The following is a 56,082-nucleotide window of genomic DNA, read 5'->3' on the forward strand; positions in this document are numbered from 1 at the left end:
GCTCCACGCTAGTGGCGCTGAAGGCTGCCTATCCGAACGGTCGTCTTGTCACGGGAAATGAAGACGGTAGGCGCTATGCCAACTTTGTCAATCGCTCCAGAGTGGTCTTCGAGATGGACATGGCTGGGCTTCCTCATGCGTGTTTCCAGGACGAAAGCGCGGGATGTGAGGCGTCCCCGGACTTGCGTGTGCATGGCGTTGTCGTGCATTCCGGTCCAAGCACGTAGGGCCCGCGTTCTAAGCAAGTATGGTGACCGGATTGGCTTGGGATGTTTAAGGCAATCTCCCGCTGCGCAACGGGCGCATGTACGACTTCGACTTTGGAAACAGGCTGCGCGAGGTTAAGGAGGCGGAGCGCTATGCCTACGACGCCCAGGGGCAACGCCTGCGCGCGATGTATTCGTTGGCCGGGAAGGTTGCATGAGAAGCCCCGGCCTAGGTCGGGGCTTTTCGTCTCGGCTATGGGCGGTGTGCGGTGGCGTACGATGCCCAAGGGCAACGCCTGCGCGAGATGTATTCGTTGGCCGGGAAAGTGGTGCACGAAGATCGGCGAGGGAAGGGAGCCTCGGAGTACATCCATGTAGGTGGTCGACTGCTGGCCACCCGCAGCCCGACGGGTGTTACCTGGACGCATGTGGATGCGCTGGGCAGCCCGGTTGCGGTTACGGACAACACAGGAAGTGTTGTCGAGCGACGCCGGTTTGAGCCGTATGGTGCCGAGTTGGGCGGGCAGGTCAAGGACAGGCCGGGGTACACCGGGCATGTGAGCGATTCGGCCACCGGGCTGAGCTACATGCAGCAGCGGTACATGGATCCGCAGTTGGGTGTGTTCCTGTCGGTGGATCCGGTGACGGCTTACGCAAACCCAGTTGGTATGTTCAACCGCTACAGATACGCATCGGGGAACCCTTACCGATATACGGACCCTGATGGCCGCTGTGATACATCTTTCTGACAGTTCTGGGGAGGCGTTGGACGCGCGGTCGGTGATGCTGCCTACAGCATTGGCCGGAATGCTGGCCCGAGCGTATACGGCACCGTAGATATGTCCCGAACGCGGGAGCTAAATGGCGGCCCATTGTTTGGTGCGCCGGCGAGTCAAGTTGGGCAAGGTGGCTACAAATTCGGTTCCGCACTAATGGTTGCGGAGGGGATGCGGGGCGCTGGTCAGGCCGTCGGAGGGCTCGCAACGGCTGAAGCTCGATTGGCGAACAGTGCATTGGTAGTTCGAGGTGGCTCCGCTCAGGGAGCAAATTCAGCGGCTGGAATTGGGAAGGGTACCGGCCAGCATCCGGCAGGGCCCTTCGGTTTCTCCGCAGAGAGTGCAAATGGATCGTCGTTCTGCCAGTTGTGCAGCAATGTAACTCACGATCAGGTCGGTGTTTCCACGGTTGGGCAGGTAAGGGCTGCGGGAGGTGATGTCATCTCGACAGGCGGGGTCTCGCCGACGCACGCAACAGTTGTGGGGCTTGAGCCGGAAGCAGCGAGCCGGTTGTTTTCCCCTACAGTATCCAATCCGGTTTCGGCCGTTGAAAGGCTGCAGAGGCCATAGATGTCTGAGCTCAGAATATTTGTCGACTTCAACAATAGAGATTCTGATGGCTTCTTGAGGCTTAACCTCACGGGGACGCTGGAGGATCTGAGAAGAGAGCAACTGGTTCTCGAAGAAGGGATGCCCGCTACAGGATCAGACGGTGATCTCACTGCTAAGATCATCGTTGTTGCACCTGGAATTGAAGGCGTATGGCGGGGGAGGATCGTTGAAGGTCCTTGGGAGGAGGGGGCATAAACTGGTACCCGTTGTTGGTTAGGTTGGGAGACGCTCCCCGCCCGATCGGGGGAAGCAAGAGCCAAGCCCAAATGACAGGCCCGTTGGCTTCCGGATCCTACCCAAGGAGGGCTTTGGGGATGAACGGTGAAAGCTGCGCTTCTGGCCAGAATTGTGGAAAGAATGTGGGCGAGCGTGGCTGAAGATGCTCTGTGACATCTGCGCCGGTATGGCCGACTGCTGCATGGCGTGTTTGGCCTTGGCGCCGCTTGGCTGCTGTTGCGGTTCAGTTGGCGAGTCACCTTTGCGTAGGTCGCAGGTTCGACTCCTGGTTCCGGCACCAGTTGTAATGAGAAGCCCTGGCCTTGGTCGGGGCTTTTTGTTTGGGCATTTGAAGCAATCACAGTCCTTACGTTATGAGCGCGAACTCTTATCAGGTTCAAGCGCCCGCACCGGCTGCCGAAGCACAGTCTTCAACCGCGCTGCGTCGGTCCTGCGCGGATCGCTCAGGTAGATCTCGTGATGGGGGCCGGCGAAGGTGTATCCCAGAGATGGCATCAGTTCGTCGTGCAGACGGGCCAGGGCCGGACCCTCGTCATCGTAGGCGCCTACATGCAGGGTCTGCAGGCAGAGGCCCTCTTCAAGAATTTCATGGCGAAAGCTGGCCGGAACGTCGCCTAGTTTCTTCGCCGCCTTGGCGATGGCAGCCTCCAGCTGTGCTGGACTGATCCCGTCCGGCGTACGGATCATCACCGTCCACCTCCACTCATCCTTGCGGCGTGCCACAAAGCTCGACGGATCCTCGGCGGTCCAAAGCGCTTCCAGCGGCGGCACCACGTAGTCCTGGCCCCCGGCCTTCAGCGCGAACTTCAGTGCATAGCTCACCGAGTACAGCCACTGCACCGCCTGCACATACGCGGGGGCGGTATTCGGATCGCCGCGACCGTCGACCATCAGGTAGGGCAGGGGCGGCACGTCCACCGTCACAAACCGGCCCGCCGGGGGCTGGTACAACGCGCGATCGCGCTCCTTGAAGTCGATCTTGTCCATGGGGCTTCCTCCGACGCCGAGCATCCCATGCATTGCCCGCGCGCGCGTGTCTGAACATGTTCAGGTCACTTTGCCGAACACGGGCGGAGCAGGCACCATCGCCCGATCCCAGGATGCCGCCCCCGGGTGTTCTGCCCGCCGCGCCCGCGCGGTGCGACAACGTGTCGCAGCCAGAATCGGGCCTTTCCTGCGCTCGATCAATGTCAATGCCTTTCTTAAATGATGGGTGACGGCCTAAAATTGAAAGGCTGACTCGACCCCACCTCCCTACCTGTCTTCCGGACCGGTGGGACCGGCTTTGGCCGGAACAGGCAGGACGGGGAACGGCATTCCCTCGCAATTGGATCGACCGATGATTCCGTTGAAAACCCTTGGGCGCTGGTTGCGCCCGGGCCTGCTGCTGTCGTTGCTGGTGATGCTCACCGGCTGCGATGCCGTGGCCATCCTCAGTCCGAAGGGCCAGATCGGCCAGGATGAGAAGACCCTGCTGATCACGGCCACCGTGCTCATGCTGCTGGTCGTCATCCCGGTCATCATCATGACCCTGACCTTCGCGTGGAAGTATCGCGCCTCCAACACCAAGGCCCGTTACGAGCCGAAGTGGTCCCACTCGACGGCGATCGAGGTGGTGGTGTGGTCCATTCCCTGCATGATCGTGCTGGTACTGGCGGTCCTGACCTGGCGCTCGTCGCACGCACTGGACCCGTACAAGCCGCTGGATTCGGACGTCAAGCCGGTCACCATCGAGGCGATCTCGCTGGACTGGAAGTGGCTGTTCATCTATCCGGAAGAGAAGGTGGCGGTCGTCAACGAAATCAAGTTCCCGGTCAACACGCCGCTGAACTTCAAGATCACGTCCGATTCGGTGATGAATGCCTTCTTCATCCCGCACCTGGGCAGCATGATCTACTCGATGGCTGCGATGGAGACCAAGCTCCACCTGATCGCCAACGAGACCGGTGAATTCCCGGGCATGTCCTCGCACTACAGCGGCGCGGGCTTCGCCAAGATGCACTTCACCGCCTACTCGGTCACCGATGCCGAATACCGCCAGTGGCTGGACCAGGTCCGCGCCGGCGAGCAGACCCTGGACAAGGCCTCGTTCAAGGCCCTGGGTGAAGCACGCAACGCCGAGTGGTATCCGGTCACTTACTTCGGCAAGACCGAAGAAGGCCTGTTCGACTGGGTCATCGCCAAGCACATGGGCGACAACAAGCACTACGGCATGAAGCACGAACACGCCGGTGCCGCCGCTGCCGATGCCGCCAGCCATGAAGCGCATGAGGGCCACGCCCCCAGTGACGCGCATGATTCCAAGGAATCGGGTGAAAACCTGGATGCCAACGAACACGAACACGCAGGCCATGCTGGCCACGCGGGTTCGGGAGAATGAACATGTTGGGAAAACTCTCTCTTGAGTCGATCCCCCACGATCCGATCGTCCTGACGACGTTGATCGGCGCGGTGCTGGGTGGCCTGGGCGTGATGGCCCTGATCACCAAGTTCAAGCTGTGGGGCTATCTGTGGAAGGAGTGGTTCACCTCGGTGGATCACAAGAAGATCGGCGTGATGTACCTCATCGTCGCCTTCGTCATGCTGCTGCGCGGTTTCTCCGACGCCATCATGATGCGTACCCAGCAGGCGCTTGCCGTCGGCGGGTCCGAGGGTTACCTGCCGCCGCACCACTACGACCAGATCTTCACCGCCCACGGCGTGATCATGATCTTCTTCGTGGCGATGCCGTTGATCACCGGCCTGATGAACCTGGCCGTGCCGCTGCAGATCGGTGCGCGCGACGTCGCGTTCCCGTTCGTCAACTCGCTCAGCTTCTGGCTGTTCGTGTCCGGCGCGGTGCTGATCATGCTGTCGCTGTGGATCGGTGAGTTCGCTGCCACCGGCTGGCTGGCGTTCCCGCCGTTGTCGGGCATCGAATACAGTCCAAGCGTCGGCATGGACTATTACATCTGGGGTCTACAGGTCGCAGGCCTGGGTACCACGCTGAGCGGTATCAACTTCTTCATCACCATCCTGAAGATGCGTACCCCCAGCATGAAGCTGATGCAGATGCCGGTGTTCACCTGGACTGCCCTGGTGACCAACGTGCTGATCGTCGCCGCCTTCCCGGTGCTGACCATCACCCTGGTGCTGCTGACCCTGGACCGTTACCTGGGTACGCACTTCTTCACCAATGACGGTGGCGGCAACGCCATGCTGTACATCAACCTGATCTGGATCTGGGGTCACCCGGAGGTGTACATCCTGGTCCTGCCGGCGTTCGGTGTGTTCTCCGAAGTCATCGCGACCTTCTCGCGCAAGGCGCTGTTCGGCTACAAGGGCATGGTCTACGCCACCGCCTGCATCGGCGTGCTGTCGTTCATCGTGTGGCTGCACCACTTCTTCACCATGGGCTCGGGTGCCAACGTCAATGCCTTCTTCGGCATCACGACGATGATCATCTCGATCCCGACCGGCGTGAAGATCTTCAACTGGCTGTTCACCATGTTCCGCGGCCGCGTGCACTTCACCACCCCGGTGCTGTGGACCATCGGCTTCATGGTCACCTTCGTCATCGGCGGCATGACCGGCGTGATGCTGGCGATCCCGGCCATCGACTTCGTGCTGCACAACAGCCTGTTCCTGATCGCCCACTTCCACAACGTCATCATCGGCGGCGTGGTGTTCGGCATGTTCGCCGGCATCACCTACTGGTGGCCGAAGATGTTCGGCTTCCGCCTCAATGAGTTCTGGGGCAAGTGCGCGTTCTGGTGCTGGTTCATCGGCTTCTACGTGACCTTCATGCCGATGTACGTGCTGGGCTTCATGGGCATGACCCGTCGTCTGCAGAGCACCGTCAACCCGGCTTACGAGCCGCTGCTGTTGATCGCCGCTGCAGGTGCCTTCATCGTGGGTGCCGGCATCCTGTGCCAGATCATCCAGGTGGCCGTGTCGATCCGCGACCGCAAGAAGACCGTCGACCTGACCGGCGACCCGTGGGATGCCCGTACGCTGGAGTGGGAAACCTCTTCGCCGCCGGCCTTCTACAACTTCGGCACCCTGCCGGAAGTCACCGAGCTGGACGATTTCTGGGAGCGCAAGCAGCGTGGTGAAGCCTGGCCGAAGCCGGCCAAGTACACCGACATCCACATGCCGCGCAACACCGGCACGGGCGTTGTCATCGGTGCCTTCAGCCTGGTGTTCGGCTTCGCGATGATCTGGCACATCTGGTGGCTGGCCATCGTCGGCTTCGTCGGCATGATCGCCACGTTCATCTACCGCACCTTCGACCAGGACGTGGACTACTGGGTCCCGGCCGCCGAGGTGGAACGCATCGAGAACGAACACCGCAAGCACCTGGAAGCCCAGGGCCTGGTGAAGTCGGAGCTGAAGGCATGAGCACCAATACCTCGACCCTGAGCCACGGGCACGCCGCGCACGCGGCGGCCCATGGCCATGACGACCACGAGCACCACGACACCGGCGGCAACACCGTCTTCGGTTTCTGGGTGTACCTGATGAGCGACTGCCTCATCTTCGCCTCGCTGTTCGCCACCTACGTGGTGCTGGCAGGCGGTACCGATGGTGGCCCGACCGCGAAGGACCTGTTTGAACTGCCGTTCGTGGCGTGGGAAACCGCGCTGCTGCTGACCTCGTCGCTGACCTTCGGCCTGGGCATGATCGCCATGCACCGCAAGCAGATGGGCCAGATGTACCTGTGGCTGGGCATCACCTGGCTGCTGGGCTTCGGCTTCATGTGCATGGAAGTGTGGGAGTTCCAGCACCTGATCCACCAGGGCTACGGTCCGGACCGCAGTGCCTTCCTGTCGGCGTTCTTCGCCCTGGTCGGTACCCACGGCCTGCACGTCAGCGCCGGCCTGCTCTGGCTGCTGGTGATGTTCGTGCAGCTGAAGAAGTACGGCCTGACCCCGACCAACAAGACCCGCATGGCGTGCCTGAGCCTGTTCTGGCACTTCCTGGACCTGATCTGGATCGGCGTGTTCTCCGTCGTCTACCTCAATGGAGCGCTGTAATGGCACATGACAACCATGCACACGACCACGCAGCCGGCGGCGAGAGCCACGGCAGCGTCAAGTCCTACCTGATCGGCTTCGTGCTGGCGGTGGTGCTGACCGTCATCCCGTTCTGGATGGTGATGTCGGGCGACTTCTCGCGCACCGTCAACGGTGTGGTGATCGCGGTCACCGCGGTGCTGCAGATGCTGGTCCATCTGGTGTTCTTCCTGCACCTGGACCGCTCTTCGGAAAGCCGCTGGAACGTCAACGCTGCGGCCTTCACCGTGGTGGTGATCGGCATCATCGTGATCGGCACCCTGTGGGTCATGCACAACATGAACGTGCACATGATGCACTGACGTCCTGGCGACGTTGTCACGCAGAAAGGCCGCCCTCGGGCGGCCTTTTTGTTTGTCGCGCCCACCGGGTATGGCGCGCGCGGTGGTAGTGCCGGGCGCTGGCCGGCTCTACCCCGCCACGCGGCGCAGGAATTCCTCGGCCTCCATCGGCCGGCCCAGGTGGTAGCCCTGCAGCTGGTCACACCCCAGTTCGCTCAGGTACTCGCGCTGCGCCTGTGTCTCCACGCCTTCGGCCACCACCTGCAGCTGCAGGGTGCGGCCCAGGGCGATGATCGACGACACGATGGCTGCGTCCTCGTCATTGCATTCCAGATCGCGCACGAACGCGCGGTCGATCTTCAGTTCGGTCGCCGGCATCCGCTTCAGGTACAACAGGCTCGAATAGCCGGTGCCGAAATCGTCGATGGCGATATGCACGCCCATCGCGGTCAGATCGTTGAGGATCGCCAGGCTGGCGTCAACGTCCTTCATCGCCGTGGTCTCGGTGATCTCCAGGGTCAGCCGTGCCGGCTCGATGCGGTGCCGTTCGAGCACCTCGCGCACGCTGTCCAGCAGGGCCGGCGAAGAAAACTGCAGCGGCGACAGGTTGACCGCCATGGACCACGCCGTGTGCCCGGCATCGTGCCACGCCCGCAGCTGGGCACAGGCCCGATCCAGCACCCAGTCGCCGATGGGCAGGATCAGGCCGCTGCGCTCGGCGATGGGAATGAACACGTCCGGCGCCAGCAGGCCCAGCTCCGGGTGCTGCCAGCGCAGCAGGGCCTCGGCGCCAGTGGCCGGTGCGCCGGCGGCCGGGAACTTGGGCTGGTAATGCAGGACCAGTTCATTGCGCGTCACGGCCTTGCGCAGGTCCTGCAGCAGGCGCAGCTGGCGGTTGGCGCTGAGCTGCATCGACGGGGTGAAGAACGTATAGCCGTTCCGGCCCGTTTCCTTGGTGTGGTACATCGCGGCATCGGCGTGTGCCATCAGCTCGCGCTCGTTGCCGGCGTCATCCGGATACAGGGCGATGCCCAGGCTGGCGCTGACCTGCAGCTCGGCTGCATCCAGCAGGAACGGTTCGCCAGCCGCTGCGATGATCCGCTCGGCCACCACCACCGCATCGTCGGGAATGTCGATGGCCAGCACGATCACGAACTCGTCACCGCCGAGGCGGGCGAAGGTATCCTGCGGCCGCAGCAGGCCGCCGATACGCTGCGCCACCGCCACCAGCAGGCGATCACCCAGCTGGTGCCCGTAGGCATCATTGACCGCCTTGAACCCGTCCAGGTCGCAGAACATCACCGCCACCGCATGGTTGCGGCGCCGCGCCTTCTCGATGGCCTGCTCGATGCGGTCCTGCAGCAGCATGCGGTTGGGAAGCTGGGTCAACGGGTCGTGCAGGGCGGCCTGGATCAGCTTGTCGTTGGCGTGCGCCAGTGAATCGGCCAGCAGCCCGGTGCGCACACGCATCTGCCGGTCGAACAGCGAGGCGACCAGGGCGATGCCCAGCGTGGCCACGGTGGTGACGATCACCAGTACCGCCAGCCAGCGCGTGTCGATGCCGCCACTGCCGACCGCACCACAGATGCTGCCTTCGGGGAAGCGCGCCGCGGCCATGCCGGTGTAGTGCATGCCGACGATCGCCAGGCCCATCACCAGTGAGGCAAGCAGGCGCAGGCGCGTGGTGTTGCGCTGCTCGGCACGCAGCCGGAAGGCGATCCACAGCGCGGCACCGGCGGCGCCGATGGCTACCGCGATGGAGGCGGCAAACCAGCCCGGGTGATAGTCGATGCCCGGTTGCATGCGCATGGCGGCCATGCCGAGGTAGTGCATGGTGGCAATGCCCAGGCCCATCAGCACGGCGCCGGCCAGCAGCCGGCGCCACGGCAGGCTGGGACGCGATACCAGCCACAGGGCGTAGGCCGAGGCGCCGATCGACACGGCCAGCGAGTACAGGGTGATGCCGAGGTCGTAGCCAACCGGGATCGGCAGGTCGAAGGCCAGCATGCCGATGAAATGCATCGACCAGATACCCAGGCCCATCGCCGCCGCGCCGCCGGCCAGCCACCAGCGGGCAACGCGGCCCTCGGCCGTGGCCAGGCGGCCGGCCATGTCCAGCGCCGTATACGAAGCAAGAATGGCCACCAGCAGGGAGATGGCGACCAGGCTCTGACTGTAACTGCCAGTCATTTTGAATCCAGAGGGAGAGGGAGGGGCGCCCGCAAGGCGCACGCCCGCGACAGCTATCGGCGCGGGCGGGCAGGACTTGAGCGGTCGCAGCACCTGCGACCCGGCTCGGCTATCCTGCCACGCCTGTTCCCGTTGCTGGAAATCATCCAATGGCAAAAGCCCGCACCGCTTACGTCTGCAATGAATGCGGCGCCGAATTCAGCAAGTGGCAGGGCCAATGCACCGAGTGCAACGCCTGGAACTCGCTGTCGGAAATCGTGCTGGAAAGTGCCGCGGCGGCCAAGGCGCCGGCTTCGCGCCGGGCGGGCTGGGCCGGCAAGATCGACCCGCCGAAGATCACCGCCCTCAAGGATGTGGAGCAGACCGAGCATCGGCGGGTCTCGACCGGCATCGGCGAGTTCGACCGCGTGCTGGGCGGTGGCCTGGTCGAGGGCGCGGTGGTGCTGGTCGGCGGCGACCCCGGCATCGGCAAGTCGACCCTGCTGCTTCAGGCAGTGGCGAAGATGGCGGCCGAACTGCCGGTGTTGTACGTCACCGGCGAGGAGTCGCTGGCCCAGGTGGCCGGCCGCGCGCATCGCCTGGAGCTGCCGTTGGATGGCGTCAATGCACTGGCCGAGACCGGGGTCGAGTCGATCCTGCAGCATGCGTCCAAGGCCGGCCCGCGGCTGATCGTGGCCGACTCGGTGCAGACCCTGTGGACCGAGAGCCTGACCGCCGCGCCGGGTTCGGTCAGCCAGGTGCGCGAGAGTGCGGCGCGGCTGGTGCGTTTCGCCAAGGAGACCGGCACCGCCGTGTTCCTGGTCGGTCACGTGACCAAGGAGGGCGGCATCGCCGGCCCGCGCGTGCTGGAACACATGGTCGATGCGGTGCTCTATTTCGAAGGCGAGAGCGGTAGCCGCTTCCGTCTGCTGCGCGCCTTCAAGAACCGCTTCGGTGCGGTCAACGAACTGGGTGTGTTCGCGATGGGCGACAAGGGCCTGAAGGAGGTCTCCAACCCCTCGGCGATCTTCCTGTCCGGCGGCAGCACCCACCAGCCGGGAAGCTGCGTGATGGTCACCCGCGAGGGCACGCGGCCGCTGCTGGTGGAGGTACAGGCACTGGTCGATGCGTCGCCGCTGTCGAACCCGCGCCGTGTCGCGGTCGGCCTGGAACAGAACCGCTTGGCCATGCTGCTGGCGGTGCTGCATCGCCACGGCGGCGTACTGGTCGGCGACCAGGACGTGTTCGTCAACGTGGTCGGTGGCATCCGCGTGCAGGAAACCGCAGCCGATCTGCCGGTGCTGCTGGCGGTATTGTCCTCGCTGCAGGACCGACCGCTGGCAGAGAAGACCATCGCCTTCGGCGAAGTCGGTCTGTCCGGCGAGATCCGCCCGGTGCCCAATGGCGAAGACCGCTTGCGCGAGGCCGCCACCCACGGCTTCAAGCGCGCCATCGTGCCCAAGGCCAATGCGCCCAAGGGCGGTTCGGTGAAGGGCATGGAAGTGATCGCGGTGGAGCGGCTGTCCGAGGCCATCGACGCGGCGTGATGCCGGCCCTGTAGAGCCGAGCCCACGCCCGGCTGCCTTTTGTAGAGTCGAGCCATGCACGACGGGTGGTCGAACAGCAGTCGAGCATGGCTCGACTCTACAAAGAACGAACGGCAGCCGAACATCGGCTCGGGTCTACACATGTCCAATGCAGTAACGGTCAGCTTCTCTGTGCTAGTTTTTCCCGCTCGACGAAGGCGCCCTCTGGCGTCTTTCCGTGCCCAGGAGTAAACGATTACATGCAGGACACCGCGCTCACCGCCCCCAACGCCGAAATCCGTCGCGCCGGGGTCGATCTCAATGGACTGATGACGGTGCTGGGCAAGCACCTGTATTCCACCCCTGTGGTGGCGCTGCGTGAGCTGGTGCAGAACGCGCACGACTCGATCATCCGCCGCCGCATCGAACAACCCGGCGTTGAAGTGCCTTCACGCATCTCCGTGCAGGTCGATGCCGGTGCCGGCGTGTTGCGCATCACCGACACCGGTGCTGGCCTGACCCGGCAGGAGATCCATGATTACCTGGCCACCGTCGGCGTCGGCTACACCCGTGGCCTGCGCCAGGGCGGCGAAGATGACGAAGGCCTGATCGGCATGTTTGGCCTCGGTTTCCTGTCGGCCTTCGTGCTGGCGCGCCGGGTCAGCGTGCGTACCACCTCGTACCAGACGCCGGACCTGGGCCATCTGTACGTGTCCAGCAACGCCGAACAGTACACCGTCAGTGAAATGCCGGCGCGCGCGGTCGGCACCGAGGTGGAGCTGGAACTGCATCCGGATTTCCTGCCGCTGGCCAACGAGGCGCGCCTGCACGAGGTACTGGGCCGGTACTGTGCGCTGCTGTCCGAGCCGATCTTCATCGGTGCCGCAGCCGAAGCGCTCAATCCCGAGCCGCCGCCGTGGCGCAGCCAGGGCGACGTCGCTTTGCATCCGGTGCAGGCGCGTCGCCAGGCGCTACAGTTCGCCGCGCGCTTCGAGCACGATTTCGAGCCGATCGTCACCGTGCCGTTGCGTGCCGATGGCAGCAGCGATGCGACCGGCCTGTTGTGGGTGCAGGACGGAGCCACCTACGGCACCAGCGACAATCGCAACCTGTCGGTGTTCGTGCGCGGCATGCTGCTGGATGACGACGCCCGCGACCTGCTGCCACCATGGGCCGGTTTCATTGGCGGGGTGATCGAATCCTCCCGGCTCACGCCTACCGCCAGCCGCGAAGACCTGCAGCGCGACGACCAGTACCGCGCCGTGCAGCATGCCTTGTTGGAGGCGCTGATCGACGGCCTAGCCGACGTCGCGCGGCAGCAGCCGGAAGCCTGGCGGCGGGTATTGACCCGCCACAACGAGGCCCTGCTGGGTGCAGCGCTGTGCGATGACCGCCTGTTCGACCTGCTGCTGGAACACGTGCGCGTGCCGACCTCGCAGGGCGACCTGCCTGCCAGTGCGCTGCCCGCACGCGGTGCCGTGCACGTGATCCTCGACAACGGCGGCGGCTTCGAGGAAATGCTGTTCCGCGCGATGGGCGTGCCGGTCGCGCATGGCCATCGCTATGCAGTGGTGCCGTTCCTGCGGCGCTGGGCCCAGGCCAAGGGCCTGCGTCTGGTTGAACTCGGTACCGAGCAGGGCAATCGCGCGCTGTTCCGCAGCGACGACAGCCTCGACGAGGCGCAGCTGGCATGGCTGCGCGAACAGCTGGGTGACGGCGAACAGTTGCTGCCGGCACGCTTCAGCCCCGAGTCGCTGCCGGTGGTGGTGGTGCCCGACCGCGAGGCCGAGCTGAAGCAGCGCCTGGAAGACGACGAGAACGACAAGCGCGTTTCGATGGCTGCGCTGCGCCTGGCGCGGCAATTCACCGCACGCATCGAATCGCGCGCACCCTCGCGGCTGTACCTCAACCTCGACAACCCGGCGGTGCAGGCGCTGCTGCGCGCCCAGCGCGAGGGCCATCCGCAGGCCGAAGCCGCCGCTCGTCTGCTGCGCTCGCTGAAGATCATCGTCGCCGCGCAGGGCCGTCCGCTGGCCCGCGCGACCGCCACGCCCGGCCCGGATCTCAACGGCGCCTTTACCGATATCGCCGGTGCCCTGCAGCAGATGCTGCGCTGAGCACCGCAATCTCTCATCCAGCCTTCGCTAGACAGGAGCACTTACCCCATGGACATCTGGAACTGGGTCGAAAAGCTGCAGGGTGACCTGCGCCAGGCCGGCCAGGCGCAGAACGCGCATCTGCTGAACCGCCTCGCTGACGAAGTGAGCGAATTGCGTGTCGACCGCGTCGACGCGCTGCTGCCCGAAGCGCGTGCGCTGGGCAAGGCGCTGGATAACCCGTGGGTCGACGTCTACGTCGGCCACTGGGCGCTGCGCAACCGCGTCGGCAACCGCGTCGAAGGCGAGAGCGCGCTGGGCGAAGCCGTGGCGCTGTTCGAGCGTGCGCATCGTGAGGACACGCTGGAGTGCCCGCAGTCGATCTGCGTGACCCAGGATCTGGCGGCCTGCTACGGCAACATCGATGGCCCTGGCTGGGTGCCCGAGCGCATCGAGGTCTGCGACGAAACGCTGGGTCGCATCGATCCGAGCTGGGCCTGCTTCCAATGCCTGAGCTGCGAGAAGGCCGATGCCCTGCTTGACGATGGCCGCGGCCAGGACGCGCTGGACTACCTGCAGGTGCAGTCGGATGCGATCGAGGCCTGCGGCAAGGAAGTGTTCGACAGCTTCCCGGAGATGCAGATCAAGATCCTGCTGGGCATGGGCCGCGCCGAAGAAGCGCTGGTACTGATCGAGAAGCGCGAGGCCGAAGTGGCCGCGTCGGGCGAGTACGAGCCGGCCAACTGTACGGTGCCGCGCCGCCTGTCCAAGGCGTGGGCGCTGGCCCAGCTGGGCCGCGACGAAGAGGCCGTGCAGCAGCTGGTGCCGTGGAGCGAGCTGACGCCTACCTACTGGCGGCTGTGGGCGAACACCGCCGCAGCGCTGTGCCGGCGCGATCCAACGCGCAATACCTGGGATCTGGGCACGCGCTTCAACACCATCATCGAACACTTTGCCGAAGTTGGTTCGCACCGCCTGCTGATTGAAGTCGCTGCGCTGAGCCTGGAGCTGGCCCTGCAGCGTGGCGCACGCTGGGTGGCGCTGCGCCAGCTGGAACTGGCGCGTACCCATCTGGCGCAGCTGCGCCAGGACCGTGGTGCGGCAGCGCTGGTGGCCGGCCTGGCCGCGCGCATCGATGCCTTGCCGGATGTCGCACCGCTGCCGGTGCCGGCGTCGGAACTGCTGGCCTGGCTGGACGCACAGGGCGAGCAGAACCAGTCGCGCGATCCGGAGCGTGAGGCGCAGTGGCTGCTGCAGGCGCACGAACAGCAACCCGATGACGAGGCGCTGGCCGAGATGGCTGCCTCCGCCTTGAGCGCCTGTGGTGCACAGGCCGAAGCGCGCGCATTGCTGTGGCGTTTCGTGCGCGCGCATACGCAGGAAGACGGTCCTGCGGCCTACACGCTGATGCGCTGGCTGGCCGAGCAGGGCGACGACGAGGGCCTGCGCCAGCTGGCCGCGGTCTACCGTGGCAGCGTGCCGGTATTCGCGCATTGGTGCGAAGTGCAGCGTGCCCGTCGCGTGTCCGATTGGCCGGCCCTGGAGCAGGCGGCCCGATCGCTTCTGGAGCTGTCTCCGGGCTCGCACGGCGCGCGTGGCACGCTGGCGCGCATGTACATGGAAACCGGCCGCTTCAGTGAAGCACAGGCCTGCTATGCGCAGCTGGTGGAGCTGTTGGAAGAACCGAATGCCGCGCATTGGGACCACATGAGTGCGGCCAGCGCGGCACGCGACTGGGATGCGGTGCGCCGCTCGGCGGCCGCGATCGGCATGGAGCTGTCCAGCCAGGAGGGCGTGGTCGAGGAACCCTGGGGCTGGGTGATCATCCGCAGCGAAGAGAACGGCGAGCCGATGGAATACTACGCACGCCGCAGTGGCCCGGTCACCGCACGCATCGTCGAAAACGCGCCGGCCAACCGTGCGCAGCAGGTGGGCGACTGGGTGGTGTTCGATGCTGCGTTGGTACATCCGGCGCCGGAAGAAGAGGAAGCGCGCGAGCATTTCATCCCGACCTATGCGCAGGTGCATGTACTGGAGCGCGGTGGCTTCGCCCGCAGTTGGCTGATCGACGGCGCGCACCCGGGCGAAGAGGCGTGGAATGCCTTCGTCGAAGCCGCCGAGGCGCAGGGCTGGAAGGTGTGGTCGCACAGCCGCCCGGACTACACGGTCACCGACCCAGACATGGAGGAGGGCACGCTACCGGGCCTGCTGTTCACGGTTGCCCAGCCGCAGGACCATGCGCCGCTGGCGCTGCACCGCTTCCTGCAGCAGGAAACCGCAAAGTGGCCGCACCCACACTGCTGGCTGCGGCTGGCCGAAGCCTGCGACCAGGACCGCCAGCCACATCTGGACGTGATCGAGCGTTACGGGTTGTAAGCTCCAGGCTCGTGTAGAGCCGAGCCTGTGCTCGGCTCATGCGGATAATCAGCCGAGCATGGGCTCGGCTCTACAACGAATCATCATCACCAAGGAACGCGATATGCGCAGGACAGGGATGTTCGTGATCGCCGGGCTGCTGCTGGCCCCCACCGTGCAGGCTGCTCCCGCCTGCCGGGAGCCTGCGGCTGTGGCCCGCGCGTTCTACGAGGCGACGACCGGCAACGGTGATCTGCTGGATCCGCCGGCCGCGCTGGTCAGCGCGGCCTTCGGCAAGGCGCTGCGTGATGAGCGTGCCTGCCAGCATCGCGAGGAGGGCATCTGCACGATCGATTCCGATCCGTGGCTGGATGCGCAGGATGGCGACATCGACAGCCCCGTGCGTTACAGCTGGAAAGAGGCCTCGGCGACCACTGGCCAGGTAGAAATGCGCTATTTGGTCTGGAAAAAGGCCTACGTGACCCGGTTGCCGATGGTGCGCCAGGGCCAGGGCTGCTGGCAGGTCGATGACATCCTCACCAACAGCGGCCGTTCGGTGCGGAAGATCCTGGCGCAGCCGGTGCCCTGACCGGCGGCAGCATCCACGCAGGGTGCGGTCCAGTTGCCGACCCGCGGCCGGCACTACCAGGTGATGTTGGGTGGGTGCCGACCGTTGGTCGGCACGCTTCTATCGCGTGTGCCCGAACACCAGTTCGATCACGAACTGGCTGCCGAAGAAGGCCAGCAGCAGCAACAGCATCGCCGCCAGCGTCCAGTGCACCGCCTTCATGCCGCGCCAGCCGTAGCGGCGGCGGCCGATCAGCAGCACGCCGAACACGATCCACGACAGCACGCTCAGCACCGTCTTGTGCACCAGCTTCTGTGCCAGCAGATCGTCGACGAACAGCACGCCGGTGACCAGGGTCAGGGTCAGCAGCGCGAAGCCGACGGTGATCACCCGGAACAGCAGTGATTCCAGGTCGGCCAGCGGCGGCAGCGCCCGCAGCCATGGGCGGAACTCACGGCGGCGCAGTGCGCGTTCCTGCAGCCACAGCATGATCGCCAGCAGTGCGGCGATGCTCAGCGTGGCGTAGGCCAGCAGGGCCAGCCAGGCGTGGCTGGCCAGGCGCCAGCCCAGCACCTTGCTCGGTTCGTGGCCGTAGCCGTGGTAGGCCAGCAGCAGCACCGCGGCCAGCGGGAACACCACCACGCCCAACGCCGACATCCGCCCGCGTGCGCCGACCAGCGAGGTCAACCAGGCCATGCCCAGGCCGACCAGCGACAGCGCGGCGAAGAAGTGCATGTCCGGCCCGCCGTTGGTGCGCATCGCCACCATCACGTGGTAGCCGCCATGCAGCAGCATCGCCGGCAGGGCCGGCCACAGCCAGGTGGGGGAGCCGGTGCTTTCATCGCGGCCGAGCGCGCGCACCAGCAGGGCACTGGCGGCCAGGTAGAGCAGGACGGCGATGAGAACGATTGTCATCGTTGCAGTTTCGCATACCCCTGCGGTGGTGGCGACGGCCCCGTGGTCGCAGTCCGGGGAGACAGCCGGACCCGTTATACTGTCGGCCTTATTGTCCCCCGCTTTCAGACAGGTTGCGCCGCATGTTCGAGTCCCTGACCCAGCGCCTTTCCGGCACCATCGAGCGCCTGCGTGGCCGCGGCCGCCTGACCGAGGAGAACATCCGCGAGGCGACCCGTGAGGTCCGCATCGCGCTGCTCGAAGCCGACGTTGCGCTGCCGGTGGTGCAGGCCCTGATCGAGCGCATCAAGGTGCGCGCGGTCGGCCAGGAAGTGCTGAAGTCGCTGACCCCGGGCCAGGCCCTGATCAAGGTCGTGCGCGACGAGCTGACCGCGGTGATGGGCGCCGAAGCCAGCGATCTGAACCTCAATGTGCCCGCTCCGGCCATCATCCTGATGGCGGGCCTGCAGGGCGCCGGCAAGACCACCACGGTGGGCAAGCTGGCCAAGCACCTGAAGGAAAAGCGCAAGAAGAAGGTGATGGTGGTCTCGGCCGACGTTTACCGTCCGGCTGCGATCGAGCAGCTGAAAACCCTGGCCGAGCAGGTCGGCGTGCTGTTCTTCCCGTCCAGCGCCGACCAGAAGCCGGAAGCCATCGTCCGCGCCGCCATCGACGATGCACGCAAGTCGTTCGTCGATGTGCTGCTGGTCGATACCGCCGGCCGCCTGGCCATCGACGAAGCGATGATGGCCGAGATCAAGGCCCTGCACGCGGCGGTGAACCCGGCCGAAACCCTGTTCGTGGTCGACGCCATGACTGGCCAGGACGCGGCCAATACCGCCAAGGCCTTCGGCGACGCCCTGCCGCTGACTGGCGTGGTGCTGACCAAGACCGACGGTGACGCCCGTGGTGGTGCCGCGCTGAGCGTGCGCTACATCACCGGCAAGCCGATCAAGTTCGTCGGTGTCAGCGAAAAGCCGGAAGGTCTGGACGTGTTCCACCCGGACCGTATCGCCAGCCGCATCCTCGACATGGGCGACGTGCTGTCGCTGGTCGAGCAGGTCGAGCAGCAGGTCGACAAGGACAAGGCTGCCAAGCTGGCCGAGAAGGTCGCCAAGGGCAAGAAGTTCGACCTCAACGACATGCGTGACCAGCTGGAGCAGATGCAGAACATGGGCGGCATCGGCGGCCTGATGGACAAGCTGCCGGGCCTGGGCAACATCCCCGATCATCTGAAGCAGCAGGTCAGCCAGGGCAAGGAAGTGCCGCGCATGATTGCCATCATCAACTCGATGACCAAGAAGGAACGGCGCAACCCGAACCTGCTCAACGGCTCGCGCCGCGCGCGCATTGCCAAGGGCTCGGGCGTCACTCCGGCTGACGTCAACAAGCTGATGAAGCAGTACATGCAGATGGAAAAGATGATGAGCAAGATGGCCGGCGGTGGCATGAAGGGCATGTTGCGCAGCATGAAGGGCATGATGGGCGCCATGGGCGGCCGCGGCATGCCGTTCCGTTGATGCGTTGATGCGTGGGCGCGCGCTGTGGTCGGCGCGGCCTGCGTAGCGTCGAGCGAGGTGCAGTCGAGCAAGCTCGACTCTACCCCCATCCTGCGCGCACCATGGGGGCCTGTCCGAAACGATGGGCCGTCATGCAGAGTTCCGCTGTATCTTCCCGCGTCGAGGCGTTCTGCCGGCGCTTTGGCGTTTCCGTTCCGATCCTGCTGGCACCGATGGCCGGCGCCTGTCCGGTGCCGTTGTCAGCGGCGCTGGCCAACGCCGGCAGCATGGGCGCGATGGGCGCGGTGCTGTCGTCTTCGGCCGATATCGGTCGCTGGATGGACGACTTCCGCGCGACTGCCACCGGCCCGGCGCAGGTGAACCTGTGGGTGCCGGATCCCGAACCGACCCGTGACGTTGCCGCCGAAGCGGCCAGTCGCGCCTTCCTCGCGCAGTGGGGCCCGGACGTGCCGGCCAGCGCCGCCGACGCCACGCCCGCCGACTTCGAAGAACAGTTCGCCGCGCTGCTGGCCGCGCGCCCGGCGGTCGCCTCGACCATCATGGGCGTGCTGTTGCCGCGCCACGTGCAGCAACTGAAGGACGCCGGCATCGCCTGGATCGCGTGCGCGACCACGTTGTCTGAAGCACGCGCCGCCCAGGATGCCGGTGCCGATGCCGTGGTGGCGCAGGGTGTGGAAGCGGGCGGCCATCGTGGTTCATTCGATCCGGCGATGGCCGAGCGCCAGCTGGTCGGCCTGTTCGCGCTGTTGCCACGCCTGGCCGACCACCTGCAGATTCCGGTGATTGCCGCCGGTGGCATCGCCGATGGCCGTGGCATCGCTGCCGCACTCACCCTGGGGGCCAGCGCTGTGCAGATCGGCACCGCCTTCCTGCGCACGCCGGAAGCGGCGATTGCATCGGCATGGGCCGATGGGCTGGCCGCCAGCGAACCCGAAGACACCTGGCCGACCCGTGCCTTCAGTGGTCGTCTGGGGCGTGGACTGGCCACGCCGTATGTGCGTGCCGCCGCCGCGGAGGGTGCCCCGGCGCCGCGTCCGTATCCGGTTCAGCGCGGGCTGACCGCGCCGATGCGCAAACAGGCCGTGCAGGAAAACCGCCTGGCGGCGATGCAGGCCTGGGCCGGGCAGTCGGCGTGGATGGCACCGGCGCAGCCGGCCGCCGACGTGCTGCGCGACATGTGGAACCAGGCGCAGGCACTGCTGCAATGACGCTGACCTGCAACGGCCAACCGGCGCAGGTGGAGGATCTGCTGCCGGTGCTGGTCAACTATGGCCACTTCACCTCGCTGCAGGTGCGCAACCACGCCGTGCAGGGGCTGGAGCTGCATCTGGCGCGGCTGTCGCAGGCGACGCGTGAGCTGTTCGGCAGCGAACTGGATACGGCGCAGGTACGGGGCTGGATGGCGCAGGCGCTGCAGCAGGCCGGCCTCGCCGATGCCTCACTGCGGGTGACGGTGTACTCGCGCCGCTTCGATTTCCGCAATCCGCTGGTTGCCGTGCCGGTGGACGCGTTGGTGGCGGTGTCCGCGCCGGTGACGCTGACCGCCCCCAAGCGTGTGCGCAGCGTGGCCTGGCAGCGTGAACTGCCGCAGATCAAGCATGTGGGCACCTTCGGCCTGTTCGCCGAGCGTCGCGCGGCGATGGCGGAAGGATTCGACGATGTGCTGTTCGTGACCGCCGATGGCGACGTGAGTGAAGGCAGTACCTGGAACCTGGCCGTGCACGATGGTGAACGGCTGCTCTGGCCGCAGGCGCCGGCCCTGCGCGGCACCGCCGAAACGTTGCTGAAGCAGCATTGGCCCGGCGCACAGTTGACGCGGCCGTTGGGGCTGGCTGAACTGGGCAGTGTGAAGGCCGCTTTTGCCTGCAACGCCAGCGGCCTGTGGGCGCTGGAGGCGATCGACGGGCATGCCCTGCCGGATTCCCTGGCCCTGGCTGAACAGGGCAGGGCGGTGCTGGCGGCGGTGGCTTGGCAGGGACTGGGGGCAGATCCCTCTTGCGCGGTAAAAGGGATCTGACCCCGGGCGAGCCCCCGGGGTTGGCTCGGTCGTGCTCTGCCGCTATAATCGCCCGCTTACCTCGCCATCCTGGCGACTGGGCAATAGGAAAAACACCATGGTCAAGATTCGACTGACCCGCGGCGGCGCCAAGAAGCGTCCGTTCTACCACATCATCGTGACCGACGTGCGCAGCGCGCGCGACGGCCGCAACATCGAGCGCGTTGGCTTCTACAACCCGGTCGCCCAGGGCGCCGAGAAGCGCATCGAGCTGGACCTGGCCCGCGTTGACCATTGGGTCAAGAACGGCGCCCAGCCGACCGACAAGGTCCGCAACCTGATCAAGGAAGCGACCAAGTCCCAGGCCGCTGCGGCCTGATCCTGACGGGCCACGCTTCGGCGTGGCCCTCTTGGTTGAAGCAGATGAAAGATATCGAGCGCCGCATCCTGCTGGGCAGGGTTGTCGGCGCTTTTGGTGTGCGCGGCGAGATCAAGCTCGAGTCCTGGACCGAGCCACGTTCCGCCATTTTCCGTTACCAGCCGTGGATCGTGCGCAGCCCGTCCGGCGTGGAAACCACGATTGAAGGTGTGCGTGGCCGCGACAGCGGCAAGCACCTGGTCGCCCGTTTCCCCGGCGTCGAGGACCGCGATACCGTCGAAGCGATGCACGGCACCGAGATCTACGTTGCCCGCAGCGCATTGCCGCCGCCGAAACCCGACGAATACTACTGGGTGGACCTGGAAGGCCTGGACGTGAAGACCACCGAGGGCGTTGCCCTGGGCCAGGTCTCGCATCTGTTCAGCACCGGCGCCAACGACGTGGTGGTGGTCCGTGGTGACCGCGAGCGGATGATTCCGTTCGTGCAGCCGGACTTCGTCAAGTCGGTCGACTTCGAGGCCAACCTGGTCGTGGTCGACTGGGATCCCGAGTTCTGAGTGTGAGCATGCGTTTCGACGTCATCACCCTGTTCCCTGAGTTCCTCGCCCAGTCCGCTGGATTGGGCGTGGTCGGGCGCGCGCAGGAGAAGGGGCTGTTCAGCCTGCATGGCTGGAATCCCCGTGATTACGCCGAAGGCAACTACCGCCGGGTGGACGACCGTCCGTTCGGCGGTGGCCCGGGCATGGTGATGCTGATCGAGCCGCTGCAGGCCTGCCTGCAGGCGATCCGCGATGCTGATCCGACCCCGGCGCGGGTGATCTACCTCAGCCCGCAGGGGGCGCCGTTGACCCAGGCCAAGGTGCGGGAACTGGCGGCATTGCCGCGCATGGTCCTGCTCTGCGGCCGCTATGAAGGCATCGACGAGCGATTCCTGGAGGCCAATGTCGACGAGGAGATTTCCCTCGGCGACTACGTGCTGTCAGGTGGCGAGCTGGGCGCGGCGGTGATCATCGACGCCGTGGCCCGCCTGCAGGACGGGGCCCTGAATGACGCTGAATCAGCGGCCCAGGACAGCTTCGAGGGCGACCTCGGCCTGCTCGACTGCCCGCATTACAGCCAGCCGGCCCAGCACCCTCTGGGCGACGTGCCGGACGTGCTGCGCTCGGGCAACCATGCGGCCATCGCCGCCTGGCGCCGCCAGCAGTCGCTGGTCCGTACCGCCCAACGGCGCCCGGACCTGCTGGATGAACAGGCGCTGGGCAAGGCCGACCGCAAACTGCTGGAACAGGGCCGCCAGGCCCGGAAACAGAAGGCCAACCCCTAGCGCAGGGTCGGCTTTATCGGCTATCATGGCCAATTACCGCCAGCCCCGGCCGGCGCGCGCAGTACCCACAACAAACGTGCAGCACAGTCCGGTGACTGCATGAGCCTACGTTGTCGACACGACACGCCCACCCGAACAAGAATCGGTGTAACCCATGAGCAAGCTGAACAAGTCCATCGTCGCGGAATTCGAATCCGCCCAGATCACCCGTGAACTGCCGAAGTTCAGCCAGGGCGACACCGTTGTCGTCAACGTGAAGGTGAAGGAAGGCAGCCGCGAACGCGTGCAGGCCTACGAAGGCGTTGTCATCGCCACCAAGAACGCCGGCCTGAACTCCTCGTTCACCGTCCGCAAGATCTCGCACGGCTACGGCGTCGAGCGCGTTTTCCAGACCCACAGCGCCATCATCGACTCGGTCGAAGTGAAGCGTCGTGGTAAGGTCCGCGCCGGCAAGCTGTACTACCTGCGCGGCCTGGAAGGCAAGGCTGCCCGCATCAAGGAAGACCTGGCTGCCGCTGCTGCCGCCAAGGCTGCCCGTCTGGCCGACAAGGCCTGATAAACAACTTCGGTTGTTGCCGCGACGGCCACCTTCGGGTGGCCGTTTGCGTTTCCGGCATCGCATCGGCCACGATCAGGTCATGAACGACATCAACGCGCGCTATCCCGCCGTGATCCAGTCGGCGTTGCGCTTCCTCGACGGCAAGGGGCTGGCGCGTGTGCAGTCGGCACCGTTGCTGCATCGCCTGCTCTGGCGCATGGGCATCGCATTGCCGCCACCGATCCTGGCCGGCTTCGGCACCAATGCGCTGGTGCAGGGCCTGCTGTTCGGGCTGTTCTGGACCGCGCTGATGTGGCTGATGCTGTGGCAGGGCAGTGAACGTCCGCTGGCCTTGCTGCTGATGGCCGGCCTGTTGGCTGGTGCGCTGTTCGGCGTGGTGATGGCGGCCCTGATGCGCTCGCTGCGCCGCCACCGCAAGCTGCCGGACTGGCAGCAGTTCCGGGCGCGGCAGGCGGACTGAGCCGATGGCGCACTGCGCCGTGACCGCCAGCTGCGGGCCGCGCTAGGCTGCCGTTGCGCATCCACCAGAATGGCGGATGAGGCACCGTTCCTCGACTGGGTGCACCAAGCCGCGGCATTGCCCGGCGAGCGCATGTAAGCCCCCGCTGTTCCGATTTCCTTGCCGACGAGAGCACCCGATGGCCACGCATGCGCCGAACCCTGCCGATGCCGGAACGCCGGCAGCTGAACTGATCGATGCCCGCATCGCCGAATTGGGCGACTGGCGTGGCCAGACACTGGCCCGCGTGCGTGCATTGATCCATGAGGCGTTGCCGGATGTGCAGGAAACCTGGAAATGGCGCGGCACGCCGGTGTGGGAGCACAACGGCATCCTGTGCACCGGCGAGACCTACAAGCAGGCGGTGAAGCTGACCTTCGCCAATGGCGCGGCGCTGGCCGATCCGAAAGGTCTATTCAACGCCAGCCTGGAGGGCAACACGCGGCGTGCGATCGACATCCATGAGGGCGCGATGCCCAATGCTGCGGCATTGAAGGCATTGCTGCGCGAGGCGGCGGCGTTCAACGCGGCGAAGAAGAAACGCTGACCGCCTCCTGTAGCACCGAGCCCATGCCCGGCTAGGAGGGCTGCGCCTTTGCGGACCAACGGTCCGCACCCACCTCAACGCGGCGGAGTGGCATCCAGCGCGGCGTCCGGATCGGCCACCGGCGACGGCGGGCAGGCCGGAATTTCCGAAGGCGTGGCCAGTTCTTCGGCGTGCGAGGGCTTGCCGATCATCTTCGCCTTGCGCCAGCCGCCCCAGCGGTAATACGCCAGCGACAGCAGCATCGACACAAACGAGCTGACCGGGAAGCTCCACCAGATGGCATCGGCGCCCCAGTAGGGTTGCAGCAGTTCGGCGAACGGCACGCGCACGCCCCACAGCGAGCCGGCCAGGATCAGCAACGGTGGAATCACCGCGCCGGTGGAGCGCACCACGCCGGAGATCACGAAGCTGACGCCGAAGAACAGGAACGAGCCGATCACCACATGGTTGAGGTGGCGGGCAATGTCCAGCGCCTGACTGGCCGGCGGCAGGAACAGGGCCAGCAGCTGGCGATCGAACACCACCAACGGCAGGATCAGCGCGCCGGTCAGCAGGAAATTGAACAGCACGCCCTGGCGTGCGGTGCCGCGCACGCGGTCCCAGCGCTGGGCACCGACGTTCTGTGCGGCCATCGAAGAACACGCCGCACCGATCGCCATCGCCGGCATCTGCAGGTAGTTCCACAGCTGCAGGGAAGCGCCGTAACCGGCGGCGGTGTCGGTGCCGTACTGGTTGACCATGGTCATCAGCAGGATCACCGACAGCGAGATCAGCACCATCTGCAGGCCCATCGGCACGCCCTTGACCACCAGCGCCTTGAGGATGGTCAGGTCAAGCTTGAACAGGCGCATGTCGGCGCGGCCCAGCCACAGGGTGTGGCGCTTGTGCCGCATGTACAGCAGCAGGCCGGCCAGCGACAGCGTCTGCGCGACCAGCGTGGCCCAGGCCGAGCCGGCGATGCCCAGCGCGGGGAGCGGCCCCATGCCGAAGATCAGCACCGGATTCAGCACGATGTCCAGCGCCACCGACACCAGCAGGAAACGGAACGGCGTGCGCGAATCACCGGCACCGCGCAGTGCGGCGGTGAGGAAGGCGAACGCGTACAGCGTCGGCATCGCCAGGAAGATGATCTGCAGGTAGGCCTCGGCCAACGGCAGCGAGGCGGCCGGCGTGCCCATCGCCGCCAGCAGCGGATGGGCCATGAACCAGCCGGCGATGGCGATGATCACCGACAGGCCGATGAAGAACGTCGCACTGGTGCCGACCACGCGCCGCGCCTGCGCGATGTCGCGCGCGCCGATCGCCTGGCCGATCAGGATGGTCGAGGCCATGCCGAAGCCGAACACCGAGCCGATCAGGAAGAACATGATGTTGTTGGCATTCGCGGTGGCGGTCAGTGCTGCCTCGCCGAGAAAGCGCCCGACCCAGACCGCATTCACCGAACCGTTCAGCGACTGCGCGATGTTGCCTGCCAGGATCGGCAGTGAAAACAGCAGAAGATTGCGGCCGATCGGGCCGGAGGTCAGGTCAAGCGGCGCTTTGGCCATGGAGTGGTGATCGAATCCCGGGAGGCGCACACTAGCACCAAGCCGGTTTGCAGGATGTGGCAATGCATCAACGACTGCGGGTGAAGTGGAGCGTGGCGCTGGCCTTGATCAGCGCTGCATTGGCCGCATGTTCGATGGACGACCGGCTGGGCGATACCCAGATCCGGCCGACCGACCGGCCCGAGTGCCTGGTCGGCAGCCAGCGCCAGGACCTGGCCTCCGGCGTCAGGCCGCTGATCGGCGGTACCGGCTGCCGGGCCGATCCGGACAACCCGCGTCCTCTCAACAAGCCACCGGAGTAGTGCCGAACAATGCCTGAGCTTTCCCCGCTGTCGCCCAGTGTCCGCTTGGACATCTGGCTGTGGGCGGCCCGTTTCTTCAAGACCCGCAGCCTCGCCAAGCAGGCCATCGAAACCGGCAAGGTCAGCGTCGCCGGGCAGCGCCCGAAATCCTCACGCGCAGTGCGCGTCGGCGAGCAGCTTCAGGTCGACCGCGGCGAGGAGCATTTCGAGATCCAGGTGCTGGGCCTGAGCGATCAGCGCGGGCCAGCGCCGACGGCACAGCAGCTGTATGCCGAGAGCGAGGCCTCCAAGGCCCGTCGTGCCGAACAGCGTGCGCTGCGCATCGCCGCACGCGATGGGTTCCAGCCGCCGGAGCACAAGCCGGACAAGCGCGCACGGCGGTTGATCCGCGCGCTGGGCGATCTGGACGCGCTTTGAGGGTAGTCGCCCACCTTGGTGGGCGTTGTGCCCGGTTGCCAACCAAGGTGGGCATCTACCGGTTCATGGCCGGGCGGCACGCGCTGTGCCGCGCGCACTCAGGCTGCGTTCGGTTTGTGCCCTGCACGTTGGATCGTCCTTCTCATGGAAGACCCTCATGTTCCTGCGCCGCAGCCTGCTGTGCCTGGCCCTCGCCACCGCCGCCCCGGCGTTCGCCGCCGACATCACCTTCTGGGATACGTCGCAGCGCGGCGGCAACAGCTTCAACGAGAATCCGCCGGACCGTGCCTACTTCCAGGCGCTGCGTGCCACTGGCGCGACCTGGGTACGGCTGAGCCCGGACAAGTGGAAAAGCGCCGGCGGCCGCGACTTCCTGATCGGCGATGCCGATCATTACCAAGGGCTGGTGCAGGCCGACGTGGCCACCCTGCGGCGTGCGCTGGATGACGCCAATGCCTCGGGCCTGAAGGTGGTGCTGGTGCCGTTGTCGCTGCCCCTGCTGCGCTGGAAGCAGAAGAACGGTGACAAGGTCGACCAGCGCCTGTGGCAGTCGTTCGACAATCACGCCCCGGCGCTACGCTTCTGGCATGACCTGGCCGTGGCGTTGAAGGGGCATCCCGCACTGGCCGCCTACAACCTGATCAACGAACCGGTGCCGGAGTACGGTGCCGGCCTGGCCGAACATGCGTCCAGCGAAGCGATGCAGCAGTGGTATGCCGGGGTGCAGGACGGCCCGCGTGATCTGCGCCGCTTCTACTCGGAGCTGATCGCGCGCATCCGCGAGGTCGACGCGGAAATGCCGCTGATGCTGGATGCCGGATGGTATGCGGCCGCCGATGGCTTCAACTACTGGCCGGCACCGCTGGAGGACGGGAAACTGCTGTACAGCGTGCACATGTACGAACCGTACGCGGCGACCAGTGCGCCGAACCAGAAACGTGCCAAGCCCTGGCGCTACCCGGGCAGCGTGCCGTTCGGCGGCGACAGCGAGCGCTGGGATGCGGCGCGCGTACGCAGCTACCTGCAGCAGCCGATGGACTGGGCGAAGACGCACGGGGTGGGGGCCAACCGCATGGTGGTCGGTGAATTCGGCTGCATGCGCCGCTGGCCCGACTGCAGCCGCTACCTGCAGGACGTGCTGCAGGTACTGGAACAGGACAAGGTGCACTGGGCGTTCTACGCCTTCCGCGAGGATGGCTGGGATGGCATGGACTACGAACTGGGCGACAAGGCGCTGCCGTGGTCGTACTGGCAGGCACAGGAGCAGGGAAAGTCAGCGGTGCCGCCGCGCTCGATGCAGGCGCCGTTGTTCGCGCCGATCCTGCAGCGGTTGAAGGCCGGGAACCGGTAGGACGCCGGGCAGGGCCCGGCGTGATCCGTAGCGATGTAGATCATGCCGGGTCATCCCCGGCGACAGTGTCGGTCAGCGCTTGCCACCGAGCAGGTTGCCACCCAGCTTCAACAGGTCGCTCATGCCGAACTGGCCGTCGCCGTCCTGATCCAGCACACTGCCGAGCAGGCCACCGGCAATGCCGCCCTGCTGCTGCACCTGCTGCTTCTCCTGGCCGAGCGCCTGGCTGAGCGAACCGGCATCGGCCTGGCCGCCGCCGAGGCGCTGGGCGAGGAAGGCCATCACGATAGGGGCAAGGATCTGCAGCAGCTGGCTGGTGCGGCCGCTGTCGAGCTGGGTGGCCTGGGCCAGGCCGTTTTCCACCTTCTGCTGGTTGCCGCCGAAGATGTGGCCGAGGATGCCAGCACCGTCGCTGGCGGCACCGCCACCACCGCCGCCCAGCACCGAGCCGAGCACGCTGCCCAGGTCCAGGCCGCTGTGGTTGTTCTGCAGCGCGCCGAGCAGCGCCTGCGCGCCCTGCGGCTGCGAGGCGTTGTTGCCCAGCGCGCCCATCAGCACCGGCAGCGCGGCGCTGATCGCACCGGAGGCCTGGGTATCGCTGATGCCGAGCTGCTGCGACACCTGCTGCAGCGGGGCGCCCTGCAGTTTGGCGAGAAGTTCGTCGGTCAGGCTCATCTGCGGAATCCTTGATTGGGGTTGGGCGTGCAGAAGGTACGACGCGGACCGTTAAAACGGCGACGCCGCCTCACGGGGAGGCGGCGTGCCGTACACGGGCCAGGGCGATCAGAGCTCGATGTCTTCGGCGCCCGGGGTCGCGGTGGGGAAGTCCGCTTCCGGCTGCGCCGGCTTGAACGGATCCGACGGCTGGCTGGCCAGCGCCTTCAGCGCCGCGGCAACACCAGCGCCATAGGCCGGGTCGGCCTTGCTGCAGTTGTCGATGTGGCGCTGCTTGATGAAGTCCGGCGCATCGCCCAGGGCACGGGCGGTGTTGGCGAACAGGCGATCCTTCTGTGCCTGGCTGTAGCTGCGGAACAGGGCACCGGGCTGGCTGAAGTAGTCGGCGTCGTCCTCGCGGAAGTTCCAGAAGTCGGCGTCACCGCGGATCTTCATCGGCGGCTCGCGGTACTGCGGCTGTTCCTGCCACTGGCCGTAGCTGTTCGGCTCGTAGTGCGGCAGACCACCGTAGTTGCCGTCCACGCGCATCGCACCGTCGCGGTGGTTGCTGTGCACCGGGCAGCGCGCCGCGTTCACCGGAATCTGGTGGTGGTTCACGCCCAGGCGGTAACGCTGCGCATCGGAATAGGCGAACAGGCGTGCCTGCAGCATCTTGTCTGGCGACGGGCCGATGCCCGGCACCAGGTTGCTTGGTGCGAACGCGGACTGCTCAACGTCCTGGTACCAGTTGACCGGGTTGCGGTTCAGTTCGAACTGGCCCACTTCGATCAGCGGGTAGTCGCTCTTCGGCCACACCTTGGTCAGGTCGAACGGATGGATGCGGTAGGTTTCCGCCTCCAGCTCCGGCATGACCTGGATGAACAGTTTCCACTTCGGGAAGTCGCCCTTCTCGATCGCGGCGAACAGGTCGCGGCCGTGGCTTTCGCGGTCATGGCCGACCAGGATCTGCGCCTGCGCGTCGGTCAGCGATTCGATGCCCTGCTGGCTGACGAAGTGGAACTTCACCCAGAAGCGTTCGCTGTCGGCGTTGGTGAAGCTGTAGGTGTGCGAGCCGAAGCCGTGCATGTGGCGGAAGCTGCGCGGAATGCCGCGGTCGCTCATCACCACGGTCACCTGCAGCAGGGCTTCGGGCAGCAGCGTCCAGAAGTCCCAGTTGTTGCGCGCGCTGCGCAGGTTGGTATGCGGGTCGCGCTTCACGGCCTTGTTGAGGTCGGCGAACTTGCGCGGGTCGCGCAGGAAGAACACCGGCGTGTTGTTGCCAACCAGGTCCCAGTTGCCTTCTTCGGTGTAGAACTTCAGCGCGAAGCCGCGGATGTCACGCTCGGCGTCGGCGGCGCCGCGCTCGCCGGCCACCGTGGTGAAGCGCGCGAACATCTCGGTCTGCTTGCCGACCTTCTCGAACAGCTTGGCGCGGGTGTACTTGCTGATGTCGTGGGTGACGGTGAACGTGCCGAACGCGCCCGAGCCCTTGGCGTGCATGCGGCGCTCGGGAATGATCTCGCGGTTGAGGTTGGCCAGCTTTTCCAGCAGCCACACGTCTTCCATCAGCAGCGGGCCGCGCGGGCCGGCGGTCTTGCTGTTCTGGTTGTCCACCACCGGCGCGCCGAAGGCCGTGGTCATCGGGGTGACCGGGTCATCGCCCTGCTTCTGCTTCGGCGTGGTGCTCAGCTCGCGCTGCTGCTGGGCGCCTTCCGCAGGCGACGGCGCGGTGTGATACGGGCATTTGGGGCTGTTGTTATCGGACTGGCTCATGGCTGGCTCCTGCGGGTGAAGACGTGGTGGAACATCTTCACTCGACTTTAGCTAGCGCCAGATGAAATGAATAATCGAATGATTCGTTCAGGTTGATAGATTCTGTCAATTGAAACGCAGAATCAGATTTGCGAAATCTTTCGATGGGCCTCCTGCGAGGCAGGAGGCCAAGCACGTGCGCTGCGGCTACAGCAGCGCTTTCAAGCGATACAACGCTTCCAGCGCCTGCTTCGGGGTCAGTTCGTCCGGATCGATGGCGGCCAGTGCTTCCTGTGCCTTGTTCGACGGCGCCGCGAACAGGCCGAACTGCTGCGGTGCATCCAATGCCTGTGGTGCCAGCTCGGCGGCATGGCTTTCACCACCGCGCTGTTCCAGCTCGGCCAGGCGACGGCGCGCCTGCGCGACGGTGGCGCGCGGCAGGCCGGCCAGTGCCGCCACCTGCAGGCCGAAGCTGCGGTTTGCCGGGCCATCCTTCACCGCGTGCATGAACACCAGCGCCTCACCGTGCTCGACGGCATCCAGATGCACGTTGGCGATGCCACTGCGGCCGCCCTCGTGCTGCTCGTCGGCCAGCGCGGTCAGCTCGAAGTAGTGGGTGGCGAACAGCGTGTAGCAGCGGTTCTGGTAGGCCAGGTGGCGCGCCACGGCGTCGGCCAGCGCCAGGCCATCGTAAGTGGACGTGCCACGGCCGATCTCATCCATCAGCACCAGCGAATGGGCGGTGGCGTGATGCAGGATGTAGCTGGTCTCGGCCATTTCGACCATGAAGGTCGACTGCCCGCGCGCCAGGTCGTCGCCTGCGCCGATGCGGGTGAGGATGCGGTCGATCGGGCCGATCAGCGCACGGCTGGCCGGCACGAAGCTGCCGATGTGGGCCAGCAGCACGATCAGCGCGTTCTGCCGCATGTAGGTCGATTTACCGCCCATGTTCGGGCCGGTGATGACCAGCATGCGACGTTCCGGATGCAGGTCCAGATCATTGGGTTCGAACGGCTGCTCGCGTACCGCCTCGACCACCGGGTGGCGGCCACGCTCGATCTTCAGGCACGGCTCGGCCTGCAGCTCCGGGCGCGCCCAGTCCAGCGCCTGTGCGCGCTCGGCGAAGGCCGCCAGCACGTCCAGTTCGCTCAATGCAGCGGCACACTGCTTCAGCGGTTCCAGCTGCCCGCCAAGGGTGTCCAGCAGCTGTTCGTACAGGTACTTCTCGCGCGACAGCGAACGGTCGCGCGCGGACAGTACCTTGTCCTCGAAGGCCTTCAGTTCTTCGGTGATGTAGCGCTCGGCGTTGGTCAGCGTCTGGCGGCGGGTGTAATGCACCGGCGCGCGATCGGACTGGCCCTTGCTGATTTCGATGTAGTAGCCGTGCACGCGGTTGTAGCCCACCTTCAGGGTGGGAATGCCGCTGCTCTCGCGCTCGCGCAGTTCCAGGTCGACCAGGAACTGGTCGGCATGGGTGGACAGGCGGCGCAGTTCGTCCAGCTCTTCATCGAAGCCATCGGCCAGCACGCCGCCGTCGCTGAGCTTCAGCGGTGGCATTTCGGCGATGGCGCTGGCCAGCAGCTGCGCGCACTCATCGTGTTCGCCCAGCGCGGCATGCAGGGCCTGCAGGCGCGGCGAATCCAGCGGCGCCAGCACCTCGCGCACCGCCGGCAGCAGGCCCAGGCCATCGCGCAGGGTGGAGAAGTCGCGCGGGCGCGCCGAGCGCAGCGCCACGCGGGTGAGGATGCGTTCCAGGTCGCCGAGGCGGCGGAACTGCTCGCGGATGTCGGCGTCACTGCCGTGATCGATCAGGGTTTCCACCGCATGGTGGCGCTGTACCAGCACCTCGCGCAGGCGCAGCGGGCGGTGCAGCCAGCGCCGCAGCAGGCGGCCGCCCATCGGCGTCACCGTGCTGTCGAGCACGCCCAGCAGCGTGTTGCGGGTATCGCCGTCGACGCGTGTATCCAGTTCCAAGTGGCGGCGGGTGGCGGCGTTCATCGCGATCGCCTCGCCGGCGGTTTCCATCGCGATCGAAGTCAGGTGCGGCAGCCGCTGCTTCTGGGTTTCCTCGACATAGCCGAGCAGGGCGCCAGCGGCTGCGGTGGCGCGCGGCTTGTCATCGATGCCGAAGCCGCTCAGGTCATGCAGCTTGAAGAAGTTCAGCAGCTGACGGCGGCCGCTGTCGGCGTCGAACAGCCACGGTGCGCGGCGACGCACGCCGGTACGCTGGCGCAGGAACTCCGGCCAGTTCTCTTCGTCGGGTACCAACAGCTCGGCCGGCTCCAGGCGGGCCAGCTCGGCTTCCAGCGCGTCGTCGGTCTCCACTTCGTTGACCAGGAAGCGGCCACCGGCCAGGTCGGCCCAGGCCAGGCCGTAGCCCTGCTTGCTGCGCGACAGCGCCATCAGCAGGGTGTCGCGGCGTTCGTCCAGCAGTGCCTCGTCGGTGACCGTGCCGGGGGTGACGATGCGCACCACCTTGCGTTCGACCAGGCCCTTGGCCAGCGCCGGGTCGCCGATCTGCTCGCAGATCGCCACCGATTCGCCCAACGCCACCAGCCGTGCCAGGTAGCCTTCGTAGGCATGCACCGGCACGCCGGCCATCGGAATCGGTGCACCGCCGGAGCTGCCACGCTGGGTCAGGGTGATGTCGAGCAGGCGCGCGGCCCTGCGCGCGTCGTCGTAGAACAGCTCGTAGAAATCGCCCATGCGGAAGAACAGCAGCAGGTCCGGATAATCGGACTTGGCTGCGAAGAACTGCTTCATCAGCGGGGTGTGTTCGGCGGACTTGTCTTTGGACATGGGACTCGTGGATCAGGGCGTCCGGCCGCGCCGGAGGGCGGCGGCAGCGGAGCTGGTACAGGGCCGTCCATGGTAACTGCTGGGGCGCAGGGCTGCCGCCGCTGGTGTACGGCACAGCAACCGGGTCAGGCCGGGACCAGGGTGATCTGCCGGTGGCCACCGAAGATCTCCATGACGATCTCGAAGTAGGTCGGACCTTCGCCCCGTTGCAGCGCGTCCAGTTGGCGGGCAATGGCCTGCGAATTGAAGCTGCCCGGTGTGTCCAGCTTGGCCTGCAGCCATTGGCGGGTGGTCGCCACGCCCAGAGCCATGCGGCTGTGGGCGATATCGCGCCAGATCAGTGTGGCCTGCGCATGGCCGGCCAACGCGCCATAGCCACCATGCAACAGGTCGTCCAGCGCATCCAGGCTCGGCCCGAGCTGCCAGTCCTCGCCGGCCATGAACACGCGGTTGATCTCCGCGTACAGGCTGGCAATGTCGTCGATGGCGGTCCCATTGATCTGCAGGGTGATGGTCATGTACGGAATGTAGCGGTGTTCCGGGTGCGGATGAGGGGGCGCGTGGCGCGCGATCTGCGGCGCACATCCGGGCAACACAGACTGCGCGCCGTATGGCCGCGTATGGCGCCTGCACCAGGAGTCACGTCAGTCTCAAGCAGAGCGCATGGAGCCTCAGTAGTGATGCGTTCCATGGCATGAGTCGTACGTTGGGCCACGCCCCGGCGATTGCAGGTCACCCTGCCATCGCGATGCATTTCAGATGATTTTACGCCGCTCGCAATATGCTCCGCTGCTCCTGCCGGTACTCCATGGGAGTACTTCGGAGAAAATGAATATGGAGATGCAGGGGCGTGGTATGAACTCCTGTAACCATCCTGGCTGACTCCAGTGGGGCGTATAGCCGCTGAATGTTGAAAGCCGTGGCTGCGTCGATACCCGTGATGGCGGCGCGGTATTGATCCGTGTGTGAGGGGGTGTCGATATTTTCGGGTATACCTTCTGGCCCGTTCGATTTCACGACCGCCTGCACAGTTTCGTTGTTTTGGATCGATGCAATAATATCGGCCCATAAAGTTTCCCTTGCCTGCGCCGCAACCGATCGTACGGCCATGATCAAGGGAATTGAGATGCTCGCCTTACGCAACCTCCGAGTGGGATCCCGGCTGGGTGCCGGGTTTGGTTTGCTGCTGCTGTTCATCGTGGCCATCATCGGCCTGGTGCTGTATGGAAATCACCTGAAGTCCGCCCAGTTCGAGAAAGTGGTGGACGTCAACATGGTCAAGATGCGGCTGTTGAACGACATGCTGGATACCAATAATGCGGTGTTGATGCACCGCAGGCTGATGGTGATCAAGCGTGGCGAGGATTTCGACAAGGATTATCAGAAGGCGCAGGAGCTGTCGCAGACCTACGATGGTATCTGGGCCAAATACATCAAGATTCCGCGTGACGCGACCGGCGATTCCCTGATTGCGAAAATCGATGCGGCACGCAAGGCCACCGACGCCTCCACCCGGCATCTGCACGAGCGCATGAAGGCGGGTGATTTCGACGGCGCGGCCAAAGAGTTGCTCGCCGAGCATGGCCTTGCCACTGCATGGAATGAGGCGATCTCGACCCTGCTGCGGCATCAGGAAGCGCTGACCGCACGTAGCCGGGAAGAGTACCGATCGACCGAATCCTGGACCGGCACGTTGTCGATCGTGTTCGGCGCGTTGAGCCTGGTACTGGGCGCGCTGGCCGCGTGGGCGATCACCCGCAGCCTGACCCGCCCACTGGAAGGCGCGGTGAAGCTGGCCGACGGTATCGCCAATGGGCGGCTGGACAACGTCATCGATGCCTCGGGCAACGATGAAGTGACCCAGTTGCTCAGGTCGATGCAGCGCATGCAGGCACAGCTGCAGGCGGTGATGGCGGCGCAGGGTGAGCTGGCGCGCCAGCACGATGCAGGCAGCCTCAGCTACCGCATGGACGAGAGCGCGTTCCCCGGCGACTACGGGCGCATGGTGCATGAGACCAATGCGCTGGTCGGATCGCACGTGCAGGTGCAGAACCGCTTGATCGAGGTGATGAAGCACTACGCACGCGGCGATCTGTCGGTGGACATGGACCCGCTGCCCGGCGAGAAGGCGGCGATCACCCAGGCGATGGACGAAACCAAGTCCAGCCTGTCGGCGATCAACAGCGAGATCCGCCGGTTGGCGACAGCGGCCGCGGCAGGCGACTTCAGCCTGCGTGGCGACGAAGATCGCTTCGCCTACGATTTCCGCGACATGGTGGCAGGGCTCAACCGGCTGATGCAGACCACCGACGAGAACCTGGTGCAGGTCTCGACCCTGCTGCAGGCGATCTCGCGCGGTGACCTCACCGTACGCATGCAGGGGGACTTCCACGGCGTGTTCGCCCGCATGCGCGATGACTGCAATGCCACCGTCGATCAGCTCAAGCAGATTGTCGGCCGCATCCAGTCCAGCGCGTCCAGCATCAACCTGGCGGCAGGCGAGATTGCATCCGGCAACACTGACCTGTCGCGGCGCACCGAACAGCAGGCGGCAAACCTGGAAGAGACGGCTGCGTCGATGGAGGAACTGACCTCCACCGTGAAACAGAATGCCGAGCACGCACGCCAGGCCAACCAGCTCGCCATCGGCGCGCACGGTGTCGCCTCGCAGGGCGGCGAAGTAGTCGGGCAGGTGGTCACCACGATGTCGGCCATCGAAGCCTCGTCGAAGAAGATCGCCGAGATCATCAGTGTCATTGACGGCATCGCCTTCCAGACCAACATCCTGGCCTTGAACGCGGCGGTGGAAGCGGCGCGTGCCGGCGAGCAGGGCAGGGGCTTTGCGGTGGTGGCCAGTGAGGTGCGCACGCTGGCACAGCGCTCGGCCGGTGCGGCCAAGGAGATCAAGGGCCTGATCGAGGATTCGGTCGGCAAGGTCGCCGATGGATCGGTCCTGGTCCGCCAGGCCGGCACCACGATGGGCGAGATCGTGGCCTCGGTGCAGCGCGTGACCGACATCATGGCCGACATCTCCGCTGCATCACAGGAGCAGAGCTCGGGCATCGAACAGGTCAACCAGGCGGTGGTGCAGATGGACGAGACCACCCAGCAGAATGCCGCTCTGGTCGAAGAAGCCAGTGCCGCAGCGCGCTCGATGGAGGAGCAGGCAAACCTGTTGGCCGAGGCCGTATCGGTGTTCCGCACGGGGGCGGTGACCGCCGCCGCAGCGGTGCGCCCGGCGCTGGCAGCCGTGGCGGCATCGGTTGCGCCGGCACGCCGGTCGGCGGTGCTGTCGCCGCGGATGGAGCCGACGCTGGCCGCCAATGCGGGTGGTTGGGGAGAGTTCTAGCAGGGGGCAATGCCGGCAGGGAGACGGCGCCCATCGCGACGGCTGGTCGCGATGGGCGCGGATTTTCATCCTGAACGTGCGATGGCCGATGAAATGGCGGGCACGCGCATTTCACTTCGGGTTGCCAACCGCGGGAGGACACTTGCGCCATACCGGAACTCAGGAGATGGCCATGAAGACCTCGACCCGATTGCTTGTGCTGGGCACCCTGCTGGCGGCTTCGTCTGTGGCTGGCGCGCAGACCTACGGGCCGCGCGATGAGGGACGCAGGTTCAACGACGGCAGCCGCGTGGTCTGCAAGAACGTTGAAGTGCAGCGCAACTCCCGCGATCCCAACCGCATTGCCGGTACGGCCACCGGCGCGGTGATCGGCGGCCTGCTGGGCAACCAGGTGGGCGGCGGCAATGGCAAGAAGCTCGCTACCGTGGCCGGTGCCGTCGCCGGTGGTGCGGCCGGTCGCCAGATCCAGGGCAACAGCCAGCAGAAGAACGGCGACCGCGTGGTCGAGCGCCGCTGCGAACGCGTCTACCGCTGATCGATCGCCGACAGCCCCCGTTTCCCCTTCCACACCGCGGTAGTCGAACGCCGGCCTTGCGCCGGCGTTCGTCGTTACGGAAAAGGGGACGGAGGGGATTAAGTCGCAATCCCCCAAACCGGCCGCTTACGACTTAATCCCCTCCGTCCCCTTTTTTGCGAGGAGGCGCCAGGTGGCGAGGCTGCCGTAGAGCAGCAGCAGGACGGTGAGGGTGATCAGTTCGTGGCTGACTTCGGCCAGGCTGGCATCCATCTGGTTCAGGCGGACCATCAGGTTGATGCCCGAAGTAGTGGGCAGCAGCTGCGCCAACCAGACCAGCGGCTGCGGCGTCATCACTGCCGGCCACGACAGGCTGGCCAGGAAGAACAGCGGGATCGAGGTGGCGATGATGTACTGGAAGGCGCGTTCGCGGGTGCGGAAGAAACTACCGACGAACAGGCCGAAGGCCACGGTGGCGGCGATGAACAAGCTGCCGCCCAGCAGCTGGCCCAATGGGTTGCCGCCGCGCGGGTAGTCCTGCACCCAGGCGGTGAAGCCGGCGTACCAGAACAGGCCAAACAGGCCAATCAGGCCGAAGCCCATCGCCATGCCGGCCAGGGTCGGCAGGTCGAAGCGCAGGCGCCGGCCGAGTGCGAGACGACGTCCACCCAGCAGCACGCCGATGCCCATCAACAGCGTCTGGTGCACGATCAGTTCGGCTACGCCGGGCACGATGGCGCTGCCATAGCCTTCCTGCGTGTTGTACAGCGGGCGCTGCACCAGGGTGACCGGCGGTGCCTGCGGCGCGCCCATGAAGGCGGCCTGGCCGACCACGGCGTCACGCCCGAACGCGCCCAGAGCGTCGGCCACGCTGCCCAGTACCCAGCTGGCACGGCCCAGATAGGCGCCGTTGCCGAGCAGTACCAGCCTGGCCGGGTGGCCGCGCAGGATGTCGCGCTCCAGGTTGGCCGGGATCACGACGATGCCTTCGGCGTGGCCGGCTTCCAGTTGTTGGCGCGCACTGTCGATGTCCGCTGGTTGCCCGACCACGCGCGCGACCCGAAGTGCATCGAGTTTTCGCAGCAGTTCGCGGCTGGTGGCGCTGTGGTCTTCGTCCACCACCAGCACCGGCAGGTTGCCGGCCACCTGGTGGCGGTACGCGGCCGGGTAGAAGAACGAGTACAGGATCACCGCGCCGACCATCACCACGATCGCATAGCGGTCGCACAGCACCGCCATCAGGGTCTGCCGCAGGCTGCGCCAGAGTGCGCTCATGCGTCGGCTCCCGCCGGTTGCGCGGCTTCGGGCGTGCGCGCGAAGGCGATCAGGCGCAGGCCGCCGATGCCACCGGCCACGACCGCCATCAACAACAGCGTGGCCAGCGGCCATACCGAGACCTGCAGCGGCGAACCGATGAACTGCTGCTGGGTCTGCAGCTTGATGTAGGCGCTGAGCGGCAGCAGTTGGTGCCAGACGCGGGTGAACAGGGGGCCGTCCAGCACCGGGAAGGTAGCGCTGGAGAACGCCAGTGCGGTGCCGATGCTGAGCCCGACTGCGGACAGCGCAGTGCCCATGTCACGGGTGACGCCGACGAAGAACAACGCGTAGGCGGCGGTGGCCAGATAGAACAGTGGCTGCGCGAGCAGCAGCAGGAGCACGCTGCCCGCCACACCATCGCCGCGCAGCCAGGCCAGGTAACCGATGCCGAGTGCGCCATACAGCGAGAACAGCAGGATGTACGGCGCGACCTTGCCGGCAATCGCAGCCCATGGCGAGTGCCCCAACCAGTCGGGCAGGGTGCCGTCGCGGATCTCACGGCCGAGGCTGCCGGCCACCGCAAGTGCCAGCACCAGCGACAGCACCGCCGGGAAGATCAGTGGCAGCAGGAACAGCTCGTAGCTGCGCGCCGGGTTGTACAGGATGTCCGACTGCACCGCGATCGGTGCCGCACGCAGCTTGCCCGGGCCGACCTGCAGGCCGATGCGCTCGCGCAGCAAGCGTGCGTTCCAGGCCGAAACCGCGTCGCCGATATCGCGCGCCGCAGATTGGCCGGTAGTCATGTAGGTGGCGTTGTAATAGGCGAACACCGTGCCCTGGCGGCCCCGCAGCGCCTGTCGGGTGACGTCGCGCGGCACCAGCACGATGGCGAACACGTCCAGCCTGCGCAGCTGCGAACGTGCGTCCTCCATGTCCGCAGGTTGGCTGGTGATGCGTACGCCGGGGCTGGCGTCGAGCATGCGCAGCAGCAGGCGGCTGTCACTGCTGTGGTCGAGGTCGACCACGGCGATCGGAATGTCGCGCATTACCGAGGGCGTGAACATCCACGCCATCACCAGCAGCATCAGCAGGGGCAGCACGGTGACCAGCATCAGATCGGCGCGGTTGCCGCGCAGCGACCGAAGCTCGCGTCGCCAGGAGGCGGCGAAGCCGCCTCGGTCGGGGCTCAGTGCTGGGGCCATGCGAACAGCACGCTCATGCCGGGGCGGAAGCCCTCGATGCGGCGTACCGGGCGCACCCGCACCTCGAAGCTGCGGACATCGTAGCCGGACGACTGGCGGGTGGTACGCCAGGTTGCATAGTCGCCCGCCGGGTTGATGAAGTAGACCTCAAATTCGCCGTCCAGGCCGAGCGCCGGCACGCTGCCCTGCAGCCTGCTGCCGACCTTCAGGCCCTGCATCTGCGATTCGCGCAGGTTCATCGCCACCCACATGCGGTCGATGTCGACCAGGGTGAACACCGGGTAGCCGGCCGGTACCAGTTCGCCCGGGTCGGCCATGCGCTTGTTGATTTCGCCGGCCACCGGCGCGCGCCCTTCCACTTCGACACGCGCGGCGTTGACTTCGGCCACTGCGCCCTGTGCCTGCTGCACCTGGCCCTGGGCGGCGCGCTTGTCCTGCTCGCGGGCGCCGGCCAATGCCATGTCGTACTGCGCGCGGGCGGCACGTGCCAGTTCGCGCGAACTGGTGGCCTGGGCATGCGCTTCGTCGCGCTTCTGCCGGGTCATCACCCCTTCGTTGAACAGGTTCTGCACGCGCTGGTAGGTGGCTTCGGCCAGCGTCGCACCGGCTTCGGCCCGCTTCCAGTTCGCTTCGGCGGCGCGGATGTCTTCGCTGCGCGCGCCTTCGTCGGCCTTGTCGGCCACTGCCTGTGCGGCGGCCAACGCGCCGTGCGCCTGCTGTTCCTTGGCGGCCACTTCGGGGCTGTCGAGCAGGAACAGCACCTGCCCTGGCTGCACGCGGTCGCCCTCGCGCACCTTCAACTCGGCCACGCGCGCGGTGATCTTGGCGGCCACGTTGATGGTGTCCGCATCGGCCATGCCCTGGATCTGGTCGGCAGGGCTGCGCCAGGCCAGCCACATGCCCAGTACCACCAAGACCAGCAGCACCATTATCAGGATCGGGCCCAGGCGGCGCTTGGCCGGGGGCGTCGTCGCGTCGTCGTGCAGCACATCACTCATGGTCGATCACCTCGTCCGCACGCCGCCGGAACTCTTCGAAACGGTCCATCTGTCCACTGACCTCCAGCAACTGTGCCAGCGCAATATCGTATTGGTAGGCGGCCTGCGCGCGCTCGACACGGGCGCCACCGAGGCCGAGCCGCGCGTCGATCACATCCAGCGAAGTCGCTTGGCCTTCGCGGAACGCCAGCTCCTGCAAGCGCAGGTTTTCCTGTGCCTGGGCGATGCTGCTGTCGAGCAGCACGTACTGTTGGCGCGCGGTCTCCAGCTCGTTCCAGGCCTTGCGCACGCCCAGCGCGACCTGGTTCTCGGCCTCGCGCAGGCCCGCTTCGGCCTGGTCCTGCTGCGCACGTGCGGCGCTGATCTGCGCCGCACGCGAGTTCGGCGACAGGAAGGTGTACTTCAGGCCGATGCCGAACGCCCAGTCCGGGTCGGTCAGCATCTCGTCGCGGCGACGGAAGTCGTACTGGCCGAAGGCGAAGATCTGCGGCTTCAGCTTGGCCTGCTGCACGCGCACGCCCTGTTCGGCCTGTGCCACCATCGCCCGCAGGCGTGCGATCTGCGGCTGGCGCGCCTGCGCCGTGCGCTCGAAGCTGGCCACCGGTTCCAGCGGCACGCGCTGCACGAACAGCGGCGATACCGGCTGTACCTCGCCGCCACTGCGCAGCAGCGTGGCCAGCGCGGCCTTCAGCGTGGCCAGATCGTTCACCGTCTTCTGGTACTCGCGCTCGGCCTTGTCGCGGGCCACGGTGGCCTGCAGGCGCTGGGCGCGGGTGGCAAAGCCCTCGCGTTCCAGTTTCTCTGCGTCGGACAGGTGGCGGTTGAGGCCATCGCGTACGTCGCGGCGCACGTCCACTGCCTGCTCGGCCAGGCGCTGGCCGAAATAGGCCTGGGCCAGCTGCACGGTCAGCGACTGGCGCTGTGCTTCGCGCTCGGCACTGGCCTGTTCGTGGGCGGCGCTGGCGGCACGTTGCGCGGCCGGAATCACGCCGCCGGTGTACAGCGGCAGCACCGCGGTGACCACTGGGCGGGTGCGCCAGTCGCGTTCGGTGAACGACAGCGGCGAGTCGATGCCAAAGGCCTCGGCGACAGGCGCCAGCGAACCCAGAGGCAGGGTGAGGGTCTTCTGGAACTGCAGCCTGCGTACTTCGCCGGTGATTTCCGGCAGGCGCAGCAGTCGGGTGGCGTCCTGCAGGTCCTGCTTGTTGCGTACCGATGCGTCGGCGGCGGCCAGTGCATCGGAAACCTGCTCCAGACGCTGCCGCGCCTGTTCCCAGTCCAAGGCGGGTGCATCGGTGAGAGACTGCGCCGCCGCAGCCAGTGGCAGGCAGGTTGCCAGCGCCAGCGCGGCCTTCGCGCGGTGCATCCTTGTACGTCGGCCGATCACGCCCATGCCGTCCCAGTGATGAAGAAGTGCGCAAACGGTAGTGCGCGTGGCGTGAAGCCGGGGTCTGCGATCATTGGTTGGTCCTCAACGAAGGGTGCCGCTGGCTGCAGCGCGCAGCGCCTGGGTGATGTGCTGCAGCGTGCTTGAGCGCACGGCTGCATGCTGCCAGTACAGTGGCACATCGAGCCAGCGGCCGGGTTCCAGTACCACCACGCGGCCGGCGCGCACAGCCGGTGCGACCAGGGTTTCCGGGGCCATGCCCCAGCCGAGTCCGCACGCGGCGGCTTCGACGAAACCGGTGGAGGAGGGCAGGTAGTGTAGCGGCGGCTGCAGCCGCGCGCGGGTCAGGCGCCGCACGAAGCGCCACTGCAGTTCATCCTTGCGGTTGAACACCAGCATCGGCGCGCGTGCCAATGTTGCGGCCTGCATGCCGGTGCTGAAGTACTGGTGGGCGAAGCGGGGCGAGGCGATGGCGTGGTAGCGCATCGCGCCGAGCGGGTGCACGTTGCAGCCCTTCACAGGCTGGCTTTCGGCGGTGACCGCACCGAGCACACTGCCATCGCGCAGCAGCTGCAGGGTGTGGTCCTGGTCGTCCATGCGCAGGTCGAACAGGTAGCCATGACCTTGGTGCAGGTCGGCGATGGCCGGCACGAACCAGGTATCGAGCGAGTCGTCGTTGACCGCCAGCGGGATCGGCGTGCGTGCGGTGTCGTTGCCGCGTTCGGGCAGCAGTTCGGCCAACGCCTCGGCTTCCAGCGCCTGCATCGGCCGCACACGGCGCAGCAGCGCCTCACCGGCCGTGGTAGGGCGGCACGGTGCCTGACGTACCACCAGCACCTGCCCAAGCCGATCCTCCAGTGCCTTGATCCGTTGTGACAGCGCCGACGGGCTGATCGACAGGCGGCGTGCGGCGGCCTCGAAGCTGCCTTCCTCCAGCACCGCGGTAAACGCGGTCAGTTGCGGATGTACCAGGTCCACGTGGAAGCCTCTTCAGTTTTTCTGCACAGGATAAAGGAAAAACAGATTGTCTTAACCGGACCCTTGGCCGCACCCTGCGCGTCCCCTCACTGCTTGGCCTGTCCTGATGTGGATTGCTGCTACCGCTGCCGGCCTGTTCGCAGGTGCCGGCCTGATCATCGCCATCGGCGCACAGAACGCCTTCGTGTTGCGCCAGGGCCTGCAGCAGCGCCACGCGGGTATGGTGGTGGCGGCCTGCGCCGGTGCGGACATCGTGCTGATCCTGGCCGGCGTCGGCGGCATGGGCGCGCTGGTGCTGCAGTGGCCATTGCTGTTGCAGGTGCTGCGCTTCGGTGGTGCTGCCTTCCTGCTCTGGTACGGCCTGCAGGCCGGGCTGCGGGCCTGGCGAGGGGGCAGTGCACTGGCCGCCGCCGAATCGCAGGGTGGCAGCGGACGCCAGGTACTGCTGACCTGCCTGGCCTTCACCCTGCTCAATCCGCATGTCTATCTGGATACGGTGGTGCTGCTCGGCAGCCTGTCCACGCGCTACCCGGGCGATCTGCGCTGGGCCTTCGCCGCCGGTGCATGCGTGGCCAGCGTGGCGTGGTTCTGCATGTTGGGCTACGGCGCGCGCCTGTTGCAGCCGGTGTTCCGCAGGCCGAGCGCCTGGCGTGTGCTGGACGCAGGTGTTGCGGTCTTCATGCTCTGCCTCGCCACGCTGCTGCTGTTGCGCCCGCTCTAGGCCGCGTCCACCGCGCACTGCGGGATTTCCGCGGGGCGCAGGGTCAGCACGCGCACGCCATTGCGAGTGACCGCCACGGTGTGCTCGAACTGCGCCGACAGCTTGCCGTCGCGCGTGTACACCGGCCATTCGTCTGGCTGCTGGCGGATGGCCGGCTTGCCCTGGTTGAGCATCGGCTCGATGGTGAACACCATGCCTTCTTCCAGCACCATGCCGGTATTGGGATGGCCGTAGTGCAGGATCTGCGGTTCCTCGTGCATTTCCTGGCCAATGCCATGGCCGCAGTACTCCTTCACCACGCTGTAGCCGTGGCTGCGCGCGTGGCGGGCGATGGCGTGGCCGATATCGCCCAGGCGTGCGCCGGGGCGCACTGCGCCGATGCCTTTCCACATCGCCTGGTAGGTGGTCTGCACCAGCCTGCGCGCGGCGTAGTCGACCTCACCGATCAGGTAGGTAGTGCTGGAGTCGGCGATGTAGCCGTTCTTCTCCAGGGTGATGTCGAGGTTGACGATCTGGCCGTTGCGCAGCACGTCGGTGGTGCTGGGAACGCCGTGGCAGATGACGTTGTCGATCGAGGTGTTGAGCACGTACGGGAAGCCGTACTGCCCTTTGCTGGCCGGCCGCGCCTGCAGCTCATCGACGATCATGCGCTCGACGAACTCGTTGATCTCCATGGTGCTGCGGCCCTGCAGCGGCAGCTGGTCGAGCGCGGCGAACACCTGCGCCAGCAGGCGTCCGGATTCGGCCATCAGCGCGATTTCGTGCGGCTGCTTGATCATCGCCATGTCAGGCCCGCCCGGGGGCCAGCGTCTGCGGCTGTACGCCGGCCGCCCGAAGTTCGCTGGCGACGATGTCCTGGAAGCTCAGCGTGGGGTTCAGCTCGCAGAGCATGCCGACCCGGATCCAGAAGTTGGCCTGGGCGTTGATCGAGCGGCTGGAGACGGTGCAGGCACGGCGTAACTGGTCGTGCAGGGTGTCATCGATGTTGACGATGCCCATGGGCGGTCCTGGAGGAGTGGATATACGAAGAATATATGATTCGTATATTCGCCTCAAATCCGTATCGTTCAATCCGTGTGGGTGGCAAAGCGCAGCCGGTTGCCGTCGGGGTCACGCAGCAGCATCTCGCGGCTGCCCCATTCGGTGTCATGCGGGGGCTGCTCGATCGGCACGCTGGCGGCACTGAAGGCGCGGTGCAGGGCGTCGACATCCTCGACGATGAAGTACACCGCGCCGCCGACCTCGCAGTCGCCGCTGTGTTCGGTGAGGAAGATCGTCTGGCCGTCGCGGGTGAGCTGGGCGAACAGCGGAAAACCGGGTTCGAAGCGGTGTTCCCAGTCGACCACGAAACCCAGCCCCTGCACGTAGAACGGCAGGGTGGTATCGGCGTGGCGCATGCGCAGCTGCGGGATGACGGTCTGGGCCATGGCGAGGGCTCCGGGGTGGGAGTCCAGTGTAGTGCCGGCCGCTGGCCGGCATTGGTCTGGTAGATGCCAACCTTGGTTGGCATTGCCGGCCAGCGGCCGGCATTACCGACGCGCTTAGCAGGCCGTCGGCACGGCGGCCATCGCCGCCAGCAGTTCGCGGTTTACCTGCTGGTGCCGCGCCTGCCAGACGGGAAGGTCCTCGGCGCTGATGTCGGGCTGGCCATCCAGTGACGACAGCCAGCGCTTGAAGTGGCTCTGGTAGTTGGCCAGCGACACTTCTCCGGTGATATCACTGCCGACCAGGCCACCGGCGCGCAGTGCTTCGATCACCACCAGTGCGTGTTCCAGCTGGAAGCGGCCCTGGTCCCAGTTGCTGCGGGCGACGTCCTCGGCGAACACATCCTTGTCGATCGACAGGTAGGCTGGCTGCGGCGATTTGGCCTGCTCGGCGGCGAACGCGGCGACCAGTCCCTCCGGATGCTCGAAGCGTCGGAATGCACGGCCCATGCCGAGGCGGTGGCCCCAGCCCACGTCCACATCCATGCACCAGTAGGTCAGGCGCCCGCCCATCAGCGGGCGCCAATGGTTTTCCCAGGCGTGGCCCAGGCCGATGTCACTCGAGGTGATGCCCAGCACGTGGATGTGCGAGATCTGCGGCAGCTTGCTGGCGGCATTCACCCACGACCCGCAGTGCATGCCGAACGGAAAGCGCATGTTGTCCGGATGGTTGTCCAGCACCACCAGCTGGAAGGGCTGCTGCGGGCGCATGCGCTGCAGCAACGGCAGGCTGAGGTGGTGGAAGTCGCCACTGCCGAGCATGACCGTGCCGAGCTGCGCGGGCAGCGGTGCCAGCACTTCAGCGGCGAAACGGTCCAAGGTGGCATTGCTGCAGGCAAAGCGCAGTGGATCGTGCCACTGCGGCAGGGCCAGGCTCTGCGCCTGTGGCAGCGGCAATACGCCACCGTCCAGGTCAAGGATCAGCGGGGAACGCAACGGCATCGTTCAACCGCCTCCATCCGGTTCGCCCTGCAGATGCGGCGCCAGCTTGCGCAGGGCAGCGCGCAACAGCGGGGAGCGGGCGTGGATCGCGTGCCGGGTGGAGGTGAAGCGGGCGCCCAGCTCAGCCTTGATCCGCGAATCGGTCCAGCCGGCCACGTAGTGGCTCAGGCCGTGCTGCAGCGCGTACTCGAGGTTGTGCATCCAGCTGACCGCGTACAGGTTGTGCTCGCGCGACTGCGGATAAGCCAGGCCAATGTATTTGTCCACCAGCTTGCCGGCATGCACGTAGCACAGGTTCCAGCCGATCAGCTGGCCCTGGTGGCGGTACAGGAACATCCGTCCCTGGCCCTGGCCGTCGGCCAGCAGGTACTGGAAATAGGACAGGTCGAGCTGGTCGAAATGCACCGCGCTCTGCGCATACACGCCCAGGTACAGTGCGTACAGTTCGGCCTGCAGCTGCGGGTCGGCCAGGGCCGGATCACCGGTGGCGATGCAGTCGACCTGCAGGTCATCACGCGAACGGAGCTTGCGCCGGATGTTCTTGCGGCGCGAGGACGACAGGCGGCCGAGATAGCCGTCGAGTGAATCGAAATCGATCGCCACCCAGGCCAGCGGCATGCCTTCCAGTTCGACGAAGCCGCGCGCCAGCAATGCCTGCAGGAAGGCGCCGCTGTGTGCGTTGGCGGCATCGTCCAGCAGCGGTGAATCGATGGCCAGGTCCTTGACCACCAGCAGGCGCGTATCGCCGATCGCGTGGCGCGCCACGTCCTCGGCCAGCGCCTCCGGCGCCACGTGCGCCGGCAACGGGGTGTACTCGGTGCTGGTGGCACCGACGAAGCGCGTCTTCCAGGTGATCCATGGCCGCCACAGGCGCGACAGCGGCAGGCCGAGCAGCCTGCCGCGCAGTTCGTCGTCCATCGTGGTGGTCAGGTCCAGCGGCGCACGGAAGGTCGGTAGGCCGCTGGGAAGGCGGCCTGCCTCGAATCCGAGCGGCGGGTGGGCCAGGAAGCCCTCCAGCAGCGCAGCCGGTTCCAGCGCGGTGCTGGATGCGCGTGACGTCATCTCCATCGGCACGGGAACCGGCAGCGCATCGACGTCAGCCCTTGGCCTTGGTCAGCGCCTGATCGAGCAGAGTGATCGCCAGGTCGATCTCTTCGTAGCTGATGTCCAGCGACGGCGCGAAGGTGATCACGTTCTTGTACCAGCCACCCACGTCGAGCACGAGGCCCATGCGCTTGCCGTCATGCAGCAGGTCACCGGCCAGGCCGATGTCGACCATGCGATCCAGCAGTTCCTTGTTCGGGGTGTAGCCGTCGGTCTGGCAGATCTCGGCGCGCAGGGCCAGGCCCAGGCCGTCGACGTCGCCGATTTCCGGGTGGCGCTTCTGCAGGCCACGCAGGCCGTCGAGGAAGTACGCGCCCTTTTCCGGCACGGTGCGCTCGTAATCCATTTCCTTGCCCAGCTTCAGCACTTCCAGGCCCAGGCGGGTGCCCAGCGGGTTGGAGTTGAAGGTGGAGTGGGTGGAGCCCGGCGGGAACACGGTCGGGTTGATCAGCTCTTCGCGCGCCCACAGGCCCGACAGCGGGTTCAGGCCGTTGGTCAGCGCCTTGCCGAACACCAGCACGTCAGGGGTCACGCCGAAGTGCTCGATCGACCACAGCTTGCCGGTGCGCCAGAAGCCCATCTGGATTTCATCGACCACCATCAGGATGCCGTACTTGTCCAGCACGCGCTTGAGGCCGGTGAAGAAGTTGCGCGGCGGAATGACGTAGCCGCCGGTGCCCTGGATCGGCTCGACGTAGAACGCGGCGTATTCGGCCTGCCCGACCTTGGGATCCCACACGCCGTTGTACTCGCTTTCGAACAGGCGCTCGAACTGCCACACGCAGTGGTCGGAATACTCGTCCGGGGTCATGCCCTTCGGGCGACGGAAGGGGTACGGGAACGGGATGAACATCGCGCGCTCGCCGAAGTGGCCGTAGCGGCGGCGGTAGCGGTAGCTGGAGGTGATCGACGACGCGCCCAAGGTGCGGCCGTGGTAGCCGCCCTCGAAGGCGAACATCAGGCTCTTGCCGCCACGCGCGTTGCGCACGATCTTCAGCGAGTCTTCAATGGCCTGCGCGCCGCCGACATTGAAATGCACGCGGCCGTCGAGGCCGAACTTCTCGTGCATGTCCACGGCAATGGTCTTGGCCAGCTGCACGCGGGTCGGGTGCAGGTACTGGCTGGCGACCTGCGGCAGGGTGTCGATCTGGTCCTTCAGCGCGTCGTTCAGGCGCTTGTTGCTGTAACCGAAGTTGCAGGCCGAGTACCACATCTGCAGATCGAGGTAGGGCACGCCCGCGCCGTCGAACATGTAGCTGCCTTCGCCGCGCTGGAAGATCTTCGGCGGGTCGACGTAGTGGACGGTATCGCCGAAGGAGCTGTAGCGGGCTTCGTCGGCCAGCAGCTGCGCATCGGAGGCAGCGGCGTCGGCGTTCTTGTCAAAAATGTTCATGCAGTTCGGTTCCGTGAAGGACGTTCGAAAGGGGGCAACGGGGAGCGGGTCTGGAAGGGAGTGCTCAGGCGGTGGCCAGCAGGGGCAGTACGATGGGCTGCGGGCTGGCGTCGAAATGACGTGGCTGCAGCAGGCTGCCATCGAGCAGGCGCGGCAGCAGCGCGACTGCATCGTGGAAGGTGTCGATGGCGGCGTGTTCGATGCCGGCCTTCGTGCAATGGGTGATCAGGCGGCGCTTGGCGAACACGAAGTCGGCGTCTTCAGAGACGCAGAAGTCCGAGCTGCCATCGCCGATCATCAGCACGCGCGGTGCTTGGTTTGCGCGCGCCTGCGCAGCGCAGGTGCACTTGCAGGTCCCGCTGCGGCAACCTTCGGCCTGGTAGGGCGATTCCAGTTCCCAGTGGTCCCCGCACCAGCGCAGGTGGTTGGCCACCACCGGCAGTCGCGACAGACCGTGGTTGGCGAGGATGCGGTGGATCGCATAGCCCAGGCCATCACTGACGATGCGCAGCGGCACGCCCAGTTGTTCGGCGCGGCTGACAAAGTCGGCGAAGCCCGGATCGATCTGTACCTGGTCCAGGTGGGCGTCGAGCGTGGCCGGGTCCAGCTTCAGCAGCCTGACCTGGCCCTGCATGCATTCACGCGAGCCGATCTTTCCCGACTTCCACTGCTCTTCCAGTTCCTGCCAGCCCGGCTGGCCGTACTTCTCCAGCAGCGAGTCGATGACATCTTCGAGGCTGATGGTGCCGTCGAAGTCACACAGGATGCTCCAGCGCATGGGCAGGTCCGTCGATGAAAGAAACGTCCGGCGCGATGCCGGGGCAGGCTCAATGTAGGCAGGCAGCCTTTCTCGTTCCTTTCCTGTTGAAAGCCTTCATTTCCAAGCGGGGAAAGCGTTCAGGAATGATCTTTGTGAATGGGCCGATTGCCCGGGAATACCCGCTTTCAGAGCTGCGCGTCAGCCAATGCCTGCAGAATTTCTGCGGTCTCTTCACGGGTCTGCCAGGCGCTGTTGCCAAGGGTCAGCATGCGTGCGGCGAAGTCGCGCGCGTTGGGCACGTCGGCCTGCGGCACGATGCCTCGCAGATAGGCGTAGTCGGGCAGGGCATGGATGAACATGCGGCTGGCGCCGAGACCGCGTGGCCACAGGTTCTTCAGCGCAGCATCGCGCGCGCGCTGGCTGGGCAGCAGCAGCATCAGCATCGGCCAGGTGCCGCCGGTACCGGCCAGCCCATCGACCACGTCCACCGCCGGCAGCTGTGCCAGCTGCACACGCAGCTGCAATGCACGCAGGCGTCCGGCCTGCAGGAAGGCAGGCAGCCGCCGCGCGGCATGTGCGCCGATGTTCTGCCGCCACTGGCTGACCCGGTGCTGCGGGATGTCCAGCGGGAAAATGTCACCGACCGCTTCTTCCAGATCGCCGCGTTGCAGTGCACTGCGCAGTGGATTTCCGTACACCAGCGACAGCAGCGAGGGTCGATAGCAGGCTGCGAGCCCGAGCAGCTGCACACTGCGAAGCAGCTCCCAGCGCAGGCTGAAACGCACCTGTTCGGCGGCATGTTCGGCCAGCGCGGCGCGCAGTTCGTCGTCGCGGCTGACCAGCAGGCCGCCTTCGTGAAGGCTCAGTCCCTTGCCGGCGGCCAGGCTGAAGAAACCGATGTCGCCGCGCAGGCCGACACTGGTGTTGCCAACCCGTGCACCGAGTGCCTGTGCGGCATCTTCGATCACCCAGGCACCGGCGCCGCGTGCGACCTCGCAGGCCAGCTCGACGTCGGCGATGCGACCGCCCAGATGGGTGGGCAGGATCGCCAGCGTGCGCGCATCGGCCAGACGCCTGAGCTGGCCGGGGTCGAAGTCGAAATGGTCGCGTTGGGTATCGCACAGCTGCACCCGCAGGCCCAGGCTGTGCACCGCGATAGGCACCAGCGGGCAGGTATAGGCCGGCATGATCACGGTGTCGCGCTTTGGTGCACGCTTGCGCAGCGTACGCAGCGCGATCAGCAGTGCGTGGGTACCGGAACAGGTCAGCTGCAGAGGGGGTGTGCCGAGCTGGCTGGCCAGGATGTCGCGCAGGTTGCCGCCACCGGGAAGGAAATCGCTGGCCTGCATCGGCAGGCCCGCCGTCGGTGGGAGCTCGCGCGCGAACAGGCTCATCGTGGTGCGCTCACGACGTGCTTTCGGCCGGGCTGTGCGGGTCGTCGGCCTCCGCGCGGCCGAGGCAGACGATGCCGGCCACGATCAGTACTGCACCGAGCAGATGGTGCAGGGTCAGCGGCTCGTTCAACAGCCACGCCGACAGCAGCAGCACGCTGATCACTTCCAGGTGCGAGGCGGCGAATGCGGGGCCGATCGGCGCATGCCGCAGCAGGCTCATCCAGGTAAAGAACGCACCCACGTAGCCGAGGATGGCGCCGTACACCCACGGCTGCGACAGCACGCGCAGCAGCCACGCGGTGTTGGCCTCGACCGGCAGCGCGGCATCACCGGCGTACTTGAAACATAGCTGGGCCAGCGTGTCGAAGGCCATCAGCAGCGGGAAGCCGATTACATACAGGCGCCTCATGAGCCGGCTCCCACCACCGCCACGCCTGCGGTGACCAGCAGCATGCCCGTCACCCGCAGCGGCGTGAGCTTTTCGCGGAACAGGAAGCGGCCAGCGATCATCAGTGCGACGATGTTGATCGAGCCCAGCAGCACGCCCTTGGACAGCGGAACCAGCGACAGGAACGCGATCCAGGCGACGAACTCAAGCACATAGCAGGCGATGCCGATCCACAGCCAGGGACGGCTGAGCATGTGTTTCCAGCGTTGCAGTCCTTCGCCTTCCTGCGGATCGCTGGCGGCGGCCTTGAAGGCGAGCTGGCCACCGGTATCGAGTACCACATTGGCCAGCCACAGCAGCGTGGCGAGTGCCCCCATTTCAGGCCACCGCCTTGAGGACGCCACTGCGTTCACCGATCTCGGTGAAGAAGCGCGCGCTGCGGCGGATCACGTCGCGGCGTTCGCGGTCGATGGTGATCATGTGGTAGCTGTCTTCCAGCACCACCAGTTCCTTCGGGCCGCTGACCCGCGACATCACCAGTTCGGCATTGCCCATGCTGGCCACGTCGTCTTCGCGGGCGTGCATCACCAGGCACGGCGCGGTGACCTGGTGCAGGTGGCGGCGGGTCCAGTTGCTCAGGGCGCGCATCTCGGCCAGCGCGTGCCAGGGGTTGCCCGGAAGGCCGGCCGCCGCGCTGTCGCCGGACAGCATGGCGGCACTGACCTGCGCGCGCAGTCGCTCGTCACGCAGGCCGTAGGGCGGTTCCTCCATGAACATGCGGTCGCGGCCGATGTTGAAGCGCTTGAACCACGGCAGCAGGAACGAGAAGCGGGCCACGGCGGGGATGTTCCAGCCGTCGTAGCGGAAAGTGGCGCCGTATACGCCGACCCCGGAGACCCACTCCGGGCGACGTGCAGCCAAGGCCAATGACAGCACCGCGCCCATCGACAGGCCACCGACGAACAGCTGGTCGACCTTGCCGCGCAGGGTTGCCGCCGCATCTTCCACGCCCTGGTACCACTGTTCCCAGGTGGTTGCCAGCAGATCATCCACGCTGCCGCAATGCCCGGGCAGCTGCACGCCGTGCACGGTGAAACCGGCGTTGTTCAGGCCCTTGCCCAGCATGCGCATTTCCGCGGGGGTGCCGGTCAGGCCATGGACCAGCAGCACGCCCTGTGGGCCACCGGGGAGGAAGAATTCGTGCGATTCGGTCACCTGGCGGCTCCGTGACGGCAGTGGGGATGGCAGGATCGCAAGCGCGATTTTCGCCAGCCTTTCAGCGCCCCGGACCGGGTCAGGGCGCCTTCAGCAGCGGCAGCGTGATGGCGACCTTCAATCCGCCGCCGGGGCGGTTCAGGAAGCTCAGGCGGCCGCCGAAGTGCTCCACCGCCTCGTGCGCGATGGCCAGGCCGAGGCCGGTGCCGCTGGCAGCGGTGCCCGGTGCCCGGAAGAAGCGCTCGCCCAGCCGTGGCATCACGTCGTCGGGCACGCCGGGGCCGTTGTCTTCCACATACAGTTCGACATCATTGTCGTCCAGCGCGTGCACGCCCACCGTGACGGTCGCATTGCGGCCGGCATAACGCAGGGCGTTGTCGATCAGATTGTCCAGCGCTTCCTGCAGCATGGCGCCGTTGCCGAGTACACGCAGCGGATGGGGGCTGCCGCGGTAGCCGAGGTCGATGCCATCACGGATCGCCTCCGGAACGCGCGTGCCGACCCACTGCGGCACCAGCTCGCATAGATCCAGCGCCTCCACGGTATCGGGCACGGTCTGCGCCCGGCTCAGCGCCAGCAGCTGGGTGCTGACCCGGGCAGTGCGCTGGTTGAGCCGGCGGATGTGCTGCAGCGCCTCGCGCACCGTATCGGGGTCACCATGTGCCAGCGCCTGGTCCACGTGCAGGGCCATGCCCGCCAGCGGCGAACGCAGCTGATGCGCGGCATCGGCGATGAAGCGGTTCTGCAGGGTGATCATTTCCGCCTGGCGGGCAAACAGGTCATCGATGGTGCTGATCAGGGGCTGGATCTCCTCCGGCACGTCGGCATCGGAGATCGGTGCCAGTTCGCCGCGGCGCTGCGCCAGGCGGGTCCTCAGCGGGGTCAGGATGCGCAGGCCGTAGGTCACGCCGAACCAGACCAGCGCCGCGGTACCCAGCGCCAGCATGGTCATCAGCGGGATGATGATCATCAGGATCTCGCGCGCGCGCTGTCGGCGGTCGGCCATGCTCTCGGCCACGGTCACCGCCAGCTGGTCCTGCGGATCATTCATCGCCTGCGTGCAGACCGTGGCCATGCGCACCTGCTGGCCATTGAGGTTGCCGTCGTACAGCGCCGGATGCACACCGGTGCAGTCCTGCGAAGGGGCGTACGGACTGAAGTCGGCATTGCCGCTGAGCGTACCCATGCGGCTGCTGTCGACGTTGAAGTAGCGATGGCCGTCGGGGTCGTACTCGATCAGGAAGCGTGCCTGCGGCGACAGGTCGCTGGTCACCGGCATGGTGCTCAGCATCTGCGCGAACGAATGCGTGTCGTCGATCAGGTTGCGGTCGTGGATGCGGTTGGAATAGTCCAGCGCAACGTAATAGGCCAGGATCGTGTTGAAGGTGAGCAGGCCCAGCATCGGCAACGCCAGGAAGGCGAGCAGGCGCCGGCGCAGGCTGGGCGGTCCACTGATCACGAGGCGTTTTCGTCCTGCGCGTCTTCCAGCATGTAGCCCAGCCCGCGCACGGTGCGGATCCCCATGCCGCCGGGTTGCAGCTTGCGGCGCAGGCGGTGCAGGGCGATGTCCAGGCCGTTGTCGGTGAGGTCCTGGCCCCAGTCGCACAGCGCTTCCACCAGTTGCGCGCGCGATACGATGCGCTCGGCGCGAACCGCCAGCGCGGACAGCAGGCCGAATTCCCGCGCGGTCAGTTCCAGTGACTGATCGTCGATCCACACCCGATGCCCGGCCAGGTCCAGGCGCAGGCGACCGATGCGCAGATCCGGGTTGCCATTGCTGGTTACCCGCCGCAGCTGTGCGCGAACACGTGCTTCGAATTCGTCCAGTGCGAACGGCTTGACCAGGTAGTCGTCGGCGCCGAGGTCGAGCACACGCACGCGCTCGGCCAGGCCGTCACGGGCGGTGACCACCAGCACCGCCAGGCCATCGCCGCGCTGGCGCAGGCGCTGCAGCACGTCGCGGCCGTCCAGCTGCGGCAGGCCCAGGTCCAGTACCAGCAATGCGTACTGGGTCGAGCCCAGGGCAGCGTCGGCGTGCGCGCCGTTGTCGACGTGGTCGACCACATGGCCCTGCCGGCGCAGCGAGGCGCACAGGCCGGAGGCGATATCCGGGTCGTCTTCAGCAATCAGAACGCGCATGCGCGGGGCTCCTGTAACAGTCAGGCCCACCGGATGGACGGGGCGGGCCTCTCTCGGCTGCCGAGGGTAGCCGCAAACCGGGGGAAGGTGGAGCGCGCCGCCGCCACCGGGCGCGGCGGCGCTTTCCGTCCATTCAGTCCTGCAGGCCGGGCTCGCCCTCCGCCAGCGGCACCCGCGAACCGTCCAGCAGACCACGGCTGAGTTTGCCATCTTCGATGAACAGCAGTTCGCCGTTCTCGCCGTTCTTGATGCTGCTGTCGATGGCGATCACGCGGTCGCCGTGGAAGCTGCTGACGTGCGGCATCGAAGTGTGGCCGACCACGATGCGCGCGAGCTGCAGGCGGTCGAGCACGGCCTGCACACCCGCCGTGTCGAGGCGGCCATCGAAGTAGCCGCGGTACCAGATCGGGCTGGTCTTGCCGTCATACAGCGGTGCGGTGGCCGGGTCGGCCTTCACCTCGGCCTTGGGCAGGCCGAGCGAGGCCTGGTAGGCCGCGTTGGTGCGCGCCGGGTCCAGTGCCAGCTGTACTGCTTCGGGCGAGATGCCGCCGTGCAGGAACAGGGTATCGCCGATCTTCAGCAGCACCGGGCGGGTGCGCAGCCACTGCCCGATCACCGAATCGGCACCGTACAGCTGCGGGTAGCTGCGGCCCAGCAGCTGGGCGCTGCGCAGGTACTTCGGGTTGACGTAGCGCAGGTCGTCGTACAGCACCATGGTCTCGTGGTTGCCGAGCACGAAGTGCACTGCGCCACCGGCGGCGGCCGCCTGCTGCTGCAGGCCGTACAGCAGCCAGAAGGCCTCGGTCACCTGCGGGCCACGGTCGAACACATCGCCGGCGATGACCAGGGTGTCCTTGCCCAGCGCCCAGCGGTCCTGTGCGTCGATGATCTGGTGGGCACGCAGCAGGCGCACCAGCAGCCCGTACTGGCCATGGATGTCGGACAGCGCAACGATGCGCGGCACGGCCGGCAGCACCGAGACCGAAGGTGCATTCGGGGCAGCCACGTGCACCGTGTGCTCGTAGCCGCAGCGCGGGGCGATATCGGTACCCGCGGCCTGCGTAGCAAGCGTGTGCGACTCGACCTTGTCGTCGCAGATCCATGTGGCCTGCAGCCGGTCGCCCTGGCGGAACACATAGGGACCATCGGCCTGCACGTGATCGGCGGGCGCGGCAACCTCGCGGGCCTGCGTGGTTGCTGTGGCGCAGGCCAGCAGCGGCAACAGCAGGGCGGTCAGCAGGGAAGGGCGATCGCGCGACATCGGCGGCATCCAGCAGCGGAAAGACCCGATGCTAACCGGCGCGGGCGTTCGTCGGTGTGCGCGAATGGGCGGGTCAGGTGTCGCGCCCGTCATCCCTGAGCTTGCGCACGCGGGTGGCGATGGGCTGAAGCGGCTGGTCGTCGCGCCCGCGCGGCTGCATGTAGGGCAGCGGCCGCCGCGTCGCCAATTCGATCAGCTGTGAATGGGCTTCGCCTGCACCGAAGCAATGGCGCTCTCCCCACTGGCGCAGTGCGACCAGCAGCGGGAACAGTTCCTGGCCAGCGACGGTCAGCACGTACTCCTGGTAGGCCGATCCATCGGAGGCCGGCTGCAGCTGCAGGATGCCGGCCTCGACCAGCCGGCGCAGGCGGTCGCTGAGGATGTTGCGCGCCGCGCCGAGGCTGCGCTGGAAATCTCCGAAGCGGGTGATGCCGTCGAACGCGTCGCGGATCACCAGCAATGCCCAGCGGTCACCGAGCAGGTCGGCACTACGGGCTACGGGGCAGGGGCTGTCGGCGTGCATGCTGGTATCTCCGAATGTGGTTGCAGTTTAAAACCAATGGCGATAGCCTGCATCTGGTTTCAAAGTGCAACTACAAATGAGTGCCGCATCTCTTCCACGCCCGCTGCTGGTCCTGCTTGCGATTGCCGCCGGTGCCAGCGTTGCCAATGTCTACTACGCGCAGCCGCTGCTGGACCCGCTTGCACGCGCCTTTGCGCTGGACCGGGCCGTGGCCGGCGCGGTACTGGCGGCCACCCAGGCCGGTAGCGTGCTGGCGCTGCTTGGGCTGCTGCCGCTGGCGGACCGCAGCGACCGGCGAGGCCTGCTGCGGCTGCAGCTGATTGCACTGGTGCTGGCCCTGTTGTGGCTGGCGGCGTCACGCACGGCGAGCTGGCTGTTGTCGGGCATGCTGCTGGCCGGCTTGCTGGGTACCGCGCTGACCCAGGGCCTGATCGCCTATACCGCAGTGCTGGCACCGCCCGAGCAGCGCGGTCGAATGGTCGGTGTGGTACAGGGCGGCGTGTTCATCGGCCTGCTGCTGGCGCGCGTGGTGTCCGGTACGGTGGCGGCGGCCTTTGGCTGGCAGAGGGTCTACCTGCTGTCAGCGGTGGTGATGGCGGTGTTGGCGGCGCTGCTGTGGCGGCGCCTGCCCGCAGTACCGGTGCCGTCGGTCC

Annotated in this window: 55 protein-coding genes (2 of these 55 cut by a window edge); 27 read left to right on the forward strand and 28 right to left on the reverse strand. The window is 66.4% G+C overall.

Features of this window, described 5'->3' with window-relative positions; translation table 11 throughout:
- The 3 genes from R1H25_RS02580 to R1H25_RS02590 form a co-directional block, all read left to right on the forward strand.
- On the forward strand, positions 1-227 hold the final stretch of the coding sequence (locus R1H25_RS02580) for a hypothetical protein (protein WP_154348697.1). It extends 358 nt beyond the left edge of the window; only the last 227 of its 585 coding nucleotides appear in the window; its start codon lies off the left edge, out of view; the stop codon is at positions 225-227.
- A 248-nt stretch (positions 228-475) separates the two neighbouring features.
- On the forward strand, positions 476-955 hold the full coding sequence (locus R1H25_RS02585) for an RHS repeat-associated core domain-containing protein (RefSeq protein ID WP_317222588.1): 480 nt from the start codon (positions 476-478) through the stop codon (positions 953-955).
- Positions 956-1,552: 597 nt separating this feature from the next.
- Entirely contained in the window at positions 1,553-1,789 is a 237-nt protein-coding gene (locus R1H25_RS02590) for a hypothetical protein (RefSeq protein ID WP_126928301.1), read from the forward strand.
- 393 nt (positions 1,790-2,182) lie between these two features.
- On the opposite strand, the gene R1H25_RS02595 is transcribed toward R1H25_RS02590, so the two are convergent.
- Positions 2,183-2,818 carry a GyrI-like domain-containing protein gene (locus tag R1H25_RS02595; protein ID WP_049447006.1) on the reverse strand — a complete coding sequence of 212 codons (636 nt, stop codon included), beginning with the start codon at positions 2,816-2,818 and terminating at the stop codon, positions 2,183-2,185.
- Between the two features lie 352 nt (positions 2,819-3,170).
- On the opposite strand from R1H25_RS02595, the gene cyoA reads away from it, so the two are divergent.
- From cyoA to cyoD, 4 genes are read left to right on the forward strand one after another with little or no spacing between them, the layout of a single operon-like run.
- A complete protein-coding gene (gene cyoA / locus R1H25_RS02600) occupies positions 3,171-4,211 on the forward strand; it encodes a ubiquinol oxidase subunit II (RefSeq protein ID WP_032127566.1) in 1,041 nt (346 codons plus the stop codon).
- A 2-nt stretch (positions 4,212-4,213) separates the two neighbouring features.
- The gene (gene cyoB / locus R1H25_RS02605) at positions 4,214-6,211 is read left to right on the forward strand and encodes a cytochrome o ubiquinol oxidase subunit I (protein ID WP_049447004.1); all 1,998 of its coding nucleotides are present in this window, start codon (positions 4,214-4,216) and stop codon (positions 6,209-6,211) included.
- Positions 6,208-6,846 (forward strand): cytochrome o ubiquinol oxidase subunit III, encoded by a 639-nt coding sequence (cyoC, locus tag R1H25_RS02610; protein ID WP_005408583.1) that lies wholly within the window; start codon positions 6,208-6,210, stop codon positions 6,844-6,846. Before cyoB ends, cyoC begins: the two co-directional genes overlap by 4 nt.
- Positions 6,846-7,187, forward strand: coding sequence for a cytochrome o ubiquinol oxidase subunit IV (gene cyoD, locus R1H25_RS02615; RefSeq protein WP_014036396.1), 342 nt, complete (start codon positions 6,846-6,848; stop codon positions 7,185-7,187). Before cyoC ends, cyoD begins: the two co-directional genes overlap by 1 nt.
- Positions 7,188-7,295: 108 nt before the next feature.
- Here the strand turns inward: cyoD and R1H25_RS02620 are convergent, their stop codons facing one another.
- Positions 7,296-9,356, reverse strand: a complete 2,061-nt coding sequence (locus R1H25_RS02620; RefSeq protein ID WP_088481086.1) for a bifunctional diguanylate cyclase/phosphodiesterase — start codon at positions 9,354-9,356, stop codon at positions 7,296-7,298.
- Between the two features lie 149 nt (positions 9,357-9,505).
- Between R1H25_RS02620 and radA the strand changes: the two genes are divergently transcribed.
- The 4 genes from radA (at position 9,506) to R1H25_RS02640 (ending at position 15,901) form a co-directional block, all read left to right on the forward strand.
- On the forward strand, positions 9,506-10,882 hold the full coding sequence (gene radA, locus R1H25_RS02625) for a DNA repair protein RadA (RefSeq protein ID WP_014646395.1): 1,377 nt from the start codon (positions 9,506-9,508) through the stop codon (positions 10,880-10,882).
- Positions 10,883-11,121: 239 nt separating this feature from the next.
- Entirely contained in the window at positions 11,122-12,978 is a 1,857-nt protein-coding gene (locus tag R1H25_RS02630; RefSeq protein WP_317222591.1) for an ATP-binding protein, read from the forward strand.
- 48 nt (positions 12,979-13,026) lie between these two features.
- Complete coding sequence (locus tag R1H25_RS02635) at positions 13,027-15,333, forward strand: tetratricopeptide repeat protein (RefSeq protein WP_088481084.1); 2,307 nt, start codon at positions 13,027-13,029, stop codon at positions 15,331-15,333.
- 103 nt (positions 15,334-15,436) lie between these two features.
- The gene (locus tag R1H25_RS02640) at positions 15,437-15,901 is read left to right on the forward strand and encodes a hypothetical protein (protein ID WP_317222592.1); all 465 of its coding nucleotides are present in this window, start codon (positions 15,437-15,439) and stop codon (positions 15,899-15,901) included.
- 99 nt (positions 15,902-16,000) lie between these two features.
- On the opposite strand, the gene R1H25_RS02645 is transcribed toward R1H25_RS02640, so the two are convergent.
- Positions 16,001-16,795 carry an inner membrane protein YpjD gene (locus R1H25_RS02645; RefSeq protein WP_049446996.1) on the reverse strand — a complete coding sequence of 265 codons (795 nt, stop codon included), beginning with the start codon at positions 16,793-16,795 and terminating at the stop codon, positions 16,001-16,003.
- 122 nt (positions 16,796-16,917) lie between these two features.
- Here R1H25_RS02645 and ffh point away from each other — a divergent pair, with 122 nt between their 5' ends.
- The 9 genes from ffh to R1H25_RS02690 all read left to right on the forward strand — a co-directional run bounded on the left by ffh (position 16,918) and on the right by R1H25_RS02690 (position 23,598).
- Entirely contained in the window at positions 16,918-18,294 is a 1,377-nt protein-coding gene (ffh, locus tag R1H25_RS02650) for a signal recognition particle protein (RefSeq protein ID WP_010483267.1), read from the forward strand.
- A 131-nt stretch (positions 18,295-18,425) separates the two neighbouring features.
- A complete protein-coding gene (locus R1H25_RS02655) occupies positions 18,426-19,502 on the forward strand; it encodes a nitronate monooxygenase (protein WP_317222594.1) in 1,077 nt (358 codons plus the stop codon).
- Positions 19,499-20,311 (forward strand): aminotransferase class IV family protein, encoded by an 813-nt coding sequence (locus R1H25_RS02660; protein WP_317222595.1) that lies wholly within the window; start codon positions 19,499-19,501, stop codon positions 20,309-20,311. Before R1H25_RS02655 ends, R1H25_RS02660 begins: the two co-directional genes overlap by 4 nt.
- A 97-nt stretch (positions 20,312-20,408) precedes the next feature.
- On the forward strand, positions 20,409-20,669 hold the full coding sequence (gene rpsP / locus R1H25_RS02665) for a 30S ribosomal protein S16 (protein ID WP_005415733.1): 261 nt from the start codon (positions 20,409-20,411) through the stop codon (positions 20,667-20,669).
- 44 nt (positions 20,670-20,713) lie between these two features.
- On the forward strand, positions 20,714-21,226 hold the full coding sequence (gene rimM / locus R1H25_RS02670; RefSeq protein ID WP_010483256.1) for a ribosome maturation factor RimM: 513 nt from the start codon (positions 20,714-20,716) through the stop codon (positions 21,224-21,226).
- A gap of 8 nt (positions 21,227-21,234) precedes the next feature.
- On the forward strand, positions 21,235-21,993 hold the full coding sequence (trmD, locus tag R1H25_RS02675; RefSeq protein ID WP_317222596.1) for a tRNA (guanosine(37)-N1)-methyltransferase TrmD: 759 nt from the start codon (positions 21,235-21,237) through the stop codon (positions 21,991-21,993).
- A gap of 154 nt (positions 21,994-22,147) precedes the next feature.
- A complete protein-coding gene (gene rplS, locus R1H25_RS02680; protein ID WP_005415736.1) occupies positions 22,148-22,549 on the forward strand; it encodes a 50S ribosomal protein L19 in 402 nt (133 codons plus the stop codon).
- A gap of 82 nt (positions 22,550-22,631) precedes the next feature.
- Complete coding sequence (locus R1H25_RS02685) at positions 22,632-23,012, forward strand: DUF6404 family protein (protein ID WP_317222597.1); 381 nt, start codon at positions 22,632-22,634, stop codon at positions 23,010-23,012.
- 178 nt (positions 23,013-23,190) lie between these two features.
- Complete coding sequence (locus R1H25_RS02690; RefSeq protein ID WP_317222598.1) at positions 23,191-23,598, forward strand: DUF1801 domain-containing protein; 408 nt, start codon at positions 23,191-23,193, stop codon at positions 23,596-23,598.
- Between the two features lie 74 nt (positions 23,599-23,672).
- Here the strand turns inward: R1H25_RS02690 and R1H25_RS02695 are convergent, their stop codons facing one another.
- Positions 23,673-25,145: an MATE family efflux transporter gene (locus R1H25_RS02695; protein WP_208042973.1), complete on the reverse strand. Its 1,473-nt coding sequence runs from the start codon at positions 25,143-25,145 to the stop codon at positions 23,673-23,675.
- Between the two features lie 62 nt (positions 25,146-25,207).
- On the opposite strand from R1H25_RS02695, the gene R1H25_RS02700 reads away from it, so the two are divergent.
- The 3 genes from R1H25_RS02700 to R1H25_RS02710 all read left to right on the forward strand — a co-directional run bounded on the left by R1H25_RS02700 (position 25,208) and on the right by R1H25_RS02710 (position 27,215).
- The gene (locus tag R1H25_RS02700) at positions 25,208-25,447 is read left to right on the forward strand and encodes a hypothetical protein (protein ID WP_208042972.1); all 240 of its coding nucleotides are present in this window, start codon (positions 25,208-25,210) and stop codon (positions 25,445-25,447) included.
- A 9-nt stretch (positions 25,448-25,456) separates the two neighbouring features.
- A complete protein-coding gene (locus R1H25_RS02705) occupies positions 25,457-25,864 on the forward strand; it encodes an RNA-binding S4 domain-containing protein (protein ID WP_208042971.1) in 408 nt (135 codons plus the stop codon).
- A 157-nt stretch (positions 25,865-26,021) separates the two neighbouring features.
- Complete coding sequence (locus tag R1H25_RS02710; RefSeq protein ID WP_317222599.1) at positions 26,022-27,215, forward strand: cellulase family glycosylhydrolase; 1,194 nt, start codon at positions 26,022-26,024, stop codon at positions 27,213-27,215.
- A gap of 72 nt (positions 27,216-27,287) precedes the next feature.
- Here R1H25_RS02710 and R1H25_RS02715 read toward each other — a convergent pair whose 3' ends face one another.
- The 4 genes from R1H25_RS02715 to R1H25_RS02730 all read right to left on the reverse strand — a co-directional run bounded on the left by R1H25_RS02715 (position 27,288) and on the right by R1H25_RS02730 (position 32,938).
- Positions 27,288-27,890: a DUF937 domain-containing protein gene (locus R1H25_RS02715; RefSeq protein WP_317222600.1), complete on the reverse strand. Its 603-nt coding sequence runs from the start codon at positions 27,888-27,890 to the stop codon at positions 27,288-27,290.
- A gap of 108 nt (positions 27,891-27,998) precedes the next feature.
- A complete protein-coding gene (locus R1H25_RS02720; protein WP_373695546.1) occupies positions 27,999-29,558 on the reverse strand; it encodes a catalase in 1,560 nt (519 codons plus the stop codon).
- A 270-nt stretch (positions 29,559-29,828) separates the two neighbouring features.
- Positions 29,829-32,420 carry a DNA mismatch repair protein MutS gene (gene mutS / locus R1H25_RS02725; protein ID WP_317222601.1) on the reverse strand — a complete coding sequence of 864 codons (2,592 nt, stop codon included), beginning with the start codon at positions 32,418-32,420 and terminating at the stop codon, positions 29,829-29,831.
- 125 nt (positions 32,421-32,545) lie between these two features.
- Positions 32,546-32,938 carry a barstar family protein gene (locus R1H25_RS02730; protein WP_317222602.1) on the reverse strand — a complete coding sequence of 131 codons (393 nt, stop codon included), beginning with the start codon at positions 32,936-32,938 and terminating at the stop codon, positions 32,546-32,548.
- A gap of 608 nt (positions 32,939-33,546) precedes the next feature.
- Here R1H25_RS02730 and R1H25_RS02735 point away from each other — a divergent pair.
- Together R1H25_RS02735 and R1H25_RS02740 are read left to right on the forward strand one after the other, a co-directional pair.
- Positions 33,547-35,769: a methyl-accepting chemotaxis protein gene (locus tag R1H25_RS02735; protein WP_317222603.1), complete on the forward strand. Its 2,223-nt coding sequence runs from the start codon at positions 33,547-33,549 to the stop codon at positions 35,767-35,769.
- A 166-nt stretch (positions 35,770-35,935) separates the two neighbouring features.
- Positions 35,936-36,304 (forward strand): glycine zipper 2TM domain-containing protein, encoded by a 369-nt coding sequence (locus R1H25_RS02740; RefSeq protein ID WP_014646414.1) that lies wholly within the window; start codon positions 35,936-35,938, stop codon positions 36,302-36,304.
- Positions 36,305-36,430: 126 nt separating this feature from the next.
- Here the strand turns inward: R1H25_RS02740 and R1H25_RS02745 are convergent, their stop codons facing one another.
- From R1H25_RS02745 to R1H25_RS02765, 5 genes are all read right to left on the reverse strand, one after another.
- A complete protein-coding gene (locus R1H25_RS02745; RefSeq protein ID WP_317222604.1) occupies positions 36,431-37,558 on the reverse strand; it encodes an ABC transporter permease in 1,128 nt (375 codons plus the stop codon).
- Entirely contained in the window at positions 37,555-38,742 is a 1,188-nt protein-coding gene (locus R1H25_RS02750; RefSeq protein WP_317222605.1) for an ABC transporter permease, read from the reverse strand. Before R1H25_RS02750 ends, R1H25_RS02745 begins: the two co-directional genes overlap by 4 nt.
- Positions 38,727-39,740 (reverse strand): efflux RND transporter periplasmic adaptor subunit, encoded by a 1,014-nt coding sequence (locus R1H25_RS02755; protein WP_317222606.1) that lies wholly within the window; start codon positions 39,738-39,740, stop codon positions 38,727-38,729. Before R1H25_RS02755 ends, R1H25_RS02750 begins: the two co-directional genes overlap by 16 nt.
- Entirely contained in the window at positions 39,733-41,133 is a 1,401-nt protein-coding gene (locus tag R1H25_RS02760) for a TolC family protein (protein WP_317222607.1), read from the reverse strand. Before R1H25_RS02760 ends, R1H25_RS02755 begins: the two co-directional genes overlap by 8 nt.
- A 78-nt stretch (positions 41,134-41,211) precedes the next feature.
- Positions 41,212-42,105, reverse strand: a complete 894-nt coding sequence (locus R1H25_RS02765) for a LysR family transcriptional regulator ArgP (protein ID WP_049446827.1) — start codon at positions 42,103-42,105, stop codon at positions 41,212-41,214.
- 106 nt (positions 42,106-42,211) lie between these two features.
- Here R1H25_RS02765 and R1H25_RS02770 point away from each other — a divergent pair, with 106 nt between their 5' ends.
- On the forward strand, positions 42,212-42,826 hold the full coding sequence (locus R1H25_RS02770; RefSeq protein WP_317222608.1) for a LysE/ArgO family amino acid transporter: 615 nt from the start codon (positions 42,212-42,214) through the stop codon (positions 42,824-42,826).
- Here R1H25_RS02770 and map read toward each other — a convergent pair.
- From map to R1H25_RS02845, 15 genes are all read right to left on the reverse strand, one after another.
- Positions 42,823-43,605 (reverse strand): type I methionyl aminopeptidase, encoded by a 783-nt coding sequence (gene map, locus R1H25_RS02775; RefSeq protein ID WP_317222686.1) that lies wholly within the window; start codon positions 43,603-43,605, stop codon positions 42,823-42,825. The genes R1H25_RS02770 and map overlap by 4 nt on opposite strands.
- Positions 43,606-43,612: 7 nt before the next feature.
- Positions 43,613-43,825, reverse strand: coding sequence for a ParD-like family protein (locus R1H25_RS02780; protein ID WP_049446824.1), 213 nt, complete (start codon positions 43,823-43,825; stop codon positions 43,613-43,615).
- A 68-nt stretch (positions 43,826-43,893) separates the two neighbouring features.
- Positions 43,894-44,253: a VOC family protein gene (locus R1H25_RS02785; RefSeq protein ID WP_107379312.1), complete on the reverse strand. Its 360-nt coding sequence runs from the start codon at positions 44,251-44,253 to the stop codon at positions 43,894-43,896.
- A 114-nt stretch (positions 44,254-44,367) separates the two neighbouring features.
- On the reverse strand, positions 44,368-45,252 hold the full coding sequence (locus R1H25_RS02790) for a hypothetical protein (RefSeq protein WP_317222609.1): 885 nt from the start codon (positions 45,250-45,252) through the stop codon (positions 44,368-44,370).
- Positions 45,253-45,255: 3 nt separating this feature from the next.
- Positions 45,256-46,320, reverse strand: coding sequence for a GNAT family N-acetyltransferase (locus R1H25_RS02795; protein ID WP_317222610.1), 1,065 nt, complete (start codon positions 46,318-46,320; stop codon positions 45,256-45,258).
- 28 nt (positions 46,321-46,348) lie between these two features.
- Complete coding sequence (locus tag R1H25_RS02800) at positions 46,349-47,749, reverse strand: aspartate aminotransferase family protein (protein WP_006425764.1); 1,401 nt, start codon at positions 47,747-47,749, stop codon at positions 46,349-46,351.
- A gap of 64 nt (positions 47,750-47,813) precedes the next feature.
- On the reverse strand, positions 47,814-48,527 hold the full coding sequence (locus R1H25_RS02805) for an MtnX-like HAD-IB family phosphatase (protein ID WP_317222611.1): 714 nt from the start codon (positions 48,525-48,527) through the stop codon (positions 47,814-47,816).
- Positions 48,528-48,694: 167 nt separating this feature from the next.
- Positions 48,695-49,903, reverse strand: coding sequence for a DegT/DnrJ/EryC1/StrS family aminotransferase (locus tag R1H25_RS02810; protein ID WP_317222612.1), 1,209 nt, complete (start codon positions 49,901-49,903; stop codon positions 48,695-48,697).
- Positions 49,904-49,913: 10 nt separating this feature from the next.
- On the reverse strand, positions 49,914-50,312 hold the full coding sequence (locus R1H25_RS02815; RefSeq protein ID WP_049446815.1) for a multidrug efflux SMR transporter: 399 nt from the start codon (positions 50,310-50,312) through the stop codon (positions 49,914-49,916).
- Positions 50,309-50,668, reverse strand: a complete 360-nt coding sequence (locus R1H25_RS02820) for an EamA family transporter (protein ID WP_012479558.1) — start codon at positions 50,666-50,668, stop codon at positions 50,309-50,311. Before R1H25_RS02820 ends, R1H25_RS02815 begins: the two co-directional genes overlap by 4 nt.
- Position 50,669: 1 nt before the next feature.
- Positions 50,670-51,506 (reverse strand): alpha/beta fold hydrolase, encoded by an 837-nt coding sequence (locus tag R1H25_RS02825; protein WP_317222613.1) that lies wholly within the window; start codon positions 51,504-51,506, stop codon positions 50,670-50,672.
- Between the two features lie 79 nt (positions 51,507-51,585).
- Positions 51,586-52,965, reverse strand: coding sequence for a sensor histidine kinase (locus tag R1H25_RS02830; RefSeq protein WP_049446810.1), 1,380 nt, complete (start codon positions 52,963-52,965; stop codon positions 51,586-51,588).
- The gene (locus R1H25_RS02835; RefSeq protein ID WP_049446809.1) at positions 52,962-53,645 is read right to left on the reverse strand and encodes a response regulator; all 684 of its coding nucleotides are present in this window, start codon (positions 53,643-53,645) and stop codon (positions 52,962-52,964) included. Before R1H25_RS02835 ends, R1H25_RS02830 begins: the two co-directional genes overlap by 4 nt.
- A gap of 133 nt (positions 53,646-53,778) precedes the next feature.
- On the reverse strand, positions 53,779-54,906 hold the full coding sequence (locus tag R1H25_RS02840; protein WP_317222614.1) for a metallophosphoesterase: 1,128 nt from the start codon (positions 54,904-54,906) through the stop codon (positions 53,779-53,781).
- A gap of 73 nt (positions 54,907-54,979) precedes the next feature.
- On the reverse strand, positions 54,980-55,429 hold the full coding sequence (locus R1H25_RS02845; protein WP_317222615.1) for a helix-turn-helix domain-containing protein: 450 nt from the start codon (positions 55,427-55,429) through the stop codon (positions 54,980-54,982).
- A 76-nt stretch (positions 55,430-55,505) separates the two neighbouring features.
- Between R1H25_RS02845 and R1H25_RS02850 the strand changes: the two genes are divergently transcribed.
- Positions 55,506-56,082: the 5' end (the start) of an MFS transporter gene (locus R1H25_RS02850; RefSeq protein ID WP_317222616.1), read on the forward strand. The gene runs 638 nt beyond the window's last position; 577 of the gene's 1,215 nt are visible here — the first part of the coding sequence; it begins with the start codon at positions 55,506-55,508; its stop codon lies beyond the right edge, outside the window.

The sequence above is a fragment of the Stenotrophomonas veracruzanensis genome (assembly GCF_032911525.1).
GTDB classification, from domain to species: Bacteria; Pseudomonadota; Gammaproteobacteria; order Xanthomonadales; family Xanthomonadaceae; genus Stenotrophomonas; species Stenotrophomonas africana.

Coding starts and splice junctions, on each gene's coding strand:
- R1H25_RS02730 (WP_317222602.1), bottom strand. CDS start 32,938: ATGACCATCACCCTGCAGATCAATGGGACCGCCATCGACGACATTGCC.
- rimM (WP_010483256.1), top strand. CDS start 20,714: ATGAAAGATATCGAGCGCCGCATCCTGCTGGGCAGGGTTGTCGGCGCT.
- R1H25_RS02820 (WP_012479558.1), bottom strand. CDS start 50,668: ATGGGGGCACTCGCCACGCTGCTGTGGCTGGCCAATGTGGTACTCGAT.
- R1H25_RS02705 (WP_208042971.1), top strand. CDS start 25,457: ATGCCTGAGCTTTCCCCGCTGTCGCCCAGTGTCCGCTTGGACATCTGG.
- R1H25_RS02660 (WP_317222595.1), top strand. CDS start 19,499: ATGACGCTGACCTGCAACGGCCAACCGGCGCAGGTGGAGGATCTGCTG.
- R1H25_RS02760 (WP_317222607.1), bottom strand. CDS start 41,133: ATGGGCGTGATCGGCCGACGTACAAGGATGCACCGCGCGAAGGCCGCG.
- R1H25_RS02800 (WP_006425764.1), bottom strand. CDS start 47,749: ATGAACATTTTTGACAAGAACGCCGACGCCGCTGCCTCCGATGCGCAG.
- trmD (WP_317222596.1), top strand. CDS start 21,235: ATGCGTTTCGACGTCATCACCCTGTTCCCTGAGTTCCTCGCCCAGTCC.
- R1H25_RS02635 (WP_088481084.1), top strand. CDS start 13,027: ATGGACATCTGGAACTGGGTCGAAAAGCTGCAGGGTGACCTGCGCCAG.
- R1H25_RS02695 (WP_208042973.1), bottom strand. CDS start 25,145: ATGGCCAAAGCGCCGCTTGACCTGACCTCCGGCCCGATCGGCCGCAAT.
- cyoD (WP_014036396.1), top strand. CDS start 6,846: ATGGCACATGACAACCATGCACACGACCACGCAGCCGGCGGCGAGAGC.
- R1H25_RS02700 (WP_208042972.1), top strand. CDS start 25,208: ATGCATCAACGACTGCGGGTGAAGTGGAGCGTGGCGCTGGCCTTGATC.
- R1H25_RS02785 (WP_107379312.1), bottom strand. CDS start 44,253: ATGGCCCAGACCGTCATCCCGCAGCTGCGCATGCGCCACGCCGATACC.
- cyoA (WP_032127566.1), top strand. CDS start 3,171: ATGATTCCGTTGAAAACCCTTGGGCGCTGGTTGCGCCCGGGCCTGCTG.
- mutS (WP_317222601.1), bottom strand. CDS start 32,420: ATGTCCAAAGACAAGTCCGCCGAACACACCCCGCTGATGAAGCAGTTC.
- R1H25_RS02845 (WP_317222615.1), bottom strand. CDS start 55,429: ATGCACGCCGACAGCCCCTGCCCCGTAGCCCGTAGTGCCGACCTGCTC.
- cyoB (WP_049447004.1), top strand. CDS start 4,214: ATGTTGGGAAAACTCTCTCTTGAGTCGATCCCCCACGATCCGATCGTC.
- R1H25_RS02835 (WP_049446809.1), bottom strand. CDS start 53,645: ATGCGCGTTCTGATTGCTGAAGACGACCCGGATATCGCCTCCGGCCTG.
- R1H25_RS02810 (WP_317222612.1), bottom strand. CDS start 49,903: ATGAGCCTGTTCGCGCGCGAGCTCCCACCGACGGCGGGCCTGCCGATG.
- R1H25_RS02745 (WP_317222604.1), bottom strand. CDS start 37,558: ATGAGCGCACTCTGGCGCAGCCTGCGGCAGACCCTGATGGCGGTGCTG.
- R1H25_RS02780 (WP_049446824.1), bottom strand. CDS start 43,825: ATGGGCATCGTCAACATCGATGACACCCTGCACGACCAGTTACGCCGT.
- R1H25_RS02590 (WP_126928301.1), top strand. CDS start 1,553: ATGTCTGAGCTCAGAATATTTGTCGACTTCAACAATAGAGATTCTGAT.
- ffh (WP_010483267.1), top strand. CDS start 16,918: ATGTTCGAGTCCCTGACCCAGCGCCTTTCCGGCACCATCGAGCGCCTG.
- R1H25_RS02690 (WP_317222598.1), top strand. CDS start 23,191: ATGGCCACGCATGCGCCGAACCCTGCCGATGCCGGAACGCCGGCAGCT.
- R1H25_RS02715 (WP_317222600.1), bottom strand. CDS start 27,890: ATGAGCCTGACCGACGAACTTCTCGCCAAACTGCAGGGCGCCCCGCTG.
- R1H25_RS02620 (WP_088481086.1), bottom strand. CDS start 9,356: ATGACTGGCAGTTACAGTCAGAGCCTGGTCGCCATCTCCCTGCTGGTG.
- R1H25_RS02805 (WP_317222611.1), bottom strand. CDS start 48,527: ATGCGCTGGAGCATCCTGTGTGACTTCGACGGCACCATCAGCCTCGAA.
- rplS (WP_005415736.1), top strand. CDS start 22,148: ATGAGCAAGCTGAACAAGTCCATCGTCGCGGAATTCGAATCCGCCCAG.
- R1H25_RS02595 (WP_049447006.1), bottom strand. CDS start 2,818: ATGGACAAGATCGACTTCAAGGAGCGCGATCGCGCGTTGTACCAGCCC.
- R1H25_RS02630 (WP_317222591.1), top strand. CDS start 11,122: ATGCAGGACACCGCGCTCACCGCCCCCAACGCCGAAATCCGTCGCGCC.
- R1H25_RS02640 (WP_317222592.1), top strand. CDS start 15,437: ATGCGCAGGACAGGGATGTTCGTGATCGCCGGGCTGCTGCTGGCCCCC.
- R1H25_RS02655 (WP_317222594.1), top strand. CDS start 18,426: ATGCAGAGTTCCGCTGTATCTTCCCGCGTCGAGGCGTTCTGCCGGCGC.
- rpsP (WP_005415733.1), top strand. CDS start 20,409: ATGGTCAAGATTCGACTGACCCGCGGCGGCGCCAAGAAGCGTCCGTTC.
- R1H25_RS02710 (WP_317222599.1), top strand. CDS start 26,022: ATGTTCCTGCGCCGCAGCCTGCTGTGCCTGGCCCTCGCCACCGCCGCC.
- R1H25_RS02840 (WP_317222614.1), bottom strand. CDS start 54,906: ATGTCGCGCGATCGCCCTTCCCTGCTGACCGCCCTGCTGTTGCCGCTG.
- map (WP_317222686.1), bottom strand. CDS start 43,605: ATGATCAAGCAGCCGCACGAAATCGCGCTGATGGCCGAATCCGGACGC.
- R1H25_RS02750 (WP_317222605.1), bottom strand. CDS start 38,742: ATGGCCCCAGCACTGAGCCCCGACCGAGGCGGCTTCGCCGCCTCCTGG.
- R1H25_RS02755 (WP_317222606.1), bottom strand. CDS start 39,740: ATGAGTGATGTGCTGCACGACGACGCGACGACGCCCCCGGCCAAGCGC.
- R1H25_RS02735 (WP_317222603.1), top strand. CDS start 33,547: ATGCTCGCCTTACGCAACCTCCGAGTGGGATCCCGGCTGGGTGCCGGG.
- radA (WP_014646395.1), top strand. CDS start 9,506: ATGGCAAAAGCCCGCACCGCTTACGTCTGCAATGAATGCGGCGCCGAA.
- R1H25_RS02645 (WP_049446996.1), bottom strand. CDS start 16,795: ATGACAATCGTTCTCATCGCCGTCCTGCTCTACCTGGCCGCCAGTGCC.
- R1H25_RS02795 (WP_317222610.1), bottom strand. CDS start 46,320: ATGGAGATGACGTCACGCGCATCCAGCACCGCGCTGGAACCGGCTGCG.
- R1H25_RS02790 (WP_317222609.1), bottom strand. CDS start 45,252: ATGCCGTTGCGTTCCCCGCTGATCCTTGACCTGGACGGTGGCGTATTG.
- R1H25_RS02685 (WP_317222597.1), top strand. CDS start 22,632: ATGAACGACATCAACGCGCGCTATCCCGCCGTGATCCAGTCGGCGTTG.
- cyoC (WP_005408583.1), top strand. CDS start 6,208: ATGAGCACCAATACCTCGACCCTGAGCCACGGGCACGCCGCGCACGCG.
- R1H25_RS02770 (WP_317222608.1), top strand. CDS start 42,212: ATGTGGATTGCTGCTACCGCTGCCGGCCTGTTCGCAGGTGCCGGCCTG.
- R1H25_RS02740 (WP_014646414.1), top strand. CDS start 35,936: ATGGCCATGAAGACCTCGACCCGATTGCTTGTGCTGGGCACCCTGCTG.
- R1H25_RS02815 (WP_049446815.1), bottom strand. CDS start 50,312: ATGAGGCGCCTGTATGTAATCGGCTTCCCGCTGCTGATGGCCTTCGAC.